This is a genomic window from Wolbachia endosymbiont (group A) of Clivina fossor (assembly GCF_964026865.1).
Classification (GTDB): domain Bacteria; phylum Pseudomonadota; class Alphaproteobacteria; order Rickettsiales; family Anaplasmataceae; genus Wolbachia.
Genome location: NZ_OZ034707.1, coordinates 1153428 through 1211098 on the forward strand (window position 1 = coordinate 1153428; position 57671 = coordinate 1211098).

Consider the following 57671-nt stretch of genomic DNA (forward strand, 5'->3'; position numbering starts at 1 on the left):
TACTGCCTGTTGTGAAGTAAATCACTAAAGCGAATTTAATAATCAACATGTACATCTCTTGTGGACTGCGAACTCCACCAGACATAGCTTTTATAGAGAACAGTATTAAAGCTAAAACCAAAACAGCAGTTACAGTGTTTTTCAACCTCTTTTGTGCTACAGATAAGAAACTGCCCTTGTTATGTCCATCTTTATCTTTAAGTGGGCTGCCACTTGAATCAATACCTGCAACTAAATTATCTAACGATTCCTTAATGCATTGCACTATCATAGAAGTCACGGGAATAGGAGCTAATGATTTACTCCCTGCCTGGTTATAGCAAGCTTTAGAGACATACGAGCTAAAACAGCGAGCATTATCATAACCTACAAAAACTTTTCCTTTTTCTTCCGTTTCCCTTATCAGAGTTTTGTAATCTTTCTTGGGATCAATTTCTATTGGCTTATCAGTATTAACACTGGCCTTATCCTTGAAAATCATCATAGATTTTTCACACATAGGAGCAAGTGGGTCAGGTGGCAATTCCGTGCACCCCATATCAACCCCTTGCGGCCAAGGAGTCATTTCGATACCAAGCATGCTTACACTTCCCAGCTCCACACACAACCTGCCCATTTTTCTTACTGCTTTAAATGTTGACCCATGTATGGTTTCGCTTTGCCCAGCTTTAAGAACTTTACATTTCAGCTCACCATCGACCGTCGGGGACCATGACCCATCTACATATCCAGTATCTTTTTCCCTTACATCAAAGTCTATGTATCCAGGTTTTTCTCTGGAATCAAAGTCTTTCTTGTTAAAAAGATTACCAAAAGTTAAAGGATTTCGATGACATATTTCTATATATTCACTGTATTGCACACCGTTTTTTGGCCAGTAATAACTTTCTGTACTCTCCTGAACATTAGAATTTAAGGCTTCTTTTTCTGCTCTTTTCCCGTCATAGTCTTTTTTGTTCACGTCTTCCCGAGCTTTATCTTGCAAACAAGAAAAATATTCATCTTCTGTTTGGTAATTTTTATTGGTGCAGCCACTATAACCTGTGTCTTCTTTAAAATTTTTGTATTTTCCATCATGACCACGTGCAACTGGGTGTTTAACAAAACTATGTTCACAAACAACAAGCCCCCCTATTGCTTTCCAGACTCCAACAATTGCAGCTATCATTCCAACAATAACAAGAGCGGTAAACAAACCAGCAGAAGAGACGATTAAGACAATGCCAGTAAATATTGCGCCAACAGCAATCGCTATTCCAGCAAGTGCTGCAGCTGTTTTAAACGCCCCACAATCAGGATTAGAGGCACGACTGAAGCTGCCAGTGGAATTAAATCTGCTAACAAATTCTGTCTTGTCAGTACCACTTACTCCATCTGCAAGCACTGGATATGAGAGTAAAAAGTCTATATTTAGTAAAAATATCGCAATTAATAGCAATGACAGCTTAGTCTTAAACATTTTTTACCTTCTGATAAAATATAGGCAACCATACTTTTGGGTTGTCCCCAACTTCATTTAATATATCGTGTAACAATAGAACGCTTTCTGCACGTCCAGATAATACGTTGATTATATCATCCAGGTCTTTTAAGTCTATTCTAGCTACTACAGCATTAACTCCTTGTTTCACCAAAAAGAATCTAGTACTCGGATCTGTGTGCTTAATTAATATATATTCACGTTCAGTTAACATAAAAACATCCCGATAGACACTAGTAGCTTTCAGATTTGGTAAAAAAATCTGTGTCGCTGTTTGTTGTACAAGCGTATCGCTAATAGCACTTTTACTTGCATCCTCAACACTCTGAGTAGCAAAAATCACAAAAGCATTTAGTTTTCTCAGTACCTTCAACCAGTCTTTTATCTTGGGTGCAAAAACTGGATTATCTATTAATGCCCATGCCTCATCAAGAACGATAATAGATGGAGTGCCATCAAGAGATATACTAATCCTATGAAATAAATAAATCAATACTGGTCCAAGGGCAACAGGATCTTTGAGCAAGCTAGCCATCTCAAAACCAAATACTCTTGCTCGTGAAAAATCTAGCAAATCTTCTTTATTGTCAAATATTGCAGCATGAGAACCATTATCATGCCACATAGATATTGCCCCAGCTAGAGTATCAGGACCTGCAAGTCCTAAAAACGGTACAAGGTTTCTCAAGAACCTGTCTTCTTTTCTTAATTTAAAATTTCCTTCAATTGCATCATTAATTCGTGCAATATCTTCTGAAGTAAATTTATCATTATATACCGAAATTAAAGACTTTATCCACTCCATTAAAAATGTTCTATTATCAGAGGTGTCATCAAGTTGCAAAGGATTAAAATTTGTTTTAGTTCTTGGTTCTATTACAGTATAGATACCACCAAGTGCTCTTAAGAAAATCTCTGCACCGCGATCTTTGTCAAAAAAGAATATCCTTGGAGAAAATTTTATCGCTTGAGCACATAAGAAATTCATTAAAACAGTTTTACCAGCACCAGTTGGGCCAATTATCATAGTGTGTCCAACATCCCTTATATGAAAGTTGAAAAAAAATGGAGTACCAGATGTCGTGTCGAAAACTGTAACGGCATCTCCCCAGTGGTTATTGAATTTATTACCAGTAGGATAATTATGTTGAGATGCAAATCCAGCCAAATTAAGACTACTTATTGTAGCTTTTCTCACTATATAATCGAAATTACCAGGAATTTGCGCCCAAAATGCTGGTTCAAGGTTAACTCTCTCACGGACAGGGTAAACACCGCAATTAGAAAGCTCTGATTCTACCAACGACAGAGCGTTATCCAATGATTTAGGACTTTTTTCTATACATAAAATAGTCAGGTGATGTTGACCAAATGCAATCTTACCACTCATTGCGTCATCAAGCGCTTGAGAAATTTCTGCTATTTGAGAAATAGCTTTATCTGCAGACTGTATCATTCGATTTTGCTGTATCTGCATTTTTCCAATCGCCATTTGCCTGTTTATAAATTGAAAAGATTGCGTAATTATAAACTCGTAAGGAAGTTGTAAAAACGAATCAAGCATTCCTGCAGAAGTATGATTTCCATATTCTTTGATACTAACTACTCCAGCATATTTACTCTCATTATGAGTCACAACCTGTATCATCTTACGGCCAAAGAATAACCTATGTACTGGTAAGTATCTTGATATTTCAGTTCTTAGCGGAAAAAGCGTATTTGTAACGAAGCCACAATTTACGATTCTAGATAGAAACTCCATTATTTCGCAGAACAAACCATCTGGAGTTTCTTTTACTCCAAGAATTTTAGGCGAATAATTTCTAAGGCTTGTCACTACACGATTTGTCGTTTCCTCTAAATCTTCATACGTGGCACGCATATCACTTTCCCAAGCATGTTTTGAAGTTACATGTCCGAATTTTTTTAGTAGATATGACAAAAATTCTACTCCTTTTGTGTCTGCTCTACGGATAATCGTAATGTATAGGTCATTAATAAATGATTGCCTTGTTGCGTGTTTTTCTCTCCATTTTAGATTTACGTGATTAGCGAAAAAATTCGGCAAACCTTGACTTGCAAATTCATCAGAAAAAATATTTTTTTTACGTCTGATAGTATGAAAATACAAACTAAATGCCGGAGATGAAATGCTTCTGAGCATCTGATTCCTGATATTATTTTGTATTACTAAATCCTCGTCATCGGCGGTTTCAAATGCAAAGCCACTTAATTTTATAACCTTAACCAACCAATTTTCTTTTGTCATCAAGGTTGTGCTATTCCAATAGCAAGAATAAGGAATAAATTCAGCAGCGTGAACTTCCCTGCTCAGAGTAGATTTACTCTTTGATTGAATAGCCCTAAACCTCAGCATCACACAACATTAAGCAATATCATAAGAATTGGCTCCATGATAAAAACGATTTAAACATTTCGAGCACTTTCCTAATTTTACCATAAATAATTCAATAAACAAAGGTTCTTTTGCAGAAGCTATATAGCCAAGTCCATGTATACCTGGTAACATTAAAAGAATCACTCTCAAATCATTTGAATTAATGAAAATTAGCAGGCAAATCAGGACGTTTAATATTGCAAACATATAACTCACACCAAAGAGCATTGCAGGTCTTGTAAGACCTTTAAATAATTGATCTGTTTGTATACTACCTGTGGACATATCTTTAACCTTCTAATAATAGCTCTAACACTAATACTATATCATTATATTAAAAATCCATTGAAACTAGTAGCACTTTAAGTTAAGATACATTGATTAATAATTTAACCCAGATAATGACAAGTTGGCCATTTCAAGAAGCAGAAAAAATATTGCAAGAGTTTCCTAATAAAAAAGAAATAATATTTGAAACTGGTTATGGACCCTCTGGTTTACCCCACATAGGAACCTTTGGAGAGGTTTTCCGCACTACAGTTGTTGTAAATGCATTAAAAAAAATAGCTCCTAGTATAAAAACCAAAATCATTGCAGTTTCAGATGATATGGATGGTTTGCGAAAAATACCAGATAATGTGCCAAATCAAGAGATGCTAAGGGAGCACTTAAATAAACCATTGACTATGATACCCGATCCATTTGGCACTCATGAGAGTTATGGTCATCACATGAATTCGTTGTTGTGTAAATTTCTTGATTTGTTTGAATTTGAATACGAATTTAGGAGTGCAACAGAGTGTTATAAATCTGGCGTTTACGATGAAAAACTTTTACTCCTGCTGAAAAATTATGATAAAGTGATGGACGTAATGCTTCCATCATTTCGGGAAGAAAGGCAGCAGACTTACAGTCCATTCTTGCCGATATGCCCAAAAACTTCCCAAGTTTTACAAGTTCCAGTAATTGAAACAAATACAGATAAAGGAACAATCACGTATGAAGACCCAAACGGGGAAAAAATAGAAGTTCCAGTGACAAAAGGAAAATGTAAACTGCAATGGAAACCTGATTGGGGAATGAGGTGGGCCGCATTTGGAGTAAATTATGAAGCTCACGGAAAAGATTTAACTCCATCTGCTGTGCTTTCAAGTCAAATATGTGAAATACTTGGAGAAAAGCCACCACTTCTGTTTTGCTACGAGCTTTTCCTTGATAAAGAAGGAAAGAAAATATCAAAATCAAGAGGAAATGGCATTTCGATTGAAGAGTGGCTAACTTACGCACCAACGGAGAGTTTATCACTGTATATTTTTCAGAGTCCTAAAAAAGCTAAACGTTTATATTTTGATGTGATACCAAAATCAACCGATGAGTATCTAGAGTTTGTAAGGTGCTATAATGAGAGTAAAGAAAAAGATATAAATAATCCTGCATGGCATATTCATCAAGGTGAAGTTCCCAGTATAGAAACTTCAGGTATAAATTTTACGCTACTTTTAAACCTAGCGGCGGCTTGTAACGCTGAAAACAAAGAGATTCTCTGGGGTTTTATATCCACTTATGCACCAAGCGTCACACCAGAAAATAATAAAATGCTCGATAGACTTTCAGACTTTGCAGTAAAGTATTACCACGATTTTATCAAACCAACAAAATCATATAAAACTCCAAATGCAAAAGAGAAAGAAGCGTTACTAGATTTGAAGGACACTTTACATTCTCTATCTACAACTGTTACTGCTGAAGAAATTCAATCTCAGGTATTTTCTATTGGAAAAAAATATGATTATACCAACTTACGTGACTGGTTTCAGCTATTATATGAAACGTTACTTGGCCAAAAAACCGGTCCAAGAATGGGATCTTTCATAAAGCTTTATGGAATAGATAATACGATTTCTCTCATAGAAAGCGCTACTAAATGTATACTTTAGAGTTTACCTTCTTTCATTTGAGCTCTTTAGTTTTTAGTTCTGTCTTCTAAGGCTTTTACTCGTGACAACCACTGTGCCTGCGATCTTGTCGTGCCAAGTTTGACAGCGTTTGTTGAAATTTGACCATAAAAAGCCCAAGAATAATGGTGCAGCTGACAATATAAAGGAAAAAAATCTCTTTGTTGCTTGTCTTAGGGTCATCTTTTCGAAAGTTTGTGCATCCACAACTCTAAGCCCAAGTAATAGTTTTCCAGGTGTAGCAGCAAACCTTACCCACATATATGTTACATAGCAAAAGAGCATAATGCATTGGACTATTTGATTTAGGATTTGTAATTTTATACGTCTACTCTGCGTTGTCTTTTCTTCTGCAGACAGTGGCGCTTGCATTTGGTATTTTGCAGCAATTTGACTTAATATTTTGCTATCCTCTGAGTTCATAAAGAGCTTATTTAAGGCTTGGCTGCAAAACTGCAAGAACAAAACGATAATAATCAAATCAAGCAATACTGATATATAGCGCCTAAGTCCTGTTACATAACATATCCCATTTTCATCTTTCTTTACCTTTTGAATAACATTTATAGAAGAAAAAATAGAAAATAAACGATTAAAAAATTTATGTAACATATATATACTTTCCAATATTTAACGTGCCCCTGGCCGGACTTGAACCAGCATGCTTTTGCAAGCAACAGATTTTGAGTCTGCCGTGTCTACCATTCCACCACAGGGGCATTAAGTTTTAATGCTATAGGCAACACGGAATTAGTCAAATTTTATATGTCTTTCAAATGAGGACTAAATATTCTACAATAATCAACAGTTACTCTCAAAACTTAAAATGAATGAATTAGCTAGTCTCCTCAGTTCAAGAAGTGTAGATAAGGAAATATGTAAATTACCGCATAATTTAGAAGCTGAACAGATGCTTATTGGTGCAATGATTCGTGATAATAGAATCTGTGATGCAGTTGAAGACACAATCACAGCAGAAAATTTCTATGATCCATTACATCAAAGTATTTTTACGCAGATATCCAAAACCAGGAAACACGGTATAGTTGCCAATGAACTAAGCCTCAAAATGTTTTTTGAGAACGACCAAGCGTTTACCGAGTGTGGTGGGGTAGAGTACTTAGCAAAGCTTGCAGCAAAGGCAAGTATTGCACTTGATATCTATAGTTTGACTAGAATAATCCGTGATACTTACTTAAGGAGATGTTTAATTAAGCTCGGGCAAGAAATAGTTGGTGATAGCTACAACTACGATATTGAAAATCCTGCACAGGCGCAAATTGAACAAGCAATGACAAAATTGTTCAACTTAGCAGTAAAAAAACAAGGTGAGAAAACATATATAAAACTTGCAAGTTCAATTAAAGACGTAGTTGAGAAGATCAGCACACTGAAAAATAATCCAGAAGCGCTGGGCGTTACAACCGGACTTCAAGATCTAAATCAGCTTCTTGGTGGCCTACAAAAATCTGATTTATTAATTTTAGCTGCAAGGCCTTCTATGGGTAAAACAGCACTGGCGCTAAACATCGCACTTAATGCTTGTAAGATGTTGCAAAAAAGAGCAGATAAACAACATTATGTAGCGTTTTTCTCACTTGAAATGTCAGCAGAACAATTAACCGCAAGGCTGATCACTATAGATTCAGGGATTAGTTATTATAAGGCATTAACCGGGAGAATTAGTGATTTTGAATTGCATGAATTTATCAATGCTAGTACAGAATTATCTGAACTGCCTTTCATCATAGATGACACCCCTGCGCTATCAATTAGTGCCCTTCGCACCAGAATACGCTTGCTGTATCAATTATATAATGTAGAAGTGGTATTCATTGATTATTTGCAGCTAATCAGAGGAACAACAAAAAGAAGTAATGAAAATAGAGTACAAGAAATCTCGGAAGTGACGCAGGGTTTGAAAGCAATTGCAAAAGAGCTGAATATTCCCGTTGTTGCACTATCTCAGCTCTCTCGTTCTGTTGAGCAGAGGGATGATAAAAAACCACAACTTTCTGATTTACGTGATTCAGGAAGCATAGAGCAAGACGCAGATATAGTAATGTTTCTCTATAGAGAAGAATACTACGAATTGAGAAAGCAACCAAGTGAAGGAAGCAATAAACATCGAGAGTGGCAAGAAAAAATGGAAAAAATTAGAAATATTGCAGAGCTTGTTATTGCAAAGCAGAGAAATGGGCCAATTGGCAGTGTGAAGCTATATTTTGACTCTAACAGAGGTTCGTTTAAAGATTACACGGAGAGGCATAGTGTGTAGCTTGGCAGCAATCTTCTTATTTCTAAATTTACTAGCTTATATCTTATCGTATCAAAATTAACTTGACTTTACTTCTTAATTGATGTTAAACTCATTTAACATAATACGTGAGGAATAATCATGATAAGTAAAAACAATGTACCCTATCTTGTAGCTGGTGCTCTGGCTACTCTAACTTTATTAGCATCTGGAGTGTTTGCTGCAGCTCCTTATATGGTTTCTTAGCTCCTGTTGCAGCATTAAGTGTTGGCCTGCCATTTATTATTGGTTGTGCTGTATTTTCTGTTGTAACTATTGCACTTTCGTATAAAGCAATTAGTAAGAACAAAACTATTTCTGAGAAAGATGTTTAACTGGCTGAGAAAGTAGAAGAAATATCTAAAAAAGATGCTCAACTAGCTAAAGAAGAAGATAAAGTACAGGCTCAAAAGCAAACAATTTCTGAGTTAGAAGCTAAGATACAAGCTCAAGAGCAAACAATTTCTGGGCAAAATGACCAACTGACTAAAAAAGAAGCGGAAGTAAAAGCTAAAGAGGAGGAAAATTCTAAGCAAAAAATTGAAATTAATAAAAAAAATGAGGAGATTAATAATCAAAAAAAAGAAATAGAAGAACTTAAACACAAGAAAACTTTTGTTCCGCAAGCAATGAAGGATATCCAAACAGCATCTGAAAAAGCATTTACATCTACAAAAGAAGCATTTATTAGTGGTCGTGTAACTCGTATTGTTAAAGATGGCTTAAAAGATGTTTATGGTGCTATGCCATCAACTGAGTCAGTAAAAGGAACACTTAGTGGTATTGGAAATAAATTAAAAAATGTTTGTGGTACATCGGTTGGGTATACAATGGGAACACTTGAGTTAGCAAAAAAGACACTTGGCAGTATTGGGGGTAGTACGAAAGAAGAAAAGAATGTGGCTACAGAAAATTTATCAGGTCTCAAAGTTGTTGCACTTCCGTATGTAGCAACTAATACAACCATCCAAAAAGATCCTGAGATTTCTAGCCCAGAAAATCAGCCAACTAAAGAAGAAAATGGTCAAAGTTGGGTTGCGTGGGGTAAGGCTAAGGTAGCTGGAATAGGAGTATGTGGTTGTGTTGCTTTATATTATGCTGCACCGTATATTTCTACAATGCTTGAAGGAGTTTCAGTATCATCTGTAGGAAGTGATACCAATTCTCAATAATAATGAGACAAATGAAAAAGAGTGCTTTCCGCCTATAACTGGAGGTTTAAGTGAATTTATCGTATATTCTATTTGTCTTCCCAATAACGAAGTTTGGTATGAGACGGGTTATACCAACGATACGTACTATCCTTACCAGATGTAATCTCATTCAGGAGAAATAGTTTTTAAAAAACTATTTCTCCTCTTTAGCATCAACCCTCAAAAAAACCGGCGTAGGTTTAGGTAGTGTAATGCCTGAACTTACGCATGCGTTGCACAAAGATTTTAAATCACGTTGTTCTTTCGGAATTTGCAATTGATCGAGTATTATTTCTGCTGACTTGGGAACGATTGGCTGCAATAAAGTGCCAATTATCCTGATATATTCCAGTAATTTGTAGATTACTAAATTCATGCGTTCTCTATCAGTTTTGCTTAATGTCCAGGGTGCACTTTTGTCTATATAAGCATTGGCTTCAGAAGAGATGTTGATAATTAGAAGTATAATCTGGTTAAACTCATACTTTGATAGGTGATTCATCACCTGATCGAGTATAGCTTTGCAACCTGGAAGACTTTCTTCACCTTTAAGTAGGCTTTGATCGATTGTTGGTACAATTCCAGAACATTGCTTGTGTAAAAATGAAATTGTTCTTTGTACTAAATTGCCTATATTGTTTGCAAGTTCTGAGTTTATGCGGCTGATCATGTTTTTCTTACTAAAGTTGCCATCCTGGCCAAAACTTGCTTCTCGAAGGAGAAAATAGCGTAGTTGATCAACACCAAACTCTTGAGCGAGGCCAATTGGATCTATGACATTACCAAGAGACTTGGATATTTTTTCTCCTTCGTTTAGCCACCAACCATGAACTGCAATTTGTTTTGGCAGTGGCAAATCTGCTGCAAGGAGAATCGCTGGCCAATACACAGCATGAAAGCGCAATATGTCTTTGCCGATTACATGAACGTTGAAAGAGTTGTCAGCTAGGTTTGCAGTGCTTGACACTGGAATCTGCGTTTTGGATTCTGCCCAAAATCTCTTATATTCTTCACCTTCAGTGCTAGGGAAACCTATTGACGTGAGATAATTGGTTAATGCATCTATCCAGACATAGATTACGTGTTTGTCATTACCTGGTACTTTTATTCCCCAGTTAAAACTAGTGCGAGAGATTGAGAGGTCAATGAGCCCTGATCTTACAAACGATACCACTTCATTTTTTCTGCTCTCAGGAAAGATAAAATTTGGCTGATTTTCATATAGTTCTAGTAATTTATCCTGCCAATTCGACAAACGAAAAAAGTAGCTCTCTTCTTTTACCCATTCAACCTCAGCACCTGTTGGTGCTTTGCCATCTATCAGCTCTGATTCCTGATAAAATGCTTCATCACGAACTGAATACCAACCCGAATAGGAATCCAAATATATTTGTCCTCTCTCTTCAAGCCTATTCCATAAAGCTACCACTGCTTTTTCATGACGTTCCTCCGTAGTGCGAATAAAATCGTCATACTCAAAATTCATGAACTTAGCTAATTCTTTAAATGAAACACTCACTTCATCTGTAAATTCTTTTGGCCGCATTTCCTTTGCTTTAGCTGCTTTTTCTATTTTTTGTCCATGTTCATCTGTACCGGTGGTAAATTTGACATTTTTCCCAGCTAGTTTCATGAACCTTGCCACCACGTCACACAAGAGAGAAGTGTATGCATGACCGATATGCGGCTTATCGTTTACGTAATATATTGGCGTGGTGATGTAAAAGTTCTCAAATCGATCCATGGTTTAGCATTTTGATAAAAATCAACTGAGTTAATTATAGTATTAAAAAGGCAGTAATAAATAAATATTGATTGGGTTAAGCATAATTTTTGAAAAAAGCTATTTACTGAAATTTTATTAAAATAAGAAACAATCAGGTATGATTATTGAAAGAACAATGGGAAATTTTCTTGTAATTCTATTTGTAGTTTTAATTTTCTCCTATGCATTTGATGCACACGCTGATGGAGCAACAGATGTAATGTAATAGGTTACGTTCATGGAATAGGTGGACCAATGATTACAGTGGTAATCATTGGTTCAAGCTTGCTTGCAATATTTGGTAGAATGCCTTGGCCTGCACTTTTCGCACTGGGTATGTTTACTGCTGTATTTTTCGGTGCTCCTCAAATTGTAATAAAGGTAACAGGAAAAGAAGTTTGTTGTCTTTTTAAAGGTCAAACCTTGGAGAATGGAAAGTGTGTTGCTGCTCCTGGATATGAATACATAGGTCGTGATCGTTGTGGCCCTTCGAGAAACGGGGTTCAAGGATGTTGTCCTAATGGCTGGGTGCTCACTAGTAAGGGCAAATGTAAGAAAGCTGGTCTAGATCCTTCAAAGTATTGGTAGTGAAAATGGTGCTTTTATAGAGTTAAATCTAACCACTCATCAAACCACAAAGTATATAATTAATATCCACACCTTTAGTTAAATTCCACTCACGCTTTATTACGTTGTACTCCATGCCAGCCATGTTTTGCAGCGTTACATTATTTTCTCTTAAGTGATTTGCAATTTCTGACGGCTTGAGAAATTTATTCCAATTATGCGTACCCTTAGGCAGCCAATTTAATATGTACTCTGCGCCGACTATTGCAAGACAGAAGGATTTGATAGTTCTATTTATTGTGGATATAAAGATTAGCCCTTCTGGTTTCAGCAATTCTATTGCTCTTCTCATAAAGAATTCTAAATTATCTACATGCTCGACTACTTCCATCAGCAGAACCACGTCGTACTTCTTGTCATTGCTTAGCTCTTCAATGCTGGTGTGCATATATTCTACATTAAGCCCTACTTTTTTCGCATGTGACTGTGCCACTTTGATGTTTTCTTCACATACATCTATTCCCACAACATTAATGCCAACGCGTGCCATTGATTCTGATAAAATGCCACCACCGCATCCAACATCAAGCAATGATAATTCTTTTAAATCGCATTTTTTTAACTCTTTTATTTTCTCAATAATGTAAGATACTCTAATAGGATTCATCATGTGCAATGGCTTAAATTTACCATTCTCATCCCACCATTCACCTGCCATTTTAGCGAATTTTGATATTTCATCTTCGTTATAAGTTTTTGTTTTTTTTTTCTTAGAGGTTATATTGCTGAGTTTATCAAGGCGTTTTTTATGTCTGCTTTCTTTTGAAAATTCTGTTTCGAGGAATTGTTTGACTATGTCTTTTGCTAATCCACTCGCAGTAAATCCTGCACCAAGACACAGTACATTTGTGTTGCCATGCTCGCGAGCTAATTTTGCGATCTCAACACTATTGCATAAAGCAGCGTAGATTCCTTCAAAACGATTTGCCACAGTACTCATGCCCAAACCTGTACCACAAATTAATATCCCATAATTTGCTTTTTTGCTTGTTATATCTTCTACAACTTTAACAGCATAGTCTGGGTAATCTACACACTTTTGCTTAGCAGTGCAGCCTTGATCTACCGCTGTGTAACCCAGGGTTTCCAGGTAGGATTTTATTTCTGATTTTAATTCATAACCAGCATGATCTGAGGCAATTGATATTATATCTGACATATAAAAAGTTGATCTTGCATAACTTAAGGATATTTATATGGGTAATTTATTTTGATCTTTCTGTCAAGCCGTTTTAATACTCCTGATCTTTCGGGAGTCCTAAAGCTTGAAATAAATTTCGAGTCAGATGTGTATAAATTCTATATAATTTTTATCCTACTACTAATTCAATAAGATGGATCACATAGATATTATAAAATCAAAATTATTATTATCTGACATAGTAGGTAAAAAAGTCAGGCTAATAAAAAGAGGAGATAGTTTTGTTGGGCTCTGTCCATTTCATAACGAAAAAACCCCATCTTTTTCGGTGAGCAATACTAAGGGGTTATATTACTGTTTTGGTTGTTCAGCTAGTGGTGATGCATTTGAATTTATTTCACAAACTGAAGGATTAAGCTTTAAAGAAGCATTGGAAAGATTAGCATCGGTTACAGGTGTTGAACTGCCCAAAAGTCTTAGTATTACAAAAGGGGACAATAAACTATTTTTAGCGCTTGATTTAGCTGCAAATTGGTTTGCACAAAAAAATCAGGGCATTGTAGATTATTTAAAGCAGCGCAAGATTTTACCTGAAATCATAGATAAATTTAAGATAGGTTATGCACCAAGCTCTGGTTTGAAAGAGTATTTAAACTCTTCAGGTATTGAAGACAAAATTTTAATTGATATTGGATTAGTAAACAAAAATTTTCATGATTATTTTTATGACCGGCTGATATTTCCTATATACAACATTGCAGGAAGAGTTATTGGTTTTGGCGGACGTGCGCTGAGTTCTGAGCAACAGCCAAAATATTTAAATAGCCCAGAGAGTCAGCTCTTCAAGAAGAGGGAGAATTTATACGGATTAAACTTTGCTTTAAGCGAAATACGTAAAAAACAGCACATATTTGTTGTTGAAGGATATATGGACACTATAGCGCTACATCAAGCGGGAATTAGTAATGCAGTTGCTCCACTTGGTACCGCAATTTCTGCAGAACAGATAAAAAATCTATGGAGATTTGCTAAAGAAATCTCCATCTGTATGGATGGCGATAGTGCTGGACGTCATGCTGCTACCCGAGTTGCAGAACTTGCTCTGCCAATATTAGAGCCTGGATACACGTTAAAGTTTGTGACTTTGCCGAGTAATAAAGATCCATACGATATATGTAACGAACTGGCATACAAGAAAGAAGACGTGTTGACTGCTCTTGACCATTCAACAAAACTGCATTCTGAATATTTATGGCGTCACATAATCGATAGCAACTTTCAAAATTATGAAAAACTTGCTCCGGAAAAATATTCAATTCTTGAGCACAAGTTCATGGAATATGTAAATACTATTAGCAACAGCAGTATTAGAAGGTATTATAGAGATTATTTTTACAATAAGGCTAGTGAACTAAGAAGTAGCTTCAAAAAACAGATTTTTAATAGTAAAACTAGAGCAACAAAAGGTGAGTATCTTCATAACAAATCTCCAGAGCTAATTGAGGCAGAGCAAAATCAGGCCATAATTTTGCGTATAGCCGTAGAATTTCCTGAAATCTTGAACCGTCCTATATTTTTTGAGCAATTTTCTCATTTTGAATTTACTAATGAGATGAAAAGATTACAACAGTGTGTAATTGATGTAATAAGTAACAAAAGCAAACTTGGTAAAGAGGCTTTGTTACAAGAATTGAAACAGTTTGACGTTATAAAGTATGTATTTGAAAAAACTAGTGTACTAAATAGCCAACTGAACGAGAGAAAATCTGCAGAAATTGTGTGGAATAATATAGTGTTACTAAAAGAATTAAATGCGTTACGAAAAGAAAGAACCGAAGCGAGGTTGAGCGGTAATCTTGACTTAGAGGAAAGGTTGATAGAACAAATAGAGCAAATAGAAAGTAATATACAAGAAATGCAAATGGAGTTTATTGAAAAGTAGGCTGCTACAGTTAATTATTTTTAGGTTGTTTGTCATTCTGCTGCTTTTTAACGGAATTTATACTGCCTCTTAGCAATAAAAAACTTACTTATTGTAGGAAAATCTTGTGTTTGTTCTCATATAAAACTATTTATGGAGTGACAATGGTGCATGTATTATACTTACATTTTTGATTCGAAAATTTATGCAGTTGTTTCTAACAAAATTAGTCAACAAATTCTATTGTTTAAAGATGAGAAATAAAGTAATCATCATTTCTAGTATTGCTTTTATTCTACTGTTTTTTATCAGCAGTGCATTTTTAAAAAAAGATCAGGCGGTTCATAGTGATAATGCAACTAGTAGCTTTTCAGTAAAAACTCAAGAATGTGCGCCGCAAAACCGCACTATATATTTAAATTTTTCTGGTACAGTAAATCCCTTACATAGAGCTAGCCTTGTCTCAAAAATAAGTGGTAAGATTATTGCTATTTATTTACCTGATGGTGAAAAGGTAAAAAGAGATGATGTAGTGTTAAAGATAGAAGATTATGACAGGATTGAGCAAGCTCAGAAAGCCAAAGCTTTATTAAAGCAGCGTGAAATTGAGTATGATTCCTCTCACAAACTGAATAAAACAGGCTATGGAGCACAAATACAAGTAGAAGCAGCTTTTACTGCGTTACAAAGTGCAAAAGCTGACCTAAAAAGGCTAGAATTGGATTTAGAAAATACTGCAGTCAAATCTCCTATAGATGGTTATATTGATAAAATCAATGCAAACGAAGGGGATTTTGTTAATGCTGGGCAAAAAATAGCTGACGTGGTTGATTTCGATCAAATTCTTGTGGTGTTATACGTTTCGGAAAATGAAGTAAATAAAATAGAGCTAGGCAGCACAGCTCAAATTAGTTTACTGGACGGAAAAGAATTGGCAGGTGAAGTAAGTTTTATTAGTAAAATTGCTGAGCCTAAAACTGGGTCTTATAGGGTAGAGGTAAAGGTAATTAATAATAAAATGATATCCTTGCAGGGACTAACTGCCAACGTAAGACTACCTTCAGGCGAAAGATTTGCATATAAAGTTCCTTCTTCAGCCCTGAGCTTAAGTGACGAGGGTGCTCTTGGAATAAAGATTGTTGATGACAATAATTATGTAATATTTGTACCAATAGAAATTGTTGATCATGAGAGCAATGGGGTTTGGATAGTAGCAAATAACGAAGGTAAACCCATAAAGTTAATAGTATTGGGCCACCTATTTGTTAAGCCTGGTGATAAGGTTTAAGACATAAGATCCTTTTTCATAGCTTATACTACGTTATACCAATCCCAGCGTCTGGGCACTGGTTTCTTGGTACTTATTCCGCAATAATTTTTTTTTCCTTCAATAAATTTTGCAGTTCGCCTTTTTCGTACATCTCGCGAGTGATGTCGCAACCACCGATAAACTCTTCCTTTATATATAATTGTGGAATTGTTGGCCAATCAGAAAACTTTTTTATAGATTCACGTATTTCATCATTCTCCAACACGTTAATATACTTAAACTTCACGTTCAATTTTTTTAGGATTGACACGACGAGTCCAGAGAATCCGCATTGAGGAAAATCAGAAGTGCCTTTCATGTACAACACCACATCATTTTCCGCTATATCTTTTTTTATTTGTTCAAAACTGCTCATAAATTCACCTTATTTTTAAGTATTAGTTTCCAGTTGCAAGGCGTGTATAGACTGACCTTCCAGAGCTTTATATACCATTTTATGCTGTTCTATTTTTGTCTTTCCAAGAAAGCGCTTGGAGGTTATTTTTAAATGATAATGATCATCATCTCCAGCAAGGTCATGAACCTTTATATCAGCGTCGGGGAACGATTGTTTGATGATCCTTTCTAATTCGTGAATTGCAATAGTCATTGATTTGCTTTAAATTACAATACTTTCATTATAAATCTAAAACGACTGGGTGCAATTGAATTATTGATTATATGGTTACTAATATTGTGAAGACAGTAGATTCAGCGTGTTAAGTGTACTAGCAAGGCGAGATTTCAATTGATTTTCATATTTACTCCAATCTTGTATTGCCTTTCTTGCAATACCTGAATCAACTGCGGCTTTTGCAACAGCAGGAGATACTATAGAAATTAATCTTGGGTCAAATGGAGTAGGTATTATATATTCACGTCCATAGCTCATTTTACGACCGCCATAGGCTGCAGATATCTCGTCAGACACTGGCTCACGGGCAAGCTTTGCTATTGCATCTGCAGCTGCAATTTTCATCTCATCATTTATTGTTGTTGCATGTACATCAAGCGCTCCTCTGAATATATAAGGAAATCCCATTACGTTGTTGACTTGATTGTTGTAATCTGACCTGCCAGTTGCGATTATTGCATCTGGCCTCACAGATTTTGCAAACTCAGGCCTTACTTCTGGATCGGGGTTGGCGAGAGCGAAAATAATCGGGTCTTTGCCCATACTCTTTAACATCTCTTCATTTAACACATCTTTTGCAGATAATCCGATGAATACATCAGCGCCTTTTATTGTATCAAGTAGAGAACGTTCGGAAGTATCAATTGCATATTTTTCCTTCCACTCATTCATGTCCTCGTTTCTACCTTTGTATATTACTCCTTGCTTATCACACAGCACTATATTTTTAGCGCCCATGGACTTTAGTATTTCTAAACATGCAATACCGGCTGCTCCAGCACCATTCATAATGATCTTAACGTCCTCTAATTTCTTTCCGACAATATCAAGAGCATTTTCTATACCAGCGACAACAACCACTGCAGTTCCATGCTGGTCATCATGGAACACTGGAATATCCATCAGTTCATTCAGACGTTTCTCTATTATAAAACAATCGGGAGATCTTATATCCTCTAAATTTATCCCCCCCCAACTTGGCCCAAGGTACCTTACTGCATTGATGAAATCTTCTATATTTTCTGTACCAACTTCTATATCAACTGCATCAATATCAGCAAAACGCTTAAATAAAACAGCTTTGCCTTCCATGACAGGTTTTGCAGCAAGAGGACCGATATTACCAAGCCCAAGCACTGCAGTGCCATTTGAAATGACAGCTACAAAATTGCTTTTTGCCGTATAATCATAAACAACCTCAGGATTTTTAGCTATTTCAAGGCACGGAGCTGCAACGCCAGGAGAATAAGCAAGTGACAAATCATACTGGGTAGATAAAGGTTTTGTTGGCATGATTGAAATTTTACCAGGGTTACCACCTCTACTGTGATACTTAAGTGCCTCTTGTTTTGTGGTATTATCTAAATCATCGTTCATTCTTATATTTTAAGCTTGTAATTTTTAAGTATATGGAGTTTTTATAAATGTTCAATTGTAAACTATTAGCTTGTGAACTCTGTTGTACTTCTGTATAAGTTTACCTATTACGTAAGATGATATTACATGCTTAAGAAAAACGTGCCTAATTTGCTTACAATTTCTCGTGCACTTGCAATACCAGCAATAATATTAAGTTTTTATATAGAAAATAAATATGCAGGCCTGATAACAATATCAATCTTTGTGTTTGCGTGCATTACGGATTTTTTTGATGGTTACTTGGCGCGTGCGTGGAAAGTCCAATCAAAGTTTGGCAAGCTATTTGATCCAATTGCTGATAAATTAATAGTGGTTTCAACGATAATTATGCTAGTTTATAAGCAGAAGATAAATGATTTTACAATAGTACCATCGATTATCATCATCTGTAGGGAAATATTAGTTTCGGGTTTACGGGAGTTCCTTATAGCTATAAATGTTAGTCTACCTGTAAGCAAAGCTGGCAAAATTAAAACATTTTTGCAGATGGTTGCTGTAGTAGCGCTAATAATGAACGATTACGACACAACTCAATATATAGGTGCAATTTGTTTATGGGTTGCAGCTATTATAACTATGTGGTCAGGCTATAATTATATCCTAGCCGGCATCAAACAGGTTGACTGAATTTCTTGAGAAACAGTTAATATACAAAAGTGGTTAACATTTTTATAATATTGACTGAATAGTTAAAATCCTATATAATATATTAGTTCATAAATCAACGGGATCTATATGACTGGTAACCCTAAGACTACGTTTTCTCCTGAAGATTTTTTTGGGGATTTTTGGCTGACAGTTGATAAGGAAGTCAAAAAAGAAAGGTCAGAACAAGAGTCATTAACACTAAAAGAAGAAGCAGAAAAAAAGAAGAAGCTCGAACAGGAGTTATTAACACTAAAGGAAGAAGAAGCAGAAAAAAAGAAGAAGCTAGAACAAGAGCTATTAACACTAAAAAAAAGAGAGCTATATAGACAATGTGTATCATTGGTAACAATGGTTCCATTTGCATTATTTATGGCTATTGAACTGGAAAAAATATGTAGCGATCAGGTATTACTTGGCGTGATAAGTGGCGCGCTAAGCCACACTATATTACCTTCTATGGTCCTATCTCTTATTTGTACGCTATATTTAATTTACAATAATAGGAAAATAGCACAAAAAGAACGAGAGTTGGAGAATATTGAAAATGGAGAGGAAGTAAAGGAAAAAGAGCACAATATTTCTGATATAGGTCAGTGTTTGATCTATATTGAGGCTATAACAACTGCACTGATTATTGTAGGTATGATAATGGGTGAAACATCTTCACTTGAAGCAGCAGAGGATGCAATTTTATTTCTTGCCAATGCAATTGCTTTTCTTGTAACTCTTGTTTCTTATATTGATGAGCATGAAAAAAATAAGAAAAAGGAAACAGAAAAATCTAATCTTGATGAAAAATCTAGCAAGAAAACTAGCAATATGTCTGTAGCCGGATTGGCGCTTGCTGGTTCTTCTATATTTTTAATAAGAAGGATAATGTTAATGGCATTAGCATCGTCCTTAAATCCTGCTGTTGGGCCTACTTTAGGCTTGATAGGTATTGCACTTTTTATGGTTGTACAGATATTAACTACACATTCCTACAGCAAAACGCTGAAAGATCCAAAAGTGGAAGGACAAGGTAAATCGAGGAATGCAGGTAGTTCTGACCGTAGTTATAAAGAGGAAGGGCCGGCTATTGCCTAAGAAATTTATTTATTTAAGTAATATTTAGGTCTATACTTTATTTTGATCGAAAAAAATCTTATGTATAAGACTTTAATCACGTGCTTTATTTTCCTAATTTGCTCCTTTACACAATCGTATGCGGATGATCTTGAAAAAACTGAAGCTGAACTATATGAGGAAGCAGTTGAACTTTTTGACCAGAAAAAATATAAACAAGCTATTAGGGCATTTCAAAAGATAGAAGATTTGTACCCTTTCTCTTATTGGGCAAGGAAAGCAAAATTATTATCTGGTGTGTCTCATTATAACATGGGTAACTATAGCAGTGCTGCAAGTGATATGGATGATTATATATATGTTTATTCAAATGGTGAAGATTTACCATATGTATACTACTTAAGAGTATTATCTTGTTACATGCAAATTAATAAAGTGCAACTTGGACAGCAAACTGCATATAAAACTTTAGAGCTGGCTACAGAGTACATTAACCTTTTCCCAGACAGCGAATATATAGATGAAATCAAGGAAAAAGCAAAATTAATCACAGAACATATATCAATAAAAGAGTATTCTATCGGTAAATTTTACCTGAGGCGTGGTGAATATTTAGCAGCAATTAAGCGTTTCCAGAATATAGCAAGCTATAAGGATTCTAAATATTTTTCTAAGTCTATTAACTATTTAATAGCAGCCCATTCAGCTCTTGGCCTTGACTTAGAAGCTGAGCAGTATGAAAGTATGTTATTAGCAGAAAACCTGCAAGATGCCAAGCCGGAGGCTTGAAAATTTGCTTTAGTTTTTTCTATGCTTTGATATATAATTAGGTTTTTAACTATTTGAATATGGCTGGTCATTCACAATTTTCAAATATAAAACATCGGAAAGGCACTCAGGATGCAAAGCGCTCTCAAAAATTTACGAAGCTGATTAGAGAAATAACAGTTGCTGCAAAGCAAGGGCTACCTGATCCCGAACTCAACCCGCGCCTTCGCTCTGCTATATTTGCTGCACGCAAGGAAAATCTACCAAAAGATAAAATAGAAACAGCAATAAAAAATGCAACTGGTAACGTTGCTGGAGAAAATTATGAGGAAATCCAATATGAAGGTCATGGGCCTTCTGGCACTGCACTTATTGTCCATGCCTTGACTAATAACCGCAACCGTACTGCTTCTGAGGTACGTTATATATTTTCTCGCAAGGGTGGAAACTTGGGAGAAACAGGAAGTGTTAGTTACCTTTTCGATCATGTAGGCTTAATCGTCTATAAAGCAGAGGGTGTGAATTTTGATGATTTATTTAATTATGGGATCGAGTTAGAAGTATTGAATGTTGAGGAAAATGACAAAGAAGGATTACACGTTATAACTTGTGAAATAAAAGATTTTGGTAAAGTACGCGATGCCTTTTATGCAAAATTCGGAGAACCAGAACTTGCTCGTCTTTCGTGGCAACCAAAGGATCTAGTTGAAATTAGCGATAAAGAGTTGATCGATAAATTATCCACATTGGTTGAAGAATTAGAAGATAATGATGATGTACAGTATGTTGAAGGTAATTTTACTTTTGTTGATAAGCTATGAGGCTGGTAATATTTGTATTGCTTTGTATTTTACCAGCATATGCTACTGAAACATCAACAGATCTTGCACAGCCATTCCAGTGTGTAGGGTGTCATCCCAGTGCCCAGACACTGGGATCCAGAAAAATTCAAGCACACTATGCAGCATTGTTAGTCAAAGAGCTGGATTCCAGTGTCAAGCACTGGAATGACACCACCCGCAAATTGCAATGTTCGTGCAGTTGTGTGCCTAGACACTGGGATCCAGAAAATTCAATTACAAATGGACACACCAAGCGATTGTATAATAACAACTGGATTCCAGCGTCAAGCGCTGGAATGACAGAAAAGGAGCGTGCAAAGGCTGCGCCCATAGGGTGTCATCCAAGTAGCTTGACACTGGGATCCAGAAAAATTCAAGCACACTATGCAACATTTTCGGTGAAATTACCAGAAAGCTGGATTCCAGCGTCAAGCGCTGGAATGACAGGAGAGAATTTTGAGGTGACAGAAAGCAACCATGATAGAAGATTATTATTCATATCCAGCACCATAAAATCTTCTTTTTTTGCCACGGGAATTGAGCAAGGGTTGGCGCCAAATACAGTGGTAAAATTGATCAACATATATAAAGATTTTGGTGTTGATTTTAAAAAAGACATTGTGCCGAAGAGTAAATTGGAGGTTCTTTTTGAGAGATCGCTCAGTAATCAGAAGACTGAAGAAAAGATTTTATATGCTTCACTGACAATAAACAAGAAAGCTATTAGTTTATATCATTATAAATCGCAAGACGGCAAAGAAAGGTATTTTAATAAAGAAGGAATAAGCTTAAAAAATGGCGAAATTTTTGCAAATCCTTTAAATGGAGATTATCGCATATCCTCAAAATTTGGCAATAGAAAGCATCCTGTTCGCGGTAAAATTGCTTTTCACAAAGGAGTGGATTATGCAGCTAAGCTTGGCACTCCCATATACGCTGCTGCAGAGGGTGTGGTAGAATATATAGGAAAGAATGGTGGCTATGGAAATTACATCAAAATAAAACACAAAAATGAATATTCAACCTGTTATGCGCATATAAGTAGATTTAGTGGCGATATAAAGTTAGGCTCTAAAGTAAAGCAGGGGCAGGTAATCGCCTATGTTGGTAGCACTGGTGTTGCAACAGGACCCCATTTACATTACGAAGTTATATATAACGGCAAACACATCGATCCGCTTACGATAGCGCATAAAACTGAAGTAAAATTGCCTGATCATGAATTAAGAGAGTTTAAACTATTTGTAAATAAGATAAATAAAACGATCAACAGAGAGGGTTCAAGTGAAAAAGAAGTTTAAAGACAATATGGATAAGAATACGATAAACGATAGAAATTTAAGTCAAATTCGGTTTTTTCCTGCATTAATACTAGTGATAATACTAATGGCAATACCGTTATCACTACTTGCGGTGTATGATACTCTGGCTTTAATACACAATAGCCTGGTTTCAATGGATGGTACTGCTTTAGTATTAATAATCCCATTTGTGATCCTATTCGTGATCCTATTCATAATTTTACCTACAGGGTTTTTTATCAATCATCCTAATGAAGCAAGAGTGATAGAATTTCTTGGTCATTATATTGGAACTTATTTTAAATCCGGAATGTTTATCACAATCCCATTTGCAAACAAACATGTCATTTCTCTAAAATTTCAAAATATTAACACAGAAAAAATAAAAGTGAATGATGCAAATGGAAGTCCAATAGAGATTTCTGCAGTAATTGTTTGGAGAGTAAACAGCCCTGCAAAGGCGTATTATAATGTTAACAACTATCACGAATTTGTTTTTGTACAAAGTGACTCAGTAATAAGAGAATTAGCAAGCAATTATCCGTATGATAGCGAAAGCGATGAGGAGTCTTTACGTAAAAATTCTGATAAAATTTCAGATGAATTGCGGTCAATGTTACAACAAAGATTAGATATTGCGGGAATTGAGATTACAGAAGCAAGAATATCGCATTTGGCGTATTCGTCCGAGATTGCACAAGCAATGTTAAGGCGTCAACAAGCACATGCTATCACTTCGGCAAGAAGGCATATAGTGCAAAATGCAATAGGAATTGTCGAGGAAGTAATAGCTCATTTTGAAAAAAACAAAAGCTTACAATTAGATGGCAAGCAAAAGGTTCAATTGATAAATAATTTGTTGGTTGCCCTAATCTCTGAGCAAGATGCACAACCGACGATTAGTTTGGATAATAATTAGCATAGAAGCCGATTGGGTTTCATGAATGCAAGTCACTATTAATTTCTTGATTAATAGACTAAATGATGTTATAAATTACACGCATTAGGGGTGCTCTAGAAAAGCTGAGAGTACATAAAGTACAACCCTTTGAACCTGATATTGTTAAAGCAAGCGTAGGAAAATGTATGTATATAAATATTGAAGAATGCTTCGGCTTCATTGCGTTAATTGCATCTCTAATTGGATTATCACCTCAAGTATATAAAGCATATATCACTAAAGTTACTCGTGATGTATCGATGCTAATGTTAGTAAACTATCTTATTTGTTCATTGTCTTGGATTGGCTATGGTCTTTACCAGAGCTCAATTTTTGTGGTGCTTAGCAATATTGCTGGATTAGTGATTAGCATAATATCAATTATTCAAAAATGTTACTACGATGCAAAACCTGCACCATGATCATGTGCTGCACTGCAGTACACAACAACAATATCGTTCTATTATAGTGCTAAATGGAGAAATACCGAGCTCATCGTTTTTTAAACGAGATATACCTATTATTGCTGTAGATGGAGGAGCAAACAAGCTTCTATCAATTGGCGTAAAACCTGATCTTGTAGTAGGAGATTTGGATAGCGTAAATCCGGATTTACGTGCTAATTTGAATACGATATATCTACCTGATCAAGATTATTGCGACTTTTCTAAAGCAATGGCTCACTTAAAAACAGTAAAGTTATTGCCATCAATAGTAACGGGTATTACTGGAGGAGCAATTGATCACATACTACAGAATATTAACATTTTTCTAAGTACGGGCAGTATCTTTTACACACCTTCACCTCCCATGGTAGGTTACATCCTACAAAAAAGTATTACCCATTTTTCTTTGCCGAAAGATACTAAAATATCTTTACTTGGTATACCGAGAGCTCAAATATCAACCAAAGGATTAAAATGGGAACTGCATCTTAGCAACCTTGCTTTTCCAGGAAAGAATTCTTGCTTTAATCGAAGTTTAGGCAATAAGTTATCTATAGAAGTACACAGTGGTATATGTTTGGCGATGGTTTATTTAGAAGCAGTAGATGATGCTGCAAGACATCATGTGCGTCAAGTTAAGAAGTAAATAGACTTCTTGCATAACCCAAACTAAGTAGAAAAAAGGTATCATCCAAGTAGCTGACACTGGTTCCTTTATGACGTGTCATTCCAGTGTCAGCTACTTGAATGACAGCAGTCCTACGTCATACCGCCGCGGTATCTCTTAGCATAGATCCCGCTAACACGTAGCGGGATGACGAATTGCTTAACCGTCATACCGCCACGAACCGTCATACCTACCCCTACAACAACATTGCAAGCATTGATTTTTCTCCATATGAAAAGAGTCTGGAAGCTCTTTTACTCTAAACACGATGTTTACATCCTCAAAATTAATCTCAATTCGCTTAACTAACGTTCTAATAATATCACGTTTAGTTAGCCAGTCTGCATTATTAAGACTTGAGTTAATACTAGAGGAAAACCCCTCTAAATTTGTTACTACTAGAGTTAACTCTTGTGTGAGTTTTTTCTGATCAAATATCTTTTTCTTTTGTTCTTCAACCATTTTTAAGTTTTGTTTCATTGCTTTAATTCTTGGCTCAAATTCTTCTTGATCAATATATTCTTGAGTATAACTATCAATTAACCTTGCAATACCTCGTTTTAATTTATCTTCTTGTGTTTCAAGCAAAGCGCTTTTTTGATCTAGTGGTAAGTTCTGAAAGTCTACGTTTATACTCCTCTAATATTCTATTCGGATTTTTTAATAGATGTTTCACCTCTTCCCACACAGCCATGTCTAATGTATCTGTACGAATTAATTTGTTGTTACACATTTTATTACCGCCAAAACGGTATGAATCCGTGCCAACACAACGATAATATACCTGATTATTAGTTTTTTTCCCCTCCTTATTCCTTGCAGTGCTAGTACCATAATATGCATAATTGCAAAGCTTACATACTACTAAACCTTGCAATAAATGTCTTGCTCCTCTTTGTCTTGTTCTTGCTATTTTTCTATTCTCAGCTAATTGTTCTTGAACGATTTCAAATAAATCTTCGCTTACTATACTAGGTACTTTAATATAAATCCAATCCTCTTTTGGAACAGGATAAGTAGAATAATTATCTTTTGGATGCTCGCAGGAGTTTTTTTTCGGTCTTATATGTTTTAGTTTTACGCCAAACCTTGTTTTACCAAAAGCTGCTTGTCCTTTATAAGCAGAGTTTTTTAACATACTCAAAACTACAGCCCTATCCCAATACTCTTTTCCAGTTCTCGTCATAATGGACATAGCACTTAGCCTACGACATACTTCTCCTATACTGGCTCTTTCTCTTCCTACCAAAGAAAATACTTTACGAACAACTTCAGCTTCTTCTTCATAAATCTCAAATAAGGCCTGTCCTGTTTCTGTATTTTTGTTTATATAACGATAGCCATAAGGAGCAGCACTCATTACACTTATACAACCCTTATTTGCTGCATAAATCTTTCCTCGACGACTTCGTTCCATGATTTTTGCACGTTCGTATTCTGCTATCATACCTTGCATTTGTAATAGTAATTGAGATTCTGGATTATCGCTAATTTGATAATTTAAAAAAATGACTTCCACTCCTAATTTCTTAAACTCTTCAAGTAATATCATCTGATATGCATACTTACGAGATAAACGATCAGGAGAATGAATATAAACCTTATCAATGTTACCTTCTGCTATTTTATCACGTAATTTTTCCAAACCAGGACGGATTATGTTAGAACCACTATAACCATTATCAATAAATTTATATTCATTTAATAATTTATGTCCATCCATACTAATTTGATTCTCTATAGCAGCAATTTGGCTTGCTATTGTATCTTCTTGTGCTTGCCTACCTGAAGAAACTCTTGCATATAAACTAACTGTTACCATTTTACCGTCCTCAAATCTACTTTCTTATATTCAGAGTTTTCTTCCTTTTTGCTCGCTTTTATTGGTTTACTTAACACTAATTTTTCATATGCATCTAATAGATACAACTCTGCTAATCGATTTACTTCATAACTACAACTAATCCGAACTATTAATTTTTTGTTGCCCATGAGCTCTACCATATATTATTCATCGAGACATATGGTTATTTGATCATTAGCTCTATAAATAAATTCAACTCTCCGTTCTTTTTGTAGAAGCTTTCGAGAAATAGTCTTCTCAAGTTTCAGGTTTATTGCAATATTGTTGGCGGAGTCCCGCCGCGGTATCTCTTAGCATAGATCCCGCTAACACGTAGCGGGATGACGAATTGCTTAACCGTCATCCCGCCACGAACCGTCATACCGCGATTCATTCGCGGTATCTCTTAGCATAGATCCCGCTAACACGTAGCGGGATGACGAATTGCTTAACCGTCATCCCGCCGCGAACCGTCATTCCGCCGCAGACCGTCATACCGCGATTCATTCGCGGTATCTCATCCGCTAATACCAAACTTCGTTATTGGGAAGACAAATAGAATATACGATAAATTCACTTAAACCTCCAGTTATAGGCGGAAAGCACTCTTTTTCATTTGTCTCATTATTATTGAGAATTGGTATAACACGTAGCGGGATACTTGACCTTTACAGGGATGACGGTTGTCGTTCAGCTACAAATATTAAGAAATTTACCAAGCGAAAAAAAAGGCAAAAGAAGCCCCGTGGTGCGAGTTTTGACTCTATATTACTGTAAGTGGCGCTGTAATAATGTGCTAACGCTTAAAATAAGCGCGATTTGGCTGAATGTAGAAAAAATTTAAAAGACATGCAGCCGCTATAATTTTATGTAATCCACCAAAAAATACCCTAAGTTTTTTACTGAATTTTGTCATTGAGCCTGCAGGTCAAAAACAAGTTTTGAGTCATGAATACCCTTATTATCATAATAAGGGGGCTGGCGGAGTTTGTCAAGTAAGTTTTTTGTTTCTACTGAATGACAGTTGTGGCTTGGGAGGTAGTGCAAGAAGTCTATTGTATTACTGAATTATTAATAATTCAGTAATAATGCCTGCTATGTAGCTAAAATTTTCCTTTAACTTAAGCTATATGTAGCTAAAATAACTTGGGTTTACCGACGATTTGACAAACGACAAATTCGTCATCACGCTGCTTGTTAGCGGGATCTAGAGATACCGCGGCGGTATGACGTAGGGAAACCTGACTTGCATTAGCCATGTATAATAAAGGAAATCTATGACAAAAGAATCATTGGTAAAAACTGATATAGTGAAAGTTGAAGACAAAAAAGCGGTAAGAAGCTTTTTTAAAATACTAGGTGAAGTGGCAGATGCTGTAAGATCGTGGATTGGTAACATCGGTCCTGATTTAAGCAACAGTCGCGATATCGATAGTTTAGTCTTGAAGATGAACGAGTGCTTAAATCCAAAGGGAGGGGAGGTTTCAGCACGTAAGAATGCTGTATCTCTTGGTAATTTGTACTTAAGCTTATCAGAGAAAGGTAAAATAAAATTTCTGCAAACCCTGGCAGAAAAATTTAGTCTACATAAAGAAGAAATAGATGAGAAAATAAAAGAGTACAAGGAAAATCAAGATCCCGAGTTAAACTATAAATTTGAACAGGATTTAATAAAAATTCTTGAATCACCGCGTTCTAAAATATTGAAGCAATTTATTTCTCTACCAGAAGGCTTCAAGTTTATTGTTGATATGCGTTCTGATGTGCTTAAGCTAAAGAACCAATATAGAAGCTTGAATCCACTAGAGAATGAATTAAAAAATATACTCTATACTTGGGTTGATGTTGATCTACTCGATCTTCGTCAAATCACCTGGGATTCACCTGCATCATTGCTAGAAAAACTTATAAAATATGAAGCTGTGCATAAAATTTCCTCTTGGGATGACTTAAAAAACAGACTAGATTCTGATCGTCTCTGTTTTGCTTTCTTTCATTACAAAATACCAAACGAACCTCTAATTTTTGTAGAGGTTGCATTGGTGAATAAGATTGCAGATAGCATTCAACACCTTTTAGATGAATCAGTACCTTCAAGTGATCCAAGTAGTGCAAGCACTGCTATATTCTACTCAATATCAAATACTCAAGCAGGGTTATCTGGAATCAGCCTTGGTAATTTTTTGATCAAAAGGGTTGTAGAAAAGCTATCGCAAGAGTTTAAAAGTATAAAAACATACGCAACTCTTTCTCCAATACCTGGCTTTACGAAATGGCTAAAAAACAATCTAAACCAAGATGTCACTTTATTGGGCAAACTAAATATAAAACAATCTAGTGCAGAAATTTTAGAAAGTGCAGAGCAATTAAAAACTAACGTTGAATGTACAAATGAAACTAAACAATGCATGCTTAAACTGTGTACATATTATTTACTAAAAGTGAATAATAGTAATGGAAATGCTTATGATCCAGTGGCACATTTTCATTTAAGCAATGGCGCATCAATAAAACAATTAAACTGGATGGCGGATACTTCTGAAAAGGGTATTAGTCAGTCGGCTGGAATGATGGTGAATTATCTGTATGAGTTGCCTAAAATAGATAACAATCATGAAAACTATATGGTTAATAAAGTGATTTCCTGCTCGAAAAAAGTGTCGTCTATGTTGAAGGAGTAAATAGTCTCTTAATAAATAATTGCCCTCACAACACTTAAAATGTAAAATAGTTTTACTAATTAAGTATAGTAGGCCATAAATGAACAACATAAGAAATTTTGCAATAATAGCGCATATAGACCACGGTAAGTCAACGCTTGCTGACCGTTTAATAGAGAAATGTAACGGCCTTGAAGCAAGAGAAATGATCAATCAAATACTCGATTCAATGGATATAGAGCGTGAACGTGGCATTACAATTAAAGCACAGACGGTAAAACTCAATTATACGGCAAACGACGGTAATCAATATTGCCTAAATCTCATGGACACCCCAGGTCACGTTGATTTTTCTTATGAGGTAAGTCGAAGCTTAGCTGCATGTGAAGGTTCACTTTTAGTGGTAGATAGCAGTCAAGGTGTTGAAGCTCAGACTCTTGCAAATGTATATAAAGCTATTGACAACAATCATGAAATAATAGTTGTACTCAATAAAGTTGATCTCCCTGCTGCAGATCCAGAAAAGGTAAAACTCCAGGTTGAGGAAGTAATTGGCATTGACGCAAGTGAGTCAGTTTTAATATCAGCCAAGACTGGTCTTGGAATAAGGGATGTATTAGAAGCTATAGTGACAAAACTTCCAGCTCCTCAAGGTGATGTGAATGCTCCACTACAGGCAATTTTAGTTGATAGTTGGTATGACACTTATTTGGGAGTAGTAATTTTAGTACGAATTAAAAATGGAGTGCTAAAAAAGGGCATGAAGATTGTTATGATGTCTAATAACTCTACATACCAAGTGGACAATATCGGTATTTTTACTCCTAAAAAAGTAATGACAGGTGAACTCTCAGCAGGTGAAGTTGGTTTTATCACTGCTTCAATGAAGGAAGTTGCAGACTGTAGAGTGGGAGACACTATTACTGAAGAGAAAAGACCGTGCAGCGAGGCATTGCCTGGTTTTAAAGAAGTGCACCCTGTGGTATTTTGTAGTATTTTTCCTAATAAAACGGACGACTTTAAATATTTAAGAGAAGCACTGGAAAAATTACATTTGAATGATACAAGTTTTACTTTTGAAGCAGAAACTTCAAATGCGCTAGGCTATGGATTTCGTTGTGGTTTTTTGGGAATGTTGCATCTTGAAGTTATTCAAGAAAGGCTCGAGAGAGAATTTGATTTAGATCTAACAGCAACTGCACCGAGTGTTATATATAAGGTTACAACGCAAGGTGGTGAAGTTCTGAGCATTCATAATCCTAGTGACATGCCAGATCCAACAAAGATTGAAATGGTAGAAGAGCCGTGGATTACTGCAACTATAATGGTCCCTGACCAATATTTAGGTGAGATTCTATCATTATGTGAAGAGAGGAGGGGAGAACAGGAAGATTTATCTTACATTGGTAACACAACAACAGCATTGTTAAGATATAAGTTACCACTGTCTGAAGTTGTTTTTGACTTTTATGATCGATTAAAATCAATTTCCAAGGGGTATGCAAGTTTGGATTGGGAAATTTCCAGCTATCTGGTAAGCCAAATAGATAAATTAAGCTTTTTAATTAATGGAGAGCCCGTAGATGCACTGGCTTGTATCGCTCACAAAAGCAGAGCAGAAAAAAGGGGGCGTGAAATATGCGCACGCTTGAAGGATCTAATACCACGTCAGCAATATAAAATCGCGATTCAAGCGGCAGTGGGCGGGAAAATTATTGCCAGAGAAACGATTAATCCATATAGAAAAGATGTAACAGCTAAACTCTATGGTGGAGATGTAACGCGAAGAATGAAACTACTTGAAAAGCAAAAGAAGGGTAAAAAAAGGTTACATTCTATAGGGAACGTAAATATTCCACAGAATGCTTTTATTCAAGCTTTGAAGATAAGTGATTGATCTTAAAAGACTTCTTGTATAGTTTTTGGCAACAACCGTTAGAAACGAAAAAACTTCCTTGACAAACTCCGCCAGCCCCCTTATCATGACATTAAGGGTATTTCTGACTCAAAACTTGTTTTTGATCTGTGCAGGTTCAATGACAAAATTCAGTAAAAAACTTAGGGTATTTTTTGGCGGATTACATAAAATTATAGCGGCTGCATGTCTTTTAAATTTTTTCTACATTCAGCCAAATCGCGCTTATTTTAAGCGTTAGCACATTATTACAGCGCCACTTACAGTAATATAGAGTCAAAACTCGCATCACGGGGCTTCTTTTGCCTTTTTTTTCGTTTGGTAAATTTCTTAATGTTTGTAGCTAAAAGAGTCCAAGAGAGGTGTCATGCCAGTGCTCCTTTTTTTGTCATCCCAGTGCTTGACACTGGGATCCAGCATTTCACGCAATCCCATCAAGAACGTTGTATTTTACATAACACTTTTATGCTTACCAACTTAATAAAATTCCTGGATCCCAGTGTCTGGGCACTGGGATGACACCCTTTTGGATAGAAACCAGTGTCTGGGCACTGGAATGACACCGAAGGGGCTACTGCTGTCTTGGATGGAAACCAGTGTCAGCTACTTTCATGACACCCTGACCTCGTCATCCCGCAGCGGGATCTCTTGTTAGCGCCGCGGCGGTATGACGGTTCGCGGTGGAATGACGATAACTTCGTCATTCCGCTATGTGTTAGCGGATGAGATACCGTGACGGTATGACGTAGGATTGCTGTCATCCCGCTACGTGTTAGCGGGATCTATGCTAAGAGATACCGCGAATGAATCGCGGTATGACGGTTAAGTAGGGTGTCATTCCAGTCTGGAATCTAGTTCTTATTGTACATTTACTTGGTGTAGAGTTAAGTTTCCTGGATCCAAGTAGTCAAGCTACTCGGATGACATCTTTTTTCTTGGTACAATTACTCTTATATCTCAATGTTCGTACAGTTATGTGTCAGCTACTTTCATGACATCGTTGTAACGTTGTACCATATTACAATGTTCGTGCAGTTGTGTGTCAACTACTTTTGTGGCACCGTTTGTTATTCAATCTTTATGCTAGCTTTACTAAAAATTATAGTATTTTAGGTATAATTGCAATATCTAAATTTAAGGTATAGGGATGAACCCTAGGAAAGTTTTTAATATTCTTTTTATAGTATTATTTATTTCTTTTTCTCATGTTGGGAGTGCTGCCGCTGACACTAATGCTGATACAACTGCTCAAGTAATATGTAATATTATTGGCTACGTTTGGGGAATAGGCGGACCGCTTATGACCGTAGTGATAATAGGTGCAGCTTTGCTTGCGATATTTGGTAGAATGCCATGGCCAGCTCTTTTTGCACTCGGTATATTTTGTGCTGTATTTTTCGGTGCTAAAACTATTGTGACAAAAGTAATGGGTGGTATAGGTGGAAATACTTCTTTGATGGACCAATGTGGAGTGGACAAACAGAAATAAATTCCGATAACATTTTGCCAGTAAATTGCTTTTATATATTGTATTAGAAGTTAAAAATTATTTTTTTTCTAAAGCAGACCTGATGCACGGCTTCAACTATATCTTCCACTTGCGGTAATGCTTTTTTTTCTAGGTTTGCAGCGTAAGGTAAGGGGATGTCCTTGCCAGTTACGCGCATAACTGGAGCATCAAGGTAGTCAAATCCTTGTTCCATAACAACGGCTGACAGCTCTGCTCCTATTCCTGCAAATGGCCATCCTTCTTCTACACTAACTAACCTATTAGTCTTCTGAATAGAGTTAATAACAGTTTGAGTGTCAAGTGGTCTTAAGGTTCTGAGGTCAATAACTTCAGCTTCTATACCTTCACCTGAAAGTAAATCTGCTGCGTTTAAAGCATCCATTAATTTCAGTGAGAAAGTAGTGATAGTTACATCCTTTCCTTCCCGTATAACAGCAGCCTTGCCTATCTCAAGTAGATAATCTTTATTTGACAGCTCAGAGTCAGAAACTTCATGTTCATGTCCGTAAGCTATTTCGTTTTCTAGAAATATTACCGGACTCAGGTCACGAATTGCAGCTTTAAGCAGACCTCTGCAATCGGAGGCAAAGTAAGGTGCTATCACTTTTAATCCCGGTATATGCGAATACCAAGATGCAAAGCATTGAGAGTGTTGTGCAGCAACTCTTGCTGCAGCACCATTTGGCCCACGAAATACTATGGGGCATCCAAGTTGTCCACCTGACATATAATTTGTTTTTGCTGCAGAATTCACGATTTGGTCGATAGCCTGCATAGAAAAATTAAAAGTCATAAATTCGACAATTGGCTTTAATCCAGCGAATGCTGCTCCAACAGCAAGGCCAGCAAATCCATGTTCGGTAATAGGCGTATCAACCACTCTATTTTCTCCAAACTCTTTCAGTAATCCTTTTGTTACTTTATAGGCACCATCATACTCTGCAACTTCTTCACCGATGATCAACACGTCAGGGTCGTTTTGCATTTCTTCTCTGATCGCTGTGCATAAAGCTTCTCTTACACTTAAGGTTGCCATTTATAAACTTTTATAGACTTTAACTAAAGTAACTATATCAGAATTACTAGGAAGCGTACAAATTAAGTTTTACAAACTGACCTTACTCAGATGATATGAATAAGTATTGCTTGGTTGAAAGCAAGAGAAGATAATAACTTCTCAGAGTGGATAGGTGGCAGGTTGGTACTTCTTTTGAGGCACTTTCTGCTCTTACATGGAGTGTAGGAAGAAGACCTCGTGACCCAGATTCTGCCACCGGTGAGGCTCAGTCACCTTTTGATAGCCTGAAGATGGCTTTATGTTTCCTGTTTCTTTTTTCCTTTTCCTCTATAAATATATTGTTTTTATATTCAGTTTAAATATTTCACTAATTCTTTTTATCGTCATTGTTTTTTCATCAACTGCTTTGAGAACTCGTTCTCTGATACCAAATCTCATAAATAAGTAGGCAAATAACTCACAGAACAAATGGTTTTGATCGAACTTTCCGTAATATTACGAATGAATGCACATACAGTATCCTCCAATAAACTAACAGAGTCATATATTCTATTTTTAATGAGATTGTCTTTCAAATATTGCCATAAACGCTCTACTGGATTTAACTCTGGTGAATATGGAGGTAAATAGATTAAGGTAATATTTTGTGGTATTTTTAAACCTTTGGATCTATGCCATCCTGCACAATCCACAACAAGAAATGCCTCCCTTGTTCCTAAATATTGTGACATCTGCTCAAGGAATATATTCATACAATCAGTATTGACGTTTGGTACGAATAAGCTAGAACTCTCTCCATTTCTAGGATTAACTGCACTATAGAGATAAAAGTTTTGCCTACCTAATTTTACCTTAACCTGTGTCCTAATGCCTTTTTTAAACCACCCGTGTCCAATCTTTGAATGTGTGCCAAACCGCGACTCATCGAAGAAAAATAGCTCTTTTTCGGGATACGTGACAATAGTTTCATTAAGATTTTTTTTTAAACTCTTCTTGTTTATTTTTATCCTGTTTATTGTGCACAGGCCTTGGAGTAATATACGAAAAACCTAACTTTTGCATCAGTCTATGTGCTGTAGACTTACTTACCTCAATAGAAAACATTTTCTCAATTATGATTTTTAATTTCTTAGCCGTTAGGTTGGCTCCTTCTTCTGCTATGACATTTTTAATTTCTTCTTGCTGCTTGTAGCTCAACTTCGGCTTTACTCCACGTCCTGGTTGTATTTTAAACGCATTGACTCCTCCTTCCTTAAATCTTGTAATCCACTTCATCAATGTAGTTCTAGTAATTCGGTATATTTGAGCAACTTTTGTTATTCCATATTCTTTTGCAGATATTATTGCCTGTAATCTTCTTCCTATCTCTCCTCTTATGCCGTGCTTCTTTAATTCCAGGTTACACTTATTATATAATTCTTCTCCTATTGCTTTACTTTTTCCTGCCATAACTCCCCACTAATTCTTAAATTATTCTATTTTAGAAATTTTTCTTTATTCGTCTATTTATTTTTAGGAATTGGTATGAGGTCTTCACTATATGGGCTTGGCATTTTTCATCTCTTTAATATGCCATTATAACCTATTCTATCCTTCAGGTAAACCTTTCTTGGGTTAGCTATAGCAGTGGGAATAGCAGTTGGAGCTTATTGTCTGGTTGCTGCTGCAATCATATACTATTGTAATAGACCTTCAAATTCACTTGAAAATAGCAAGGTCCAAGGGTTTTCTGGAAACCATGAACAACCTACTCTGTAAAATTCACAAGACCTATTAAAATATTTTTTTACTTTTCATCGTATATTTCTCAACATATTATCTTTAAATACTAAAATAATTAACAATATGGCATTATTAATAGTTGAATCACCTGCGAAAGCAAAGACAATAGGCAAATATTTAAGTAAAGAGTTCAAAGTAGCTGCATCCTTTGGACATGTGAGGGATCTTCCAGCAAAAAACGGTTCTGTCGATCCGGATAATGATTTTGCTATAAAGTATGAAACCATTGAAAAAGCAGAAAAGTATATAAAAGAGTTAGTAAAAGCAGCGAGTAAAGCATCAGATATATATCTTGCAACAGACCCAGACAGAGAAGGGGAAGCAATGGCTTGGCATGTGATAGAGACATTAAAAGAAAAGAAAGCAATCAGTAATGAAAACAACATTTATAGAGTAGTCTTTAATGAGATAACAAAGAGAGCAGTTCAAGAAGCAATAAAGAATCCACGTGAAATTAATATGGACTTAGTGCGCGCACAGCAAACACGCAGAGCTTTGGATTATCTAGTTGGATTTAGCTTGTCACCGCTGCTGTGGACAAAATTGTCGGGAAGCAAATCTGCGGGGCGAGTTCAATCTGTTGCATTAAAGCTTATATGCGAACGAGAAGATGAAATCAGTAAGTTTATAACACAGGAGTATTGGAGCATAAAGGCAGAAATGCAAAATAGCAAAGATGAGGCTTTTTTTGCTATGCTGAGTCACTATGACAATAAGAAGCTAGAAAAATTTGATATTAAAAATGAAGAAGAAGCAAAGAACTTAGTCAGGGAGATTGAATCAAGGCAATATGCTGTAAGCACAGTAGAACGCAAGCAAGTTAAGAGAAATCCGCTTCCTCCATTTATTACCTCTACTCTACAGCAAGATGCAGTGAATAAGCTGTATTTTAATGTGAAAAATGTTATGCGCATAGCGCAAAATTTATATGAAGGTATCGATATTGGTGGTGAAACTGTAGGGTTGATAACTTACATGCGTACAGATGGGTTTCATATTGCAGATGAGGCTATAAACTCAATTAGAGGGTCAATTAAGTCGTTATATGGTGATAAATATTTACCACAGTCTCCTCGTAAATATGTAAAAAAGGTCAAAAATGCTCAAGAAGCACATGAAGCAATTCGTCCAACTGATATCAATAGAACGCCGGGTAGTATTAAGGATTACTTAACGCCAGAGCAATTTAAATTGTACGATTTAATCTGGAAAAGAACCATTGCAAGTCAAATGGAATCGGCGATTCTTGATCAAGTGGTAGTTGAAATTAGTTCTACTGATCAGAAAGTGATTCTGCGAGCAAGTGGATCAAGTATATTCTTTGATGGTTTTTATAAAGTCTATCAAGATAACATGGAAGCCGAAAATGAAGGCCTGCTACCTGCCATGAAGGAAGGGGAAGCGTGTAAGCTGATTTCGGTTGAGCCAAAACAGCATTTCACTCAACCGCCACCTCGTTATAGTGAAGCAAGTATCGTTAAAAAAATGGAGGAAATCGGTATAGGCCGTCCATCAACTTATGCGACAATTATTTCGGTATTGCAGGATCGTGAGTATGTTACACTGGATAATAAAAGATTTATTCCAAGCAGTCGTGGTAAGATCGTTACCATATTTTTAGAAACTTTTTTTCAGCGTTGTGTAGAGTATGACTTCACAGCACAAATGGAAGAGAAGCTTGATTTAATCTCAAATGGACATGCAGATTGGAAAAAAGAATTGAGCCACTTTTGGGTGCCATTTTTTGGTCATGTAAATTCTGTCAAGCAAATGACACATGATGAAGTTTTCAGCGGCATTCACGATTTGGTAGTTAATTGGTTTTGTTCAGAGGAAGGAAAAGAAGAAATAGGTAAGAAATGCCCTGCTTGCTCCGATGGTATATTAAAATTGAACTTTGGGCGAGCAGGAGTGTTCCTTGGATGCTCTAACTATCCTGAATGCAACCATACAAAAGAAATTACAGGTAGTAATGACAATTTAGAATATCCAAAAAGTTTAGGTGTAGATGATATAACAGGCCAAGAGGTAGTAATTAAAAAAGGTCCTTTTGGGCTTTACCTTGAGTTTAATAGTGAGTCCAAAAAGAAAAAAACAGTTTCCATACCAAAGGATCTAAATGTTAATGATATTGATCTGAATACCGCTACTCAGTTACTTTCCTTGCCAAAAGTAATCGGAGAACACCCTGAGACCGGAAAGGAAATAAAAATAGGCCTTGGACGATTTGGGTACTATATTTTTTATGATGGTAGATATTTTTCTCTTAAAAAAAGCTCTAAAGAGGTGCTGAATACAGAATTGAGCGAAGTTATACAAATTATTGCAAACAGTCCACGCAAAGAGTTAAAGTCTCTCGGGGTTAATGAAAAAGGAAAAGAAATCTTTATCTGCAAAGGCAGGTACGGGTTCTATATAAAATGCGATAGAACAAACGTTGCTTTGGGTAAGAATGCAGATATTGAAAGCATAGATTTGAAGAAGGCTTTAGAGTTGATTAAGGGTAAGAAATAGACTTCTTGCATAACCATATGCTCTTTATTGTCATTCCAGCGCGCGACGCTGGAATCTAGAAAAAAAGAACCTGGATGCCAGTGTCTGGGCACTGGCATGACACCCTTTCTAGTAGAGGTTGCTCTCAAATCACAACGTGCATACAACTGCAGCGGCATGATGTTTTATTTATTATAGCTATAACACTAAAGTTTACAGTTGAAACAAACCACTTGGCCACGTGGAACTGACTTCAGTTCATCAGTTGAAACTTGATTTGAGCAGAGTATGCATTTTATTGTGTTGCTTGGAGTAAGTGAGTTATCAACAGCAATTCTATCATCAAAAACAAAACACTCACCTTTCCAATTACCATTTTTATTATAAGTTTTTTCAAGGTAAGAAAGAATGCCGCCTTTCAGGTGGTACACATTGTTAAATCCAAGATTTTTCATGTACGCTGTTGATTTTTCGCATCTAATCCCACCAGTGCAGTACATAGCTACTTTCAGGTCTTTACTCTCAGAGAAAGACTTTGCCCACTCAGGAAAATCGCGAAAACGCTGAGTATGTGGATTGATTGCATTTTTAAACTTGCCTAATTTCACTTCATACTCATTTCGTGTATCTATTACTAAAACGTCAGGTTGAGAAGTAAAATCATCCCAATGCTCTGGATCAACATATTTACCCTTAAGGGAAATATCAAGATTGCCTACACCAAGATTCACAATCTCTCTTTTTAATTTTACCTTCATCTTGCTAAATGGTTGATATTCTGCTGCACTCTCTTTCCATGTAAGGTCCCTTAGCCTATAATCAGAACGTAGAAAATCGAATATTTTATCAATCGCGTTTCTTTCACCAGATACGGTTGCATTAATACCCTCTTCTGCAAGGAGTATAGTACCCTTTAATTCAATATTGTCGCATGCAGTTTTTATTTCGTCTTTCATGTCATAATAATTAGAGAGTTCTACAAAGTGATAGAAAGTTGCAATGACGAAGCTCATGATTATTCACTTATCAACTAAAAACATGATATACAAAATTATAAAGATATTCAATAGTACGGCTGTTAATTACTGGATATCTTCAGTTTTTACATATAACATTTTAATATCAAATATAGATCCAAATTAATGTTTTTGAGAGTATTTAAAAATATATTCTTATTTTTAGTAAGTATATTATTCGTCTGTCCTATACTATCGTTAATATCAATTCTATTTACAGAATCAGCAAATTCTGGATGGGTAATCAGCACACTTTTCCCTGAATATATACTGAGTACGCTAATTTTGATGATAGGAGTGGGGGGGATATCCTTCATATTTGGAGTGATTCCAGCATGGCTCACCACATTTTTTTCATTTCCTGGAAGTAAAATTTTTGAGATTGCTTTGTTCTTTCCGATATCGATTCCTGGATATATAGTAGCGTTCGTCTATGTAAATACACTAGAATTTTCAGGTCCGGTGCAGAGCTCATTAAGAGACATTTTAGAGTGGAGCAAAGGTGACTATTGGTTTCCTGAAATAAAATCCCTAGGTGGTGGAATATTAGTAATGGGATTTAGTTTATATCCATACGTTTATATGCTAGTCCGCTCAAGTCTAAAGAATGTTAGTAACTCAGTCACTATTGCGTCAACACTTGGGTTCTCCTCATTACAGAGCCTGTTTTCTGTCATCATACCTTCCATACGTCCATCAATTATAGCTGGGTTGTCCTTGGTACTAATGGAGGTAATTACGGATTTCGGCACACCACAGTTTCTTGCTATCGATACTTTTACGACAGGAATATATCGCACCTGGTTTTTACTGCATGATAAATATTCAACTACTGTTTTAGCAGTTGCAGAATTGATTTTCGTTGCAACACTAATAGCTATCGAAAAGAAACTACAAAAAAAAGGAATATCTTACTCTTCAATCAACGCTAATGCAGATTATCACAACAAACGGAGTGTAAGTGGCACTATACCATTGATCTTTGCTTATCTTATGTGTGTATTGCCGATATTAATAGGTTTTATTTTGCCAATGATTCCGCTCATATATTGGAGCATAGAGAAGGGGTTTTTCATATACGAAGCAAGGTTCTATAATATAATAGCAAATAGCGTTAGTTTATCATTTATCACCGCATTAATCTCAATTAGCATTGCAATAATGATTGGATATACGGCGCGTAAAAGTAAGGTAATCAATAATGTAGCACGTCTCATTTCTTTAGGCTACGCAATTCCAAATGCAATTATCGCAATTAGCATAATAATATTTTTAAGCAGAATATCTTCTTTCATTACTCAATATATTGTGGAAATTAGCTTGGTAGGAACTATTGGCGCATTAGTTTACTCATATTTATTTCGTTTTTTTGCTATATCTTTCAAGGCGGTAGAATCAGGGCTCAAAAAAACACCAAATGAAATTGAGTGGACTGCATATACCATGGGTCATGGGCCTATTTCCACATGTTTGAATGTTCATATCCCTCTCATCAAGAAGAGTATATTATCGGGATTTTTGCTCGTATTTATGGATACTATCAAGGAGCTCACAGCAACACTCATTATAAGACCATTTAGTTTTGAAACTATATCAACTAGAATATATGAACTTGTAAGCGATGAGCGCTATAGAGAAGCTGCCCCATTTTCGTTGATAATAGTTATAATAGGCTTAATCTCTACAATAACCTTATTTACACTTGATGATAAGGATAAAAAATAAACGTAACCGTTCACAGATTTCCACTTAATTCTTCAATCTCACTAATAGAAAGGCCTGTAAACTTGACAATAGTGTTGACATCAACATTATTAGCCAGCATTGCTTTTGCGACTTCAATTTTCCCTTCAATTTTCCCTTCAATTTTTCCTTTCTCTATACCTTTTTGTATACCTTTCTCTTCAGCAAGATCAAGTCTGTATTCAAGAATGGCTTCTTCTTTCCGTAGATCCATTATTCTCTCTTCGTAAGCTACTAAATCTTTTTCGTTCCAACGAAACTTGTCTAATTCATCATATGCTAGCTTTATTATTGGCGCTTTTTCTGCTATCTCTTTTAAGTCCTCTTCTGTTGTTTCTTCTGCGTATTGTTGTCTAAGTGAAGAAGGTCGCCCCTCTTCACTCGACTTCAAAACCGTACGTGAGACTTTGCGCCTCATACGGCTTCTCTCTAATTTGGTGCTTGTCATGCACACCTCCTGTGTAATTCATCGTGACAATGCCCATGTAACAAAGATAAATTTTTGATCATATTGTTTCGTCTATTCCGGTCTTTATGATGTATTTCTATTATATCATCACTTTCAAACCATAGTCTACAATTACCGCATTTACTTTGTTGTAACTTCAATAGTTTTATTACTCTTGATGGCTTATCTGGTATTTCTCTAAGACGATTACCCCAATAAACCCAATCACCATCATATGGAGATCTGGTTTTTTGCACTTTGATATGTCGTTTAATAACATGATCGCTGTGTATAATAAGATGTATCTTGTTACTTGTCATAAAACGCCAGTTATCGTTATTATACTTTTTAAAGTATTTTCTTTTTATCCAGCATTTCCCTTTGTTTGGGTGCCTAAAGACTGCCCACTTCCAGAGCTTTCTATGTATAGTATTATCCAATGAGCTAAAGATTTTACATGAAACTACTGAAGAGTAATATTGACTCCACCCTCTAATGATTGGATTGAGATTCCTTATTACTACTTCCTGTGGCGCCCCACGCATTTCTCTAAGTTTATGTTTAATAGCAAATATATGCTGCTTTATAGAATTACGACTTGGTTTTATTAATAATTTGTAACCTTTCTTACTTTCTTTTGTTGGATATTGTCTTATTGAAAATCCAAGAAAATCAAATCCTGGTTTTATTCCATTAATGATTTTTAATGTATGAGAAACTTTTGTCTTAGAAGGCTTTAATTCTAATCCAATGGTTTTTAACCATTCTTCAACTAGAACTTTTGCCCTAAGAATAATTTCTTCACTTTCATGTATGACGACAAAATCATCACAGTAGAAAATTACACTAATAGACTTTTGCGCATTTTTATGCGATATCCTACCATATTTTCTTTTCATGCATTGAAAGAGTTCGTTTGTTAATGCTTTTTTGATATGTTGCTCTAATCCGTGTAATGCAACACAAGCTAGCAACGGTGAGATCGTCCCTCCTTGAATTGTACCACGTTTTGTGGATTGAAACTTTCCATCTTCCATAACGCCTGCCCTTAACCATCCTCTTATGATTTTCTTTAACGTTGGTGTGGTATTGAGCTTTTCAAGCAGTTTATTATGGTTAATATTGTCAAAACATCCAGAAATATCAGCATCTAATACATATGCTGTTTTCTGTTTTAGCACATCAAATATGGCTTCAATTGCATCATGACATGATCTACCAGGTCTAAAACCATAAGTGTTTGGCTCAAGTTTTGCCTCCCATTCTGGTTCTAAAGCCATTTTTACAAGTGTTTGTTTTGCTCGACACGATATAGTAGGTATACCAAGCGGGCGATGCTCCGATGGCTTACCAGGTTTTGGGATCCAGACGCGTCTTGATGGCTTTGCTTTTTCTTTTATATCTAAAGAATATGATAGTTGTAATCTTTCTTTTTGATTAAGATTAGCCTTTCCATCAATACCTGCAGTCTTCTTCCCCCTATTGTCCTGTGTTACTTTCCTAACAGCGAGTGTTTTTGCACTTGTTGATTTGAGTAATAATCTCTGAAGATTATGCATCTTTCTGATATCATTACATTTAGAAGCTTGGTAAATTCGTTTTTGTAGCTTAAATGAAGATTTCTTCAGCTTTCGCCAAGGAATTCCATTCCATTCATACCTAGCTTTTTGCTGGTCCATAACATATTCACTACTATTCACCACTTTACCTTCCAAATTAAAGTGTTTACGTCTGCGTATCCCAGATATTACTTTGGGCATTAGCTTCTTAAACAATCCTTCCACATAGCAGCTTGTGGTTGGCTACCTACTTATATTTTTATGAATATAAGAGCTTTTATGTGGTTACTCCGTTCCATGGCTTCGTTTCACGTTAAACTTAGATTCCTACTATTTGCCGGAAGCTGGGAACATCAATAACTAAAGTCTTCAATCTTTAGTTCCCCTTTTGCTTCGTACCATTTTGGTCTATGCGTAGTTCAACCTCTTTTCGCATACTATGCTTTGACGACAATTCAAACATAGGTTCCTCTCGTAATCATATCTAACTCTGTTTGCAGGGATTCACCATGAGGTTTAGTGTTACCTGCTTTTATCTCATGCTTGCATCCCAAAGGTTGCCACCCTTTAAAATGTGAGATATACATTATCCCCGATGTCTAGGGAAAGTGGAATTTAACCACCACAAAACCACGACTTTCAGGGTCGCACTAAAAAAGAAACACCACCTTTCTACTATACTTTCTAACTGCTCTACTTTACTTTTTGAAAATTTGGGCAATTCTATAAAGATAAATTGAAAATCTTTTAAGTAATGGCCGTTAGTTTTTATATCACGTATATTGTGAGTAGAAATATAATCAACTTCTTCGGGAAGTAAGTTACAATTTGATATAGCAATAAAGAAGACTTTCTTTAAATCAATGTAGTTGCCAGATTTATCTAATTGTCTTGAGTAGGCTTTAGCGGCATATAATTGAGCGCGTTTTTCGAAGCCCTTGTCTCTAGCGAGCTGGTCAGGTAAGGAAGCAGTATTACTACTACCCCCTCCCTTAGAAACGCAGCATGCAGGTTTCCCCACACTACGCTTGAGCCCCTTATCTAAGTTCTTCTTTTCTAGAACCGGCTTGTCCTTCATGATTCCTCAGGAAACATCATTCTTAATGGTGACACCAACAGTAGAGAACCTTCTCTTGAGAAAGAGCTTGCTAACATTCTTGTTCGTTTCACTCTCTCATCAAAATACTTTTTCCATTTTAAGTCAAGGGGATTTGCATCCGCTCTGATTTTAACATGTCGTCTGATAGGTATATCAATCAGCTTAAGCAGTCTTAAATACCGTATCTCTTTTGGTTTGTTCTTGCATAGGGGTGCAGCAAAAACCCATTGGCGTTGACCCATTACTTTGAAGTAACGATTCTTTATCCAACGTAATCCTTTACGAGGATGTCTTTTCTTTGCCCATTTCCATAAACTATGCCAAATTTCATTGTCGATCTTTCTAAACGCTTTTTTAGCACACACATGGTGATAGTAATTTCCCCATCCTCTCAGTAGAGAGTTGAGTGACTTAATTACTATAGCCTGAGTGTTCGCTATATTTGCTTTTATCAATGTACGTGCTTTATTAAGAAGTCTTTTAATACTTTCTTTCGAAGGTTTAATAATTAACTTCTTATTATATCTACGTACATTACAACCAAGAAAGTCAAACCCTGTTGTGATAGATGTAATCTTTGTCTTCTCTTCTGACAGAATTAAACCTCGCTCATGAAGAAAAGATGATACTAAAGGCTTAACTTCCTTTTCCAGTACTTCATGTGTGAAACCTGAAATAATAAAGTCGTCTGCGTATCTGATTACATTCACTCCACTTCTGATTTTGTTTCTTTTTCTACTGCCGAGTTTACCAAATCGACTTTCCAATAACTTTTCAAGTCCGTTTAAGGCTAAATTGGCTAGTATTGGAGAAATTATACCACCTTGCGGGGTACCTGCAGTTGTGGGATACAGAGTTTTTGATTCTAGGAAGCCAGCTTTTAACCAACTATGCAGAATTTTTTTCTCCATAGGAATATGCTTCATAAGCCATTCATGATTAATGTTGTCAAAGCATCCTTTGATATCACCTTCAAGTATCCATTGTAGTTGATTACGACTTGCCAGTAACAAATGACAAGCTACTGTAGCATCTGCACAGGATCTTTTAGGTCTAAAGCCATAGGAGTGACGATCACTGATCGTTTCAGCTATCGGTTCCAGAGCAAACAGATATAATGCTTGCATGGCTCTATCTTTTATCGTGGGTATTCCAAGAGGTCTTCTTTTGCCATTAGATTTACTGATATAAATCCGTTTTAGCGGAGAAGGTTTATATCCTCTTTGCTTTAACTGCTTTATTCCTTGAAATTTAGCATTGCAAGTTGACCATAGTTGACGATCTACACCCGCTGTGTTTTTTCCTTGGTTTTCAGTTACTCTCTTAACAGCCAAAGCTTTTCCGCTAAAAGAGCGTGTGAGAAGATGTTGTAAAGTTTTTACCTTACCCCATCTTCCTTCTTGGACAGCCTTAACAATACGTCTTTGTAGCCTCACAATAACTTTCTGGCATTTCTTCCATGGCAACTGCTTCCATGCTTCAAAGCTTTTGGTAGATGCACTTACAGGTTTACTTGTAATCATCTGCTTTCCTACCTTAAGTGGTTAACAAAGTTTCTTGTCACGAGGGACCAAACGGAAGTCTGCTCGTTTTCACGCGAATTAATGTTACAAATTCTATCCATTTCGTTACAAAATGGCATTCGCTTTCTCCATTCTCCTTTACCTGCACTTCCATCAGCATTCCTTGCGGTTTGCTTGCCATGTAGGCGAAAATACAGGCTTACCCTGTTTCTCCAGTCATACAACAGTGGGTTAGGTGGCTTCTCTATACCGGTGGAGTTATTATTTGCGTACATCTAGAAATGAAAAATGTAACTTATCCACATTACCTTTTGGTCAGAGCTTATCAGCATCTTTAGCTCTTTCATCGTATCGGTACTTATAAAGCTTCACTTACGTTCACCATACCACTAGCCTAGCCCTCCAACCACATGATGCTTGCAGTTTATGCCCCTCTCACGATTGAGCATCTTCTTTTTCAAGAGGAGGTTCATTGTCCGCATCGCTTGGCACCAACCGGTTGCCCGATTCGCACTGATGCGTAGACTCAGACGGCAAAACATCTGGTTTAATAAGTTTTAGAATCCTTTCAGTTTCTTTCTGAATGAATTCCTCTCCTTTTAAACAATATGACCGAAGACTTTCAGGTCGCACCATTTCTGCTATATATCTATTTCCATGAGAATCCTTGCAGAGAACATCAACAATACTTTGTTTATCAGAGGCAACTTCGGGATCCATAATAGTGCTAAGAAACTCAACTTCTTGTATCGCATTTATCTCAGTAAACCCTAAAATATCGTTCAAAAAGTGGATCAGGATATTCTTATTTTTTTCCGTTCCAAAGATTTTTTTGAAACACAAATCATTGCGAGGATCGAGAAATTTTGAAAGAGCCATGGCAAAAATGCTTGAAAATATTAATAATTATACACTATTATTAACAATTATTCAACCATATTTTTGAAGATAGCTAGTTTCTGTATTTATTTTAAATTGAAGAAAGCTCAAATGAAAGATCATGTTTTGCTAAAAATCACAGAATGCAGTCTAACAGTGAACGGTTACAAATAAACTATTTTGATAGTTAATGGGGTCTAGTTTTGACGTATGGACTATCCAAAGAAAAGGGTGGTATCATAACCTCAAAAATTTTTATGCTTTCTTCATTCAGAAATTCATACTTACCCTGCATTATTCCTGACGGTGCATTTAAGTATGTTCCACTTGTGTATTTAAATACCTCTCCAGATTTTATCACAGGTTGTTCTCCGATAACACCAACTCCGGCAATTTCATTTATTTTTCCCTTATAATCTATTATTTGCCAATGACGACTTAATAATTGAATAGTTGATTGGCTTTTGTTTTTTATCTTAACGTTATACATCCATATATAGCAATTTTCATAAGGAATGGATTGCTCTTCAATATAAATTGGTAAAACTGTAACTTCAACAAAGTTGGTAGTTAGTGTGTACTCTATCATTATAGAATATTCATGATAAAAAGATAGTATTTTAATTATATACTTTTTTCATAGATTTTTCAAGTATACTTTAATTAGGAAATATCAATTTATAGTATGAACGAACCAGATGCGCTTAGCAAAAAAGTAATAGGAATAATAGGTGGTGGACAATTAGGTAAAATGACTGCTATCGCTGCAACAAAACTTGGACAAAAAACACATGTTTTTGCCAGTGCTAAGGACGATCCGGCTTGCTCTGTTGCTGATGATTTCACAATAGCAGATTTCTCTGATAAGAAAGCGCTTGAATCTTTTGCACAGAGTGTGGATTTGGTCACTATTGAGTCTGAAAATATTCCATGTAGTGCAATTGATATCGATGTAAATTTTTATCCGGGTAAAAAAGCGTTACACATTGCGCAAAATAGGCTTAGAGAGAAAGATTTCATTAGAAGCTTGAGTATAAAAACTGCTGAATACAAAAGTATACAAAATCATAATGAGCTACTGAAAAGCAGTAGAACTTTTGGCTATCCAACAAGGCTGAAAACAACAGAAATGGGTTACGATGGAAAAGGGCAATATGTGCTTGAGAATGATTCTGAAGTGAAGCAATTTGCTTCCTTTGATTGGAATACAGAGTATATTCTTGAAGCAAGTGTTGATTTACTGAAAGAGGTTTCAATAGTCGTTGCAAGAGATAAAAACGGTAAAGTAGCTTTTTTTCCTATAGCAGAAAATTACCACGTTGATGGAATACTTGATACTTCAACAGTGCCAGCTAAAATAGATAGCAAATTAACTCAAGAGGTACAACGAGCTGCAAAGAAAATAGCAAATGCGCTCGATGTAATAGGAATTCTGGCTATTGAATTTTTTGTTACTAAAGATAACGAATTGTTAGTTAATGAACTAGCTCCAAGACCTCACAATTCTTGCCACTGGAGCTTGGATGCATGTAACGTTAGTCAATTTGAACAGCTGGTTAGGATAATATGCGGGCTACCTATGCAGGAAGTAGTATTACGCTTTCCTTGTATGACGAAAAATATAATAGGTAACGATATATATGATTCTCATAAGTATTTGAGCAACGAAAAAGCTAGTTTAACCATATATGGAAAAAAAGAGGTTAGAGATAAGCGTAAAATGGGACATGTCAATATAGATTTAAGTTAATAGTTTTTCTACGTCATTCTGCCACAACTGTACGAACATTGTGATATGATGAGATGTTACATAGTAAACGGTGTCACTCTAGCACGTATTTGTACGAATATTGTTATTTGAGCACACCAGGAAGGATGTCATTCAAGTAGCCCCTTTGTTGTCATCTGAGTAGCCCCTTTCTCGTCATCCCGCTACGTGTTAGCGGGATCTCATTTCACTTTATGAGGGTGTCATCCAAGTAGCTGACACTGGTTTCCATCCAAAAGGCCAGTATCATGCGCTAGGAACCCTACTATAAGGAAGCATGAGCAGCTTCTTTCTGTCCATTTGTTAAGACTGCTCCATCAACTTTAGTACTAGGCTTTAACAATGCATATGTAGCACCACCAACTACTAGCGCCGCAGTTGCAACCGCTGCTATTAGTGTAGGTTGTTTAACTGTTCCGGTTGCAGAAAGTGCTATCGCTATTATAGCACCTGATAATGCAGTTGCACTACCGGCAAAAAAACCTTTCATAGTTGCTGATGTAGGTTGTTTTTCCTCTTTAGCTAAATCTCTTGGAGTATGTTCAGCACAATTTTTCATATTAACAGAGACTTTACGTGCTTTTGACGGAGTAACTACATAATCTCTTAGAATAATCCAAAATGAAGGTGGCATTCCATAGTCATCTTTTATATTAACATTCGCACCGTTTTCTATGAGAGAGTTTACCACGTCTACATGGCCAATTATAAGAGCTAAATGTAAAGGAGTCCAACCATCTTTATCTTGTTCATTAATCTTGATTCCATCTTTTTCCAACAGAGCATCTACTACCTCTTTATAACCATTTTCAGCAGCTAAATGTAAAGGTGTCTTTTCATTCTTATCTTTTATATTAACATCTATCCCTTTTGCTACTATTAAAGCCTTTGTCAAGCCCGTATAGCCCCACTGAGCAGTCAAATGTAATAATGTGAATTCATTATCTCCAACTTCAAATTTATAATTTACATAAAAATCACTCTTTTCCCACTGTTTAAATACCTCTTCATTGTTTGCCTTTAGCTCTTCTTTTACTTTTTCAATTACGTTACTTTTATCTAATTTATTATCACTATTAACCGTACTTAATATTTCCCGCCACTGCTGATAATTTATTGTCATAACTTTTACTTCTAATCTTAAATAATATATTTAATTACTATATAATTATAATAAGAAATCAATATTTATTTTAAATAAGTGAATAATCAAGCTTAAATACGCTCTTATTGTCTCTTAAATCACAATGTCCGTATAGCTGCGACCCGAGAGCTGCTATCTCTCATCCACTGGAGGTATTGCACAGTGCTGTCTACTTGATCGTCGTGGCGGGTTTCTGGAAATATTAAAATTTCATACTCAAAATCGTTGAGCCATACTGCTTGGTGTGGCAGAAAAACCTTACCAGACTCTATTATTGGAACAGTTTGGTAGAATCGAGCAAGTTTACCGCTATGTGGCACTATTTCGATAATGGGTAAATCACTGTTCGCTTTTAGCTCTTGCACCAATTGCTGACCACTCGTTTTTGCTTCGATTAAAATTGCATGTGGCTTCCACCTTGCAGCTAGTGACAGGACTTGCTCTTTAAGTTTTGGATACTCAAGCTTTGCGCGATATACATCGAGTAAATAGAATTTATTGCCCACTTTTGTCCAGGTGGTGCAGACGCTAAAGTTGCTAGAATCGCTTATTGAAACCGCAGTGTCCCAACTTTGAGTTACATATGAGAGATTATCAGGAAAATTTCTATAGCGCTTTAGCCACTCTCGTTTAATTATACCACTTGAAAGTGGTAGAGGGTTTTGTTGATATTGAGCAGCAAAAGCATAGCTCCCAAGTTCAACCTTTATCATCTCAACTTCTTCTTTTCCACCATAGAGGGGATATAGCAACTGACCTTCTTCTCTTGAATATAATATTATTGCAGGTGCAGCGCATGATGCTGTTGTATTATACAACCGCCTGGTTGCAGTTACTTGGACGACAGGAACAGGAAGCGCTGGCTTTTTGATTGAATAAATGATCTCCTTATTTTCAGATATCATTGGCAAACAAATGTGATGCCATATGTTTTTCGGTTTGGAGAGAAGGTGTCCGGTCAAATCTTCCTGATGTAGCCTGTGCATCACAAGAACGATTACTCCTTTTTTTCTGTCGTTAAGCCTGGTTACTAGAGTCTGATCAAACCAGTTTGTGGCACGCTTTCTAAACATTTCGCTCAAAGCTTGAGCAGAACTGAGCGGATCGTCCACGATGATGAAATCTCCACCTTCACCGGTTAATGTTCCTCCAACGGACGTTGCAATTCTGTATCCTCTCTGCACTGTTTGAAATTTGTACTTGGTATTCTGATCTTTGGATAGTTCTACTTCTGGAAATAGCTTTTTATACCAACCAGATTGCATTACGCACCTTGTATCAAGCGAGTGCTTTTCGCTGAGCAGCCGAGAGTAACTTGCAACTATTATTCTCGCGGTTGGCTGATTTCCCAGTATCCATGCGGGCCACGTAACACTAGCGCACATGGACTTCATTGAACGCGGAGGCATATTGAATATTATTCGCCTCACTTCACCAACGCTCGCTGCTTCTAGCCTATCTGCTATGACTTTTATATATTGATAATCATTATATTCACACCCCGGCACTACCGTTTGAAAGCACAGTTCAATGAATTTTAAAAAGTTGATTTTGTTCATGATATAATGTTGAAAGATGTCATCCAAGTAGCTGACACTGGTTTCCATCCAAGACGGCAGTACCTTCTTCTGTCATCCCAGTAGCCCCTCTACTTGTCATCCCAGTGCCCTCTTCTTGTCATCCCAGTGCCCTTATAATGTCATCCCAGCACCTTCTTCTGTCATCCAAGTAGCTAACACTGGGATCTAGTTCTCTTTACAAATTCACCAAAAGTGTTTCATTCTATAACGCAAAACCCATATTCACAAAACCCAATGCATTACTTGCAGTTAAGTTTCCTAGATCCCAGTGTCACGCACTGGGATGACAAAAAAAGGAGCACTGGTTCACCTTATGACGGTGTCGTCCTAATACCTTCCCCTGTCATCCAAGTAGCTAACACTGGTTCACTTTATGATGGTCAGTACCTTCCCCTGTCATCCAAGTAGCTAACACTGGGATCTCATTTACTTTATGACGGTGTCGTCCTAATACCTTCCCCTGTCATCCCAGTGCGTGACACTGGGATCTAGTTCTCTTTACAAATTCACCAAAAGTGTTTCATTCTATAACGCAAAACCCATATTCACAAAACCCAATGCATTACTTGCAGTTAAGTTTCCTAGATCCCAGTGTCACGCACTGGGATGACAAAAAAAGGAGCACTGGTTCACCTTATGACGGTGTCGTCCTAATACCTTCCCCTGTCATCCAAGTAGCTAACACTGGGATCTCATTTTACTTTATGATGATGTTATGAAAGTAGCTGACACTGGGATCCAGAAGACTTAATTTCAACCAAATAATAAAGGCTAGATCCCAGTGTCACGCACTGGGATGACAAAAAAAGGAGCACTGGTTCACCTTATGACGGTGTCATCCAAATACCTTCCCCTGTCATCCAAGTAGCTAACACTGGTTCACTTTATGATGGTCAGTACCTTCCCCTGTCATCCAAGTAGCTAACACTGGGATCTCATTTTACTTTATGACGGTGTCGTCCTAATACCTTCCCCTGTCATCCAAGTAGCTAACACTGGGATCTAGTTCTCTTTACAAATTCACCAAAAGTGTTTCATTCTATAACGCAAAACCCATATTCACAAAACCCAATGCATTACTTGCAGTTAAGTTTCCTAGATCCCAGTGTCACGCACTGGGATGACAAAAAAAGGAGCACTGACCTCTCTTGGGCTCTTTTAGCCACAAATATTAAGAAATTTACCAAACGAAAAAAAAGGCAAAAGAAGCCCTAGTCATTGTCTATTTTCAGTATTGGCGTTTTTTAAGTCTTAAACACTGCAATTTAGCTGCTTTTAAATGCAACTCACCTTAGTTTAAATGTTTAAGAAATTTACTAAGCAGAAAAAAAGGCAAAAGAAATCCCGTGTTAGCTAGTTGTCACTTTCTAATCCTGCAAATTGGCGTTCTCTACTGTCTTAAACGCTTTGTAAGCGCGTTTCGGCTTATATAGCTAGAAATGTTGTGAAGACATAAGGTGCACATAGTGCGAAAAATTAAAAATAAGACGCCAAGTACGTTGTTTTTTTGCTGTTTAATCTGCACAGATGAAGATAACTGAATACCTTCAGTACCATGATAAGAGGGCTGGCGGAGTTTGTCAAGTAAGTTTTTGTATTTAATCCGTTTCTATGGCTTATATAATAATCATTATTGTGATATAAAACTTAGAATAATGCAATAGATACCTAATGTTTTAGCTATTAATTATATGTTGCACAAGAGCACATATTACAATACCATCCAAGTAGGTCAAAAATAAGGAGATTGTCATGAGTTTTACTTTACCTGAATTACCATATGATAAAACAGCTTTAGAGCCTTACATATCTGCAAAAACCTTAGATTTTCATTATGATAAGCACCATAAAGGATATTTAAATAAACTCAACGAGCTGGTTGAAAATACAGATTATCAACATGTGAAAATTGAGGAAATAATAACAAAAGTGCATGGTAATAGCGATAAAGTTCCCATATTTAATAACGCAGCGCAAGTTTGGAACCACACTTTTTATTGGAATTCAATGAAGAAGAATGGTGGTGGTAAACCTAAAGATGATGGTTTTCTGGCAAAAAAAATTCAAGATGATATCGGTGGTTTTGATAAGTTTTGTGGGGAATTTGCCAATCATGGAGTAAGCCAATTTGGTAGTGGATGGGTATGGTTAATGCTCGAAAAAGGAAAGCTCAAAATCACCAAAACTCCAAATGCAGATTTGCCATTAATTTATGGCCAAGTTCCATTACTCACTATGGATGTCTGGGAGCACGCCTATTATTTAGATTGTCAAAATCGTAGAATTGATTACATAAAAGTTTTCCTTGACCATTTGATTAATTGGGATTTTGCAGAAGAAAATTTAAAAAAGAATACATAAGATGAATACACCTCAGGTAACAAAATTAGATAATGGTCTGCGCATAATAACTGAGCAGGTGCGTGATGTTGATTCCGTAGCTTTAAGCATACGAGTTGGTGTTGGCAGTAGAGCGGAAAGTGCAAATCAAAATGGAATATCCCATTTTCTAGAACACATGGCTTTCAAAGGAACGAAGACAAGAACTGCGTTTGAAATTGCAAAAGCTTTTGACGACATAGGTGGGGTTTTCAACGCCAGCACCGGTAGGGAAAGCACCACCTATTATGCAAAAGTCCTCAAGAAAGACATAAAAACTGGTATTGATATATTAATAGATATATTGATGAATTCAACATTTCCAGAAGATGAATTGGAACGTGAGAAGGGCGTTGTAATACAAGAGATTTTTCAAACTAATGATTCACCAAGTGACATTGTTTTCGATAAATATTTTGAGGCAGCTTATAAAGATCAACCTTTTGGCAGGTCAATCTTAGGCACGCAAGATACTGTAAAATCTTTTACTCGAGGAGATCTAGATAATTACATAAATGAACATTACTTTGGCGAGAATATGCTATTTACCGTTGCAGGAAATGTTGAACATGAAGAAGTTATTGCATTAACCAAAGATTTTCTCTCAAAGATTCATTCTAAAAAGCTGAAAAAAAGCCAAAATGCGAGCTGTACTGGTGGTGAGTATTTAGAACATCGTAAATTAGATCAGGTACACTTGCTAATTGGTCTACCTAGTGTTTCTCGCCATGACGATAAATATCACACGTTTCAAGTGCTTGATTCTATATTAGGGAGCGGAATGTCATCACGTCTGTTCCAGGAAGTAAGGGAAAAGCAGGGATTAGCTTACTCTGTTTATTCATTTAATTCCAGCTACACTGATACAGGGATGTTTTCCATTTTTGCTGGCACAGATAGTAGTAACTTAGATAAGCTTTTAAAATCTATGACGACAGAGTTGAAGAAGCTGTCTACAGATAATCTGAGGGAAGAAGAAGTAAATAGAGTGAAAGAGCGAATAAAATCCCAAATTTTAATGTCACGCGAAAGTGTTAGCTCACGCGCTGAAACATTGGGGCACTACTATGGTAACTATAATAGGTACATCAGTAAAAATGAATTAATAGAAAAAATTAGTGCAGTTACCACTGCTAACGTAAAAAAAGCAGCAAAAGAATTGTTATCTCAGCATGAAAAAACCACTCTAGCTGCAATTGGAGAAATTAAATCATTGCCAAGTTACGATAAAGTGGTTTCTATGCTTAAAGCTTAGCGCATTCTATTATATTGATTTGGCTGCTTTACAATATAATTTAGCACAGTGATTAAAGAAGTGTAAGTTGAAACAATGTGCCATGAACCGGATATGCAAGAAATTATACGAATCTTCGACCTCCTCTTTCAATAATATTATTATTTCTATTTTGCGTAACTTTTTCCGTATAATTTTTAGGAGGTACTGGTGGTGCAAGTGGTTTTTTGCTTACAGGGTTTGAGTCTATACCTTTCTTTTGCCGATGATAGTTCCGTGCTTCTTGAACGGTCTGAAATATAGACTCTCCATCATTACAGTTTCCTCTCACAGAGTTTGAGTTTATGTCTTTCTTTTGCGGAGGATAATTCGATGCCTCTTCACGAGTCTGGAATATAGGCTCTCCATCATTATAGTTTGAGTTTATATTTTCCTTTTGCGAACCAGCGTTCAATAATTTCGATATCTCTCGCCCTAGCTGATCACCTTTATAATTATTGTTAAGATCTTTGATTTTCTCTTTTTTCTCGATTATTTGAGCTAAGGACTCGACAATAATATCTTTGTTTATTCTTGAAGCATCTATTGGCTTACTTCCTTTGACAGTAATTTCACTACTTCCTTGCTTACTACTTACATTATAGCCCTGCCCTTCAATTTTTGTTGCCACTTCTCTTTTAAATAAATTGCAAATGGCATCTATTATTTCTTGAGCACAATCTTTAAAAAAAGCTTTGATTGCCTTGAATTCTTGTGCTAAGGAAACGATTTGAATATGTGCGTATTTTTTACCTGGTGATAACTCTTCAGCATTCTGGTGTATAGATTCTATTTGCTGAGGGTCAAGCATCATTGCATGACGTTTTGAGCGTGTTGGGTTTGCTTGTGTTTCGGATGACGACATGTCCTTAATATCTTGTTTTTTATTCTCACCATCAGCAACCATACCATCACTTGATTTCCTTTTTTTAGGAGGCAATGGTGGTCGATTTTCATTGTTCTGATATATAGGTTCTTTTGGTACCGTTTCAGACAATGATCTCTGAATATCTTGAAGATTTTGGTATATAGGTTCTTCCTTCTTCAAATTTTCATAAATTGGTTCTTGCACTAAGTTAGCATTGACAAACTCCTGTACTCTTTCTAGATAACCAACATTTTTATCCTCTTTAGGTACTCGCACACCTTCAAATTTGATTTTTTGTATCTCTTCAATACTCAGCCCATTTTTTTCAAGCCATTCCTCTCTTTTACTCATTGATGCAACAAACTCATTAATCTTTTGAATATTTTTTACATCATCATCAACTAGCATGACAGTTTTTGGCAACTCACCATGTTTATCCTTATACTCCACAATTGCCTTACAGATGTGTAAATTTTTTCCAACTTGATTTTTTTGTTCTTTGAGACCTTTTGGAAGCTCATTATCATAATCTCCTGGAAACCCACCAAATACAGAAATACCGCCTGCTTGTTCTTTAGATAAACCCAAATGATTCTCTACAACCCTTCTCACAGCGTCTGAATATCCTGTATACGATGCGATATTAACTTTCACTCCATTTGAAAGTGCAGATTGCAACACAGATTTTAATGTCTCCTTATTTTTTACTCCGCCTGTATTCTTTAGAAAATTTCCTATATCAGTATCGTTCACTGCATATTCTGCACCAGAATTGAAATCACTTTTTTTGAACCCGGAGTGTTTACCGGAGAAAATATTATGCATGTGTCCATTAGTAATAGTGTTATCAAAATCAAATATTAATAGGGTATTATTTCCTTTAGCCATATCTTCACCTCTAATCCTTACAAATCATACGGGTAGAGACTAACATTAATAGATTAATTATTTATTATAACCTTTCTAATTAATAGTGTGATAAATAAAGTAAATATAACAAGAAGTAAAAATCAACGGCATAAAGAAAAGACTTAAAGAGAGGCCAAATCAAAGTGCAATGGTATTTCACTAATCCAATTATTTTTCTCTTGATCTAGCCTATCATCCAATATTGCCTGCCTTATAGATGCCATTAACTTATTCATGAAGAAAACGTTATGAATGGTAACGAGTGTGTAAGCCAGGAGCTCTTTAGCTTTCAGTAAATGGTGTATATAAGCTCTTGAATGCTTTCTGCAGGTAAAACATAAGCAGTCACTTTCAATTGGGTTATTGTCCAGCTCGAATTGTTGATTTCGCAAATTAATATGCTCTTTGCACTTTGAAGAAATAGAATCTCTATTTTTTACTTTAATAAGCGCACCACCATGCCTTGCTAAACGGGTTGGATGCACGCAATCAAACGTATCAATTCCAAGACTAACTCCGCGAAAGATGTCCACAATTCCACCAATACCAAGCAAATGAGTAGGCCTATCTTTTTTCAGATGGTCCATAGTGAAAGAAACTACATCGTACATCTGCTCTTTACTTTGACCAAGTGATCCACCTATTGCTTGACCAAAAAATGGCAAATCGTTAATAAAATTACAACTTTCTCTACGTAAATCTTGATATACTCCGCCTTGACTAATTCCATACAGTGCCTGCTTGCCATTATTGTTTTTTTCAAATTCATTTAAAGAACGTTCAGCCCATTTGTGGCTCATGAGCATTGATTTTGCTGTGTATTCTTTGCTTATGTGAAATGGAGTACATTCATCTAAGACTAAGACTAAATCTGCACCTAGTTTCTGTTGAATTTGTATAGACTTTTCAGGAGTCAAGCAATAAGTTTTACCATTAATGTAAGAACGAAAAATTGCCCCATCCTCATTAATTTTGATCAGAGTTTTTTGTTTTTTTCTTATTCCTTTTATCTCTTCCGAAACTGATCCGTGCCCTAAGCTAAATATCTGGTATCCACCAGAATCAGTGAGCATTGGTCCACTCCATCCCATCATCTTGTGCAAACCACCAAGTTTTGCTACGGTATCTTCCCCTGGTTGGAGCATTAGGTGATAGGTGTTGGAAAGTATTATCTGAGTACCTGCTTCACTAATTCTCTCGATATCTGCAGCTTTAATTGCAGCTTTTGTTGCACAGAATATAAAAGCTGGTGTTTCTACGCTTCCATTTGGAGTTTTAATTGTTCCAACTTTTGCAGAACCTGATTGCTTGATTATCTTGAATGCAAATTCTTCTTTCATCTATTTGCCTGAAAGTTCTGTTATGATGTTTTCTACTTTCTCAGGAGTAAGATTTTCATAGAAGTCATTATTGATCTGCACAACGGGAGCATTAACGCATGCACCTA

47 protein-coding genes, 1 tRNA gene, 4 pseudogenes and 1 riboswitch (2 of these 53 cut by a window edge) are annotated in these 57671 nt (G+C 36.2%); of the genes and pseudogenes, 23 read left to right on the forward strand and 29 right to left on the reverse strand.

Annotation, left to right across the window (positions count from 1 at the left end):
• The 3 genes in view from AAGD99_RS05725 to AAGD99_RS05735 are tightly spaced (at most 9 nt apart) and all read right to left on the reverse strand, a layout consistent with a single transcriptional unit that may run on beyond the window.
• Positions 1-1459 carry the 5' portion of a type IV secretion system protein gene (locus AAGD99_RS05725; protein WP_341822852.1) on the reverse strand. The gene continues 1067 nt to the left of window position 1, outside the view, so 1459 of the gene's 2526 nt are visible here — the first part of the coding sequence; it begins with the start codon at positions 1457-1459; its stop codon lies off the left edge, out of view.
• Positions 1452-3857 carry a VirB4 family type IV secretion/conjugal transfer ATPase gene (locus AAGD99_RS05730; RefSeq protein ID WP_264688467.1) on the reverse strand — a complete coding sequence of 802 codons (2406 nt, stop codon included), beginning with the start codon at positions 3855-3857 and terminating at the stop codon, positions 1452-1454. The genes AAGD99_RS05725 and AAGD99_RS05730 overlap by 8 nt, the downstream gene beginning before the upstream one ends.
• A gap of 9 nt (positions 3858-3866) precedes the next feature.
• Positions 3867-4163, reverse strand: coding sequence for a type IV secretion system protein VirB3 (locus AAGD99_RS05735; protein WP_253307377.1), 297 nt, complete (start codon positions 4161-4163; stop codon positions 3867-3869).
• A 116-nt stretch (positions 4164-4279) separates the two neighbouring features.
• Here AAGD99_RS05735 and AAGD99_RS05740 point away from each other — a divergent pair, with 116 nt between their 5' ends.
• Positions 4280-5815 carry a lysine--tRNA ligase gene (locus AAGD99_RS05740; RefSeq protein WP_253307378.1) on the forward strand — a complete coding sequence of 512 codons (1536 nt, stop codon included), beginning with the start codon at positions 4280-4282 and terminating at the stop codon, positions 5813-5815.
• Between the two features lie 33 nt (positions 5816-5848).
• On the opposite strand, the gene AAGD99_RS05745 is transcribed toward AAGD99_RS05740, so the two are convergent.
• Together AAGD99_RS05745 and AAGD99_RS05750 are read right to left on the reverse strand one after the other, a co-directional pair.
• Positions 5849-6445, reverse strand: coding sequence for an RDD family protein (locus AAGD99_RS05745; RefSeq protein WP_341822853.1), 597 nt, complete (start codon positions 6443-6445; stop codon positions 5849-5851).
• A gap of 24 nt (positions 6446-6469) precedes the next feature.
• Positions 6470-6552 (reverse strand) — tRNA-Leu (locus AAGD99_RS05750).
• Positions 6553-6659: 107 nt separating this feature from the next.
• On the opposite strand from AAGD99_RS05750, the gene AAGD99_RS05755 reads away from it, so the two are divergent.
• Positions 6660-8111 (forward strand): replicative DNA helicase, encoded by a 1452-nt coding sequence (locus tag AAGD99_RS05755; RefSeq protein WP_253309169.1) that lies wholly within the window; start codon positions 6660-6662, stop codon positions 8109-8111.
• 166 nt (positions 8112-8277) lie between these two features.
• Here AAGD99_RS05755 and AAGD99_RS05760 read toward each other — a convergent pair whose 3' ends face one another.
• Positions 8278-8439 (reverse strand): hypothetical protein, encoded by a 162-nt coding sequence (locus tag AAGD99_RS05760; RefSeq protein WP_341822854.1) that lies wholly within the window; start codon positions 8437-8439, stop codon positions 8278-8280.
• Between the two features lie 319 nt (positions 8440-8758).
• Here AAGD99_RS05760 and AAGD99_RS05765 point away from each other — a divergent pair, with 319 nt between their 5' ends.
• Entirely contained in the window at positions 8759-9301 is a 543-nt protein-coding gene (locus tag AAGD99_RS05765; RefSeq protein ID WP_341822855.1) for a hypothetical protein, read from the forward strand.
• A gap of 175 nt (positions 9302-9476) precedes the next feature.
• Here the strand turns inward: AAGD99_RS05765 and metG are convergent, their stop codons facing one another.
• Complete coding sequence (gene metG / locus AAGD99_RS05770) at positions 9477-11066, reverse strand: methionine--tRNA ligase (RefSeq protein WP_341822857.1); 1590 nt, start codon at positions 11064-11066, stop codon at positions 9477-9479.
• 157 nt (positions 11067-11223) lie between these two features.
• Here metG and AAGD99_RS05775 point away from each other — a divergent pair.
• A pseudogene (locus AAGD99_RS05775) lies at positions 11224-11492 on the forward strand (TrbC/VirB2 family protein); the annotation flags it as partial.
• A 211-nt stretch (positions 11493-11703) separates the two neighbouring features.
• Here the strand turns inward: AAGD99_RS05775 and ubiG are convergent.
• Entirely contained in the window at positions 11704-12873 is a 1170-nt protein-coding gene (gene ubiG, locus AAGD99_RS05780) for a bifunctional 2-polyprenyl-6-hydroxyphenol methylase/3-demethylubiquinol 3-O-methyltransferase UbiG (protein ID WP_341822858.1), read from the reverse strand.
• Positions 12874-13048: 175 nt separating this feature from the next.
• Here ubiG and dnaG point away from each other — a divergent pair, with 175 nt between their 5' ends.
• Positions 13049-14797 carry a DNA primase gene (gene dnaG / locus AAGD99_RS05785; protein ID WP_341822859.1) on the forward strand — a complete coding sequence of 583 codons (1749 nt, stop codon included), beginning with the start codon at positions 13049-13051 and terminating at the stop codon, positions 14795-14797.
• Positions 14798-14981: 184 nt separating this feature from the next.
• Positions 14982-16064 carry an efflux RND transporter periplasmic adaptor subunit gene (locus AAGD99_RS05790; protein WP_341822860.1) on the forward strand — a complete coding sequence of 361 codons (1083 nt, stop codon included), beginning with the start codon at positions 14982-14984 and terminating at the stop codon, positions 16062-16064.
• A gap of 73 nt (positions 16065-16137) precedes the next feature.
• Here the strand turns inward: AAGD99_RS05790 and grxD are convergent, their stop codons facing one another.
• The 3 genes from grxD to AAGD99_RS05805 form a co-directional block, all read right to left on the reverse strand.
• Positions 16138-16461 (reverse strand): Grx4 family monothiol glutaredoxin, encoded by a 324-nt coding sequence (gene grxD, locus AAGD99_RS05795; RefSeq protein WP_164224629.1) that lies wholly within the window; start codon positions 16459-16461, stop codon positions 16138-16140.
• Positions 16462-16476: 15 nt separating this feature from the next.
• Positions 16477-16695 carry a BolA/IbaG family iron-sulfur metabolism protein gene (locus AAGD99_RS05800; RefSeq protein ID WP_096641415.1) on the reverse strand — a complete coding sequence of 73 codons (219 nt, stop codon included), beginning with the start codon at positions 16693-16695 and terminating at the stop codon, positions 16477-16479.
• Between the two features lie 78 nt (positions 16696-16773).
• Positions 16774-18096: a malic enzyme-like NAD(P)-binding protein gene (locus AAGD99_RS05805; protein WP_341822861.1), complete on the reverse strand. Its 1323-nt coding sequence runs from the start codon at positions 18094-18096 to the stop codon at positions 16774-16776.
• Positions 18097-18222: 126 nt separating this feature from the next.
• Here AAGD99_RS05805 and pgsA point away from each other — a divergent pair, with 126 nt between their 5' ends.
• The 8 genes from pgsA to AAGD99_RS05845 all read left to right on the forward strand — a co-directional run bounded on the left by pgsA (position 18223) and on the right by AAGD99_RS05845 (position 24794).
• Complete coding sequence (gene pgsA / locus AAGD99_RS05810) at positions 18223-18765, forward strand: CDP-diacylglycerol--glycerol-3-phosphate 3-phosphatidyltransferase (RefSeq protein ID WP_253309177.1); 543 nt, start codon at positions 18223-18225, stop codon at positions 18763-18765.
• A gap of 108 nt (positions 18766-18873) precedes the next feature.
• Positions 18874-19872, forward strand: coding sequence for a hypothetical protein (locus AAGD99_RS05815; protein WP_341822862.1), 999 nt, complete (start codon positions 18874-18876; stop codon positions 19870-19872).
• Between the two features lie 60 nt (positions 19873-19932).
• Positions 19933-20640 (forward strand): outer membrane protein assembly factor BamD, encoded by a 708-nt coding sequence (locus AAGD99_RS05820; RefSeq protein WP_264735694.1) that lies wholly within the window; start codon positions 19933-19935, stop codon positions 20638-20640.
• A gap of 59 nt (positions 20641-20699) precedes the next feature.
• The gene (locus tag AAGD99_RS05825) at positions 20700-21440 is read left to right on the forward strand and encodes a YebC/PmpR family DNA-binding transcriptional regulator (RefSeq protein ID WP_253309949.1); all 741 of its coding nucleotides are present in this window, start codon (positions 20700-20702) and stop codon (positions 21438-21440) included.
• A gap of 461 nt (positions 21441-21901) precedes the next feature.
• Positions 21902-22762 (forward strand): peptidoglycan DD-metalloendopeptidase family protein, encoded by an 861-nt coding sequence (locus tag AAGD99_RS05830; RefSeq protein ID WP_410529931.1) that lies wholly within the window; start codon positions 21902-21904, stop codon positions 22760-22762.
• A 7-nt stretch (positions 22763-22769) separates the two neighbouring features.
• Positions 22770-23681: an SPFH domain-containing protein gene (locus AAGD99_RS05835; RefSeq protein ID WP_341823219.1), complete on the forward strand. Its 912-nt coding sequence runs from the start codon at positions 22770-22772 to the stop codon at positions 23679-23681.
• 76 nt (positions 23682-23757) lie between these two features.
• A riboswitch (TPP riboswitch) is annotated at positions 23758-23860 on the forward strand.
• Positions 23849-24124, forward strand: coding sequence for a SemiSWEET family sugar transporter (locus tag AAGD99_RS05840; protein ID WP_006280002.1), 276 nt, complete (start codon positions 23849-23851; stop codon positions 24122-24124). Its footprint overlaps the riboswitch before it by 12 nt.
• Positions 24105-24794 carry a thiamine diphosphokinase gene (locus tag AAGD99_RS05845; RefSeq protein WP_341822864.1) on the forward strand — a complete coding sequence of 230 codons (690 nt, stop codon included), beginning with the start codon at positions 24105-24107 and terminating at the stop codon, positions 24792-24794. Before AAGD99_RS05840 ends, AAGD99_RS05845 begins: the two co-directional genes overlap by 20 nt.
• A 180-nt stretch (positions 24795-24974) precedes the next feature.
• On the opposite strand, the gene AAGD99_RS05850 is transcribed toward AAGD99_RS05845, so the two are convergent.
• From AAGD99_RS05850 to AAGD99_RS05860, 3 genes are read right to left on the reverse strand one after another with little or no spacing between them, the layout of a single operon-like run.
• On the reverse strand, positions 24975-25403 hold the full coding sequence (locus AAGD99_RS05850; protein ID WP_341822865.1) for a hypothetical protein: 429 nt from the start codon (positions 25401-25403) through the stop codon (positions 24975-24977).
• Complete coding sequence (locus AAGD99_RS05855) at positions 25396-26637, reverse strand: recombinase family protein (protein WP_341822336.1); 1242 nt, start codon at positions 26635-26637, stop codon at positions 25396-25398. The genes AAGD99_RS05850 and AAGD99_RS05855 overlap by 8 nt, the downstream gene beginning before the upstream one ends.
• The gene (locus AAGD99_RS05860) at positions 26631-26807 is read right to left on the reverse strand and encodes a hypothetical protein (RefSeq protein WP_182319925.1); all 177 of its coding nucleotides are present in this window, start codon (positions 26805-26807) and stop codon (positions 26631-26633) included. Before AAGD99_RS05860 ends, AAGD99_RS05855 begins: the two co-directional genes overlap by 7 nt.
• Positions 26808-27201: 394 nt before the next feature.
• Here AAGD99_RS05860 and AAGD99_RS05865 point away from each other — a divergent pair, with 394 nt between their 5' ends.
• The 4 genes from AAGD99_RS05865 (at position 27202) to AAGD99_RS05880 (ending at position 32722) form a co-directional block, all read left to right on the forward strand.
• Positions 27202-27435 carry a hypothetical protein gene (locus tag AAGD99_RS05865; RefSeq protein WP_341822866.1) on the forward strand — a complete coding sequence of 78 codons (234 nt, stop codon included), beginning with the start codon at positions 27202-27204 and terminating at the stop codon, positions 27433-27435.
• A 500-nt stretch (positions 27436-27935) separates the two neighbouring features.
• Positions 27936-29339: a malonyl-CoA decarboxylase gene (locus AAGD99_RS05870; protein WP_341822868.1), complete on the forward strand. Its 1404-nt coding sequence runs from the start codon at positions 27936-27938 to the stop codon at positions 29337-29339.
• A 79-nt stretch (positions 29340-29418) separates the two neighbouring features.
• Positions 29419-31215 carry a translation elongation factor 4 gene (gene lepA / locus AAGD99_RS05875; RefSeq protein ID WP_341822870.1) on the forward strand — a complete coding sequence of 599 codons (1797 nt, stop codon included), beginning with the start codon at positions 29419-29421 and terminating at the stop codon, positions 31213-31215.
• Positions 31216-32380: 1165 nt separating this feature from the next.
• Positions 32381-32722: a TrbC/VirB2 family protein gene (locus AAGD99_RS05880; RefSeq protein WP_253309185.1), complete on the forward strand. Its 342-nt coding sequence runs from the start codon at positions 32381-32383 to the stop codon at positions 32720-32722.
• Positions 32723-32765: 43 nt separating this feature from the next.
• On the opposite strand, the gene AAGD99_RS05885 is transcribed toward AAGD99_RS05880, so the two are convergent.
• Together AAGD99_RS05885 and AAGD99_RS05890 are read right to left on the reverse strand one after the other, a co-directional pair.
• Entirely contained in the window at positions 32766-33779 is a 1014-nt protein-coding gene (locus AAGD99_RS05885) for a pyruvate dehydrogenase complex E1 component subunit beta (RefSeq protein WP_341822871.1), read from the reverse strand.
• 416 nt (positions 33780-34195) lie between these two features.
• Positions 34196-35210 (reverse strand): IS630 family transposase gene (locus AAGD99_RS05890; RefSeq protein WP_341822214.1). Its coding sequence is split into 2 segments (ribosomal slippage): positions 34196-34744 and positions 34746-35210, totalling 1014 coding nucleotides; the frame shifts between segments, so codons are not numbered across the junction.
• A 396-nt stretch (positions 35211-35606) separates the two neighbouring features.
• Here AAGD99_RS05890 and topA point away from each other — a divergent pair.
• On the forward strand, positions 35607-38057 hold the full coding sequence (gene topA / locus AAGD99_RS05895) for a type I DNA topoisomerase (protein WP_341822872.1): 2451 nt from the start codon (positions 35607-35609) through the stop codon (positions 38055-38057).
• Positions 38058-38242: 185 nt separating this feature from the next.
• Here topA and AAGD99_RS05900 read toward each other — a convergent pair whose 3' ends face one another.
• Entirely contained in the window at positions 38243-39049 is an 807-nt protein-coding gene (locus AAGD99_RS05900) for a rhodanese-related sulfurtransferase (protein WP_341822873.1), read from the reverse strand.
• 129 nt (positions 39050-39178) lie between these two features.
• Here AAGD99_RS05900 and AAGD99_RS05905 point away from each other — a divergent pair, with 129 nt between their 5' ends.
• On the forward strand, positions 39179-40777 hold the full coding sequence (locus tag AAGD99_RS05905) for an ABC transporter permease (RefSeq protein ID WP_264687949.1): 1599 nt from the start codon (positions 39179-39181) through the stop codon (positions 40775-40777).
• Positions 40778-40787: 10 nt separating this feature from the next.
• Here AAGD99_RS05905 and AAGD99_RS05910 read toward each other — a convergent pair.
• From AAGD99_RS05910 to apaG, 7 genes and pseudogenes are all read right to left on the reverse strand, one after another.
• Positions 40788-41144 (reverse strand): annotated as a pseudogene (locus AAGD99_RS05910) (Rpn family recombination-promoting nuclease/putative transposase); the annotation flags it as partial.
• 95 nt (positions 41145-41239) lie between these two features.
• Entirely contained in the window at positions 41240-43027 is a 1788-nt protein-coding gene (gene ltrA / locus AAGD99_RS05915; RefSeq protein WP_341822236.1) for a group II intron reverse transcriptase/maturase, read from the reverse strand.
• Between the two features lie 427 nt (positions 43028-43454).
• Positions 43455-43880: pseudogene (locus tag AAGD99_RS05920) on the reverse strand (PD-(D/E)XK nuclease family transposase); the annotation flags it as partial.
• Entirely contained in the window at positions 43877-45424 is a 1548-nt protein-coding gene (ltrA, locus tag AAGD99_RS05925; RefSeq protein ID WP_264330863.1) for a group II intron reverse transcriptase/maturase, read from the reverse strand. The pseudogene AAGD99_RS05920 and the gene ltrA (AAGD99_RS05925), both read right to left, overlap by 4 nt.
• A gap of 8 nt (positions 45425-45432) precedes the next feature.
• Positions 45433-45699 (reverse strand): hypothetical protein, encoded by a 267-nt coding sequence (locus AAGD99_RS05930; protein WP_338482311.1) that lies wholly within the window; start codon positions 45697-45699, stop codon positions 45433-45435.
• Positions 45700-46057: 358 nt separating this feature from the next.
• A pseudogene (locus tag AAGD99_RS05935) lies at positions 46058-46303 on the reverse strand (PD-(D/E)XK nuclease family transposase); the annotation flags it as partial.
• 187 nt (positions 46304-46490) lie between these two features.
• Positions 46491-46892 carry a Co2+/Mg2+ efflux protein ApaG gene (gene apaG, locus AAGD99_RS05940; RefSeq protein ID WP_253307374.1) on the reverse strand — a complete coding sequence of 134 codons (402 nt, stop codon included), beginning with the start codon at positions 46890-46892 and terminating at the stop codon, positions 46491-46493.
• Between the two features lie 96 nt (positions 46893-46988).
• Here apaG and AAGD99_RS05945 point away from each other — a divergent pair, with 96 nt between their 5' ends.
• Positions 46989-48053, forward strand: coding sequence for a 5-(carboxyamino)imidazole ribonucleotide synthase (locus tag AAGD99_RS05945; RefSeq protein ID WP_341822874.1), 1065 nt, complete (start codon positions 46989-46991; stop codon positions 48051-48053).
• A gap of 283 nt (positions 48054-48336) precedes the next feature.
• Here the strand turns inward: AAGD99_RS05945 and AAGD99_RS05950 are convergent, their stop codons facing one another.
• Both AAGD99_RS05950 and terL read right to left on the reverse strand, forming a co-directional pair.
• Positions 48337-49194, reverse strand: a complete 858-nt coding sequence (locus AAGD99_RS05950) for an ankyrin repeat domain-containing protein (protein ID WP_341822876.1) — start codon at positions 49192-49194, stop codon at positions 48337-48339.
• Positions 49195-49313: 119 nt separating this feature from the next.
• A complete protein-coding gene (gene terL / locus AAGD99_RS05955) occupies positions 49314-50774 on the reverse strand; it encodes a phage terminase large subunit (RefSeq protein WP_341823220.1) in 1461 nt (486 codons plus the stop codon).
• Between the two features lie 1773 nt (positions 50775-52547).
• On the opposite strand from terL, the gene AAGD99_RS05960 reads away from it, so the two are divergent.
• Together AAGD99_RS05960 and AAGD99_RS05965 are read left to right on the forward strand one after the other, a co-directional pair.
• Positions 52548-53156: a superoxide dismutase gene (locus AAGD99_RS05960; protein ID WP_341822877.1), complete on the forward strand. Its 609-nt coding sequence runs from the start codon at positions 52548-52550 to the stop codon at positions 53154-53156.
• Position 53157: 1 nt separating this feature from the next.
• On the forward strand, positions 53158-54429 hold the full coding sequence (locus AAGD99_RS05965) for a M16 family metallopeptidase (protein ID WP_341822879.1): 1272 nt from the start codon (positions 53158-53160) through the stop codon (positions 54427-54429).
• A 103-nt stretch (positions 54430-54532) separates the two neighbouring features.
• On the opposite strand, the gene AAGD99_RS05970 is transcribed toward AAGD99_RS05965, so the two are convergent.
• From AAGD99_RS05970 to nuoE, 3 genes are all read right to left on the reverse strand, one after another.
• A complete protein-coding gene (locus AAGD99_RS05970) occupies positions 54533-56203 on the reverse strand; it encodes a hypothetical protein (protein ID WP_341822880.1) in 1671 nt (556 codons plus the stop codon).
• Between the two features lie 143 nt (positions 56204-56346).
• Positions 56347-57564, reverse strand: a complete 1218-nt coding sequence (gene tgt / locus AAGD99_RS05975) for a tRNA guanosine(34) transglycosylase Tgt (RefSeq protein WP_264731631.1) — start codon at positions 57562-57564, stop codon at positions 56347-56349.
• Positions 57565-57671 carry the 3' end of an NADH-quinone oxidoreductase subunit NuoE gene (nuoE, locus tag AAGD99_RS05980; protein WP_264731629.1) on the reverse strand. Its footprint extends 394 nt past the window's final position, so the window shows 107 of its 501 coding nt (coding positions 395-501); the start codon falls outside the window, past its right edge — the gene reads right to left on this strand; the stop codon is at positions 57565-57567.

Coding starts and splice junctions, on each gene's coding strand:
- AAGD99_RS05730 (WP_264688467.1), bottom strand. CDS start 3,857: ATGCTGAGGTTTAGGGCTATTCAATCAAAGAGTAAATCTACTCTGAGC.
- AAGD99_RS05735 (WP_253307377.1), bottom strand. CDS start 4,163: ATGTCCACAGGTAGTATACAAACAGATCAATTATTTAAAGGTCTTACA.
- AAGD99_RS05740 (WP_253307378.1), top strand. CDS start 4,280: ATGACAAGTTGGCCATTTCAAGAAGCAGAAAAAATATTGCAAGAGTTT.
- AAGD99_RS05745 (WP_341822853.1), bottom strand. CDS start 6,445: ATGTTACATAAATTTTTTAATCGTTTATTTTCTATTTTTTCTTCTATA.
- AAGD99_RS05755 (WP_253309169.1), top strand. CDS start 6,660: ATGAATGAATTAGCTAGTCTCCTCAGTTCAAGAAGTGTAGATAAGGAA.
- AAGD99_RS05765 (WP_341822855.1), top strand. CDS start 8,759: ATGAAGGATATCCAAACAGCATCTGAAAAAGCATTTACATCTACAAAA.
- metG (WP_341822857.1), bottom strand. CDS start 11,066: ATGGATCGATTTGAGAACTTTTACATCACCACGCCAATATATTACGTA.
- ubiG (WP_341822858.1), bottom strand. CDS start 12,873: ATGTCAGATATAATATCAATTGCCTCAGATCATGCTGGTTATGAATTA.
- dnaG (WP_341822859.1), top strand. CDS start 13,049: ATGGATCACATAGATATTATAAAATCAAAATTATTATTATCTGACATA.
- AAGD99_RS05790 (WP_341822860.1), top strand. CDS start 14,982: ATGCAGTTGTTTCTAACAAAATTAGTCAACAAATTCTATTGTTTAAAG.
- grxD (WP_164224629.1), bottom strand. CDS start 16,461: ATGAGCAGTTTTGAACAAATAAAAAAAGATATAGCGGAAAATGATGTG.
- AAGD99_RS05800 (WP_096641415.1), bottom strand. CDS start 16,695: ATGACTATTGCAATTCACGAATTAGAAAGGATCATCAAACAATCGTTC.
- AAGD99_RS05805 (WP_341822861.1), bottom strand. CDS start 18,096: ATGAACGATGATTTAGATAATACCACAAAACAAGAGGCACTTAAGTAT.
- pgsA (WP_253309177.1), top strand. CDS start 18,223: ATGCTTAAGAAAAACGTGCCTAATTTGCTTACAATTTCTCGTGCACTT.
- AAGD99_RS05815 (WP_341822862.1), top strand. CDS start 18,874: ATGACTGGTAACCCTAAGACTACGTTTTCTCCTGAAGATTTTTTTGGG.
- AAGD99_RS05820 (WP_264735694.1), top strand. CDS start 19,933: ATGTATAAGACTTTAATCACGTGCTTTATTTTCCTAATTTGCTCCTTT.
- AAGD99_RS05825 (WP_253309949.1), top strand. CDS start 20,700: ATGGCTGGTCATTCACAATTTTCAAATATAAAACATCGGAAAGGCACT.
- AAGD99_RS05830 (WP_410529931.1), top strand. CDS start 21,902: ATGACAGGAGAGAATTTTGAGGTGACAGAAAGCAACCATGATAGAAGA.
- AAGD99_RS05835 (WP_341823219.1), top strand. CDS start 22,770: ATGGATAAGAATACGATAAACGATAGAAATTTAAGTCAAATTCGGTTT.
- AAGD99_RS05840 (WP_006280002.1), top strand. CDS start 23,849: ATGTATATAAATATTGAAGAATGCTTCGGCTTCATTGCGTTAATTGCA.
- AAGD99_RS05845 (WP_341822864.1), top strand. CDS start 24,105: ATGCAAAACCTGCACCATGATCATGTGCTGCACTGCAGTACACAACAA.
- AAGD99_RS05855 (WP_341822336.1), bottom strand. CDS start 26,637: ATGGTAACAGTTAGTTTATATGCAAGAGTTTCTTCAGGTAGGCAAGCA.
- AAGD99_RS05860 (WP_182319925.1), bottom strand. CDS start 26,807: ATGGGCAACAAAAAATTAATAGTTCGGATTAGTTGTAGTTATGAAGTA.
- AAGD99_RS05870 (WP_341822868.1), top strand. CDS start 27,936: ATGACAAAAGAATCATTGGTAAAAACTGATATAGTGAAAGTTGAAGAC.
- lepA (WP_341822870.1), top strand. CDS start 29,419: ATGAACAACATAAGAAATTTTGCAATAATAGCGCATATAGACCACGGT.
- AAGD99_RS05880 (WP_253309185.1), top strand. CDS start 32,381: ATGAACCCTAGGAAAGTTTTTAATATTCTTTTTATAGTATTATTTATT.
- AAGD99_RS05885 (WP_341822871.1), bottom strand. CDS start 33,779: ATGGCAACCTTAAGTGTAAGAGAAGCTTTATGCACAGCGATCAGAGAA.
- topA (WP_341822872.1), top strand. CDS start 35,607: ATGGCATTATTAATAGTTGAATCACCTGCGAAAGCAAAGACAATAGGC.
- AAGD99_RS05900 (WP_341822873.1), bottom strand. CDS start 39,049: ATGAGCTTCGTCATTGCAACTTTCTATCACTTTGTAGAACTCTCTAAT.
- AAGD99_RS05905 (WP_264687949.1), top strand. CDS start 39,179: ATGTTTTTGAGAGTATTTAAAAATATATTCTTATTTTTAGTAAGTATA.
- ltrA (WP_264330863.1), bottom strand. CDS start 45,424: ATGATTACAAGTAAACCTGTAAGTGCATCTACCAAAAGCTTTGAAGCA.
- AAGD99_RS05930 (WP_338482311.1), bottom strand. CDS start 45,699: ATGTACGCAAATAATAACTCCACCGGTATAGAGAAGCCACCTAACCCA.
- apaG (WP_253307374.1), bottom strand. CDS start 46,892: ATGATAGAGTACACACTAACTACCAACTTTGTTGAAGTTACAGTTTTA.
- AAGD99_RS05945 (WP_341822874.1), top strand. CDS start 46,989: ATGAACGAACCAGATGCGCTTAGCAAAAAAGTAATAGGAATAATAGGT.
- AAGD99_RS05950 (WP_341822876.1), bottom strand. CDS start 49,194: ATGACAATAAATTATCAGCAGTGGCGGGAAATATTAAGTACGGTTAAT.
- terL (WP_341823220.1), bottom strand. CDS start 50,774: ATGAACAAAATCAACTTTTTAAAATTCATTGAACTGTGCTTTCAAACG.
- AAGD99_RS05960 (WP_341822877.1), top strand. CDS start 52,548: ATGAGTTTTACTTTACCTGAATTACCATATGATAAAACAGCTTTAGAG.
- AAGD99_RS05965 (WP_341822879.1), top strand. CDS start 53,158: ATGAATACACCTCAGGTAACAAAATTAGATAATGGTCTGCGCATAATA.
- AAGD99_RS05970 (WP_341822880.1), bottom strand. CDS start 56,203: ATGGCTAAAGGAAATAATACCCTATTAATATTTGATTTTGATAACACT.
- tgt (WP_264731631.1), bottom strand. CDS start 57,564: ATGAAAGAAGAATTTGCATTCAAGATAATCAAGCAATCAGGTTCTGCA.